Below are 56139 nucleotides of genomic sequence, written 5' to 3' on the forward strand. Positions count from 1 at the left end.
AATATCAGTTTGTATAGAGCGAATATCATTACTGTTCAAAGCGACCAACTGATAGGTTTCAACTCCCATTTGCACCAGATCTTCAACGCTTGCATACAAATCTGCGATCGCTGCTGTGTTAGCGCTCACCGCCTGAGTCAGTTGGTTAATCTGCATCTGCTGCTGCTCACTTTGCATCTGCTGCTGATCAATCTGCTGCTGAGTTGTTCGCTGGCTCTGCGCGGTTTGCAGCAATAATGATTCAATTAAATCCAAGCGATCGCTCGATTCGCTCATCATAGTCGTCCTTTTCTCGCTTTGTTGATTTAAAGCTTGCAACACTTTCTAAATCGTGCTTTTAATCCTCGCTGTAGTTTGTTTTTTCTTTCATACCTCAGGTTAATCAGTCAGCAGTTCTGCGAATTCTACTTTCTCTGCATGTCCCCAAAAAGCTTCTAAATCGTAAAACTCGCGTTCTTGCGGCATCATCACATGCACGATCACATCGCCATAATCCAGCAAGACCCAATTTGCGTCTCCCTGCCCTTCCATGTGTTTAGGCACACGCTGCAAATCTTCTTCCACTGCATCGGAGATGGAATAGGCGATCGCCCGCACTTGTACCTTAGAAAAGCCTGTGACAATCACAAAATAGTCTGCTAGAAGAGAAACTGCGGTTGTTCTCAGCAGGGTAATGTCTGCGCCTTTGCGATTGTCGGCGGCATGAACGGCACTCAGCGCGAGTTGCAAGCTAGAGTCTTCAAGGGGTGCGATCGCTGTATTAGAATCTGCGACGGAGTTGGGGGAGGTGGGAGAAGGATTTTGCATTCAGTGGTTCCTTAATCAATTTTGAGCAGTAGGGTGAGAGATATTAAGTGAGAGACATTGAGCTAAAAAGTCAAACTTTCATCGTTAAACTACATCACATCAGAAAAAGTGAATTGACTAAGCGCTACTCAGTTTAGGCTTATCGCCTTTGGCAGATTGTTGTGCCATTTGTAACGCCCAATTGCGGGTTTGTAAGACGCGGGGATGAACCAATGCCTGTTTTGCAAACAGCGATCGCATCGAGTCTTCACAGGTTTGCAGAACCGCACGATATAAATTTTTGCGGCTGAGCTTGCGGAGTTCATTTAACTCAGTCGTATCACCCCGACCCGGCTCAATGCTATCCGCCAAAAATACAACACAGCTTACTAGGCTCATGCCAGCGCGACCCAGCGTATGGTTGCGAATCGCTGCTAACACCTCAGCATCCACTACCCCAAATTCATCCCTAGCCACGATCGCCCCCACATCGGCATGAAGCAAATGAGGATTGATTTCATCCATCGGATTCAGGTCGATTCCCTCTGCTTTTGCGAGTTCTAACAAGCGCTTAGGCTTAAAATACTTAGCTAAGTCATGCAGCAATCCAGCCTGAGCCGCTCGTTCCCAATCTAAGTCATGCTGCTGGGCTAACTTAATGGCGGTTTCTTCAACCCGAAGAATATGATTGAGTCGCTTTTCTGGCACATTCTCGCTTAACCAATTTAAAACTTGCTGGCGATCTAGTGGCTGTAGGGAAGGGGTGAGGGTATCTAAGGGGTGAGAAGGCAAGTCAGATTCGCAGGTGAGTGGTAGATGCAATGCATCATTCAAAGAACCGTAATCAACCGAATGCGAAGGATGACCCATCAACGCGAAACGCTCCTAACTCTTACCAACATGATTGAAACTACCCTTATGCTGTAAAAAATAGATCTTAGAACTAAAAAGAAGATATTTCTATTCTAACTCAACCCTATCGTTACAGGAGTATGAGACAGTTGAGACAAAAAAGTCGCGATCGCTAAGGTATGACCCAGTTCAAAACGACTGACCAGTCCTTCTCTTGGTTCAGACCCTATCTAATTGGTTTACTACTGCTGTCTTTGGGATTACGGTTTTGGGGGATTAATCGCTTCAATACGTTAGTTTTTGATGAGGTTTATTTCGCCAAATTTGCTTACAACTATCTCAGTTGGACTCCATTTTTTGATGGACATCCGCCCCTAAGCAAATATTTGATTGCGGGCGGTATGTGGATTGGCAGTCGTCTTCCCTTTGGGCAATCGGAGGTGAATGGCTTAGTTGGCGGTTTAGTTGCCCCTTGGACTTATCGCTGGCTGAATGCAGTGACGGGTTCGCTGATTCCGCTGGTCATCGTCGGGCTTGCTTATCAGGTGACTCGCTGCCGTCGCTATGCCGCGATCGCTGGATTTTTGGCGGCACTCGATGGGCTATTTCTGGTGGAATCGCGCTATGCCCTCAATAATGTTTATCTGGTTATTTTTGGGCTGCTGGGGCTGTGGTGTTTGCTATTGAGTGTGGAGCGTGGACACCCCTTAAAGCGGGGCGGCTGGTTGCTAGCGTCAGGGATTTGCTTTGGAGCTTCTGCCTCGGTCAAGTGGAATGGGCTATGGTTTTTGCTGGCAGCCTATGGCTTGTTGCTGGCGGCGCAGGGGATCTGGCGATTGTTTCCGCGATCGCCCACTTTCATCCCCCGCACTGCGTCTACGAAACCTGACCTCCTAGAAAAATTAGCGCGATTGCGTGGGTGGCAAATTGTTAGCTATTTCATCGCTCTGATGGTGATTCCTGGTCTCACCTATATTTTGATTTGGATTCCCCATCTCCAACTCAACGCCAAGCTTGGGTTTTGGACAGATTTATGGAATATCCAAGGTGAAATTTTGAGGTATCACGAGCGGGTGGGCAGTGGACCGAAAGTTCATCCCTACTGCTCTACCTGGTTTAGCTGGCTGGTTATGTGGCGACCCGTGGCTTATTTCTACAAAATTACGGGCAAGGGTGATCCGCTGCCGTCCGAGGTTGTCTTGCCGCCTAGTAATGCCGAAAGGGTGATTTACGATGTTCACGCGATGGGCAATCCTTTTTTATGGTGGTTTTCCACAGCGGCGATCGCAATTGTCTTAGCGATCGTTGGCTGGTTGTTTATTCAGCAAATCACCATCCAAATCAATCAGCGGTTCAACCGTCGGGTAAACCCAGCAAAATGGACCATCCCGATAGCGCTGAGTGTGACCGAGCGATCGCTCTTAGTCTTCCTTGCCATTTGCTATCTAGCAAACCTACTGCCCTGGCTGCGGGTGACGCGCTGCCTGTTTATCTATCACTATATGGGCGCGTCGGTGTTTGCCTCCATGGCGCTGGCATGGCTCGTCGATCGCTGGCTGGGCAGCCGTCAGGCTCATCTGCGTCAACTCAGCATTGCCATCCTGGCGATCGTCACTCTTTCTTTCCTGTTCTGGCTACCTGTTTACCTGGGTTTACCGTTGTCGCCCGATGGTTTTACTTTGCGGATGTGGCTGCGATCGTGGGTCTAAAAGAACATGACGAGTAACAAAGATTGCATGATGGATTGAAAAGATGCGATCGCTTGAGAGGATTGAGCATCGCAAAATCCACCCCAAACAAACCGTGGAAAAATAGAGAATAAAAAGTGGGAAGTTAACGCATGAAAAATATCGAACCGTTAGCAGTGATTGAACTGGGGAATCCAAGATTGCGTCGGGTTGCGGAAGTGATTCCTATGGCGATCGCATCCCAACCTGTATCCCTACCAAGTCCACAGATGCAAACGTTAATTGATCGATTGCTGTTGACAGTGAAGCAATCCAATGGGGTAGGCATCGCCGCACCCCAAGTAAATGAGTCAGTGCGACTATTCATTGTGGCATCTCGCCCCAACCCACGCTACCCCAATGCGCCAGAAATGGAGCCTACGCCCATGATCAATCCTCGCATTGTTGCCTATTCACCAGAAACCAAAAAAGGCTGGGAAGGGTGCCTCAGTGTTCCCGGCATTCGGGGATTGGTGCCTCGTCACACTACCATTCAGGTGGAATATACCGGACGCGATGGCAGTCTCTATCAGCAGACTCTCACGGATTTTGTCGCCCGGATTTTCCAACATGAACTTGATCATTTGGATGGCATTGTTTTCCTCGATCGCGTCGAAACAACCCAAGACCTAATGAGCGAACGAGAATACCAGACCCAAATTATTGGCGACGACTCATCTAAAAAATAGATAGCGTCCACCAATCACAAACAAAAACACGCCATACAGTTTTTTCATCATCTCACTGCTGACATAGGGCTGATTGGCAAACAATGCCCCAAATAAGTTGCCAATCAACAGTCCGATCGCAATATATAACGCGTGCCACGGATTCAAATTGCCATTGCGTTGATAGACGATCGCGGCAAATAATCCAATCGGCAAAATTTGGGCAGCTACAGAAGTGCCCGTCGCGAACTTTTGATCCATGCCCAGCAGCAACACCATCGCCGGCACCATAATTGCGCCGCCCCCAATGCCAAACATGCCGCCTGCAATCCCGGCAACCAAACCAATGATCAAAAGCTGAACAATCACGTTAGACACAGGTTCTCTCCCAAATATTCAGATTTCTGAGCATCATAGCCCTGATCCGCAAAAGTGGTAGTGTCAAGCATAACTGGGCAGATTCACCAAGCAATCGTATCTCAGCAAACAGCAATTTTCTCTAGCGAACTCTTACTTTATGGTGATGAAGTGATTCGCTGAACCCGATATAGTGAGCCGCAACTGTTTGTTTTATGAAAGGACATCACCATGAAGTGGCAAATGGGTCGCCAGAGTGACAACGTGGAAGATCAGCGTGGGCGTGGCGTAGGTAAAGCCGTGGCAGGGGGAGGAATTGGGACGATTCTTCTGGCGATCGTTGTGACGCTGCTAGGTGGCGATCCAAGCATCATTTTGGATCAGGCTGGGAACAATCCACCTGTTTCTAATGCGCCGCAAGGGAGCAACCCTCCAGCACCAACCCAAGAAACTAAGTTTGTCGCGGCGGTGCTTGCCCAGACAGAAGATGTGTGGAATGAGCAGTTTCAGGGATTGGGACGAACCTATCAGGAGCCAAAGCTGGTGCTGTTTTCGGGCGCGGTGCAGTCTGCGTGTGGTGTGGCACAGTCCTCTACGGGTCCGTTCTATTGCCCTAGCGATCGCAAAGTGTATCTCGATACCAGTTTCTTTCGGGATATGAAAACCCAGCTTCAATCACCCGGCGACTTTGCCCAAGCCTATGTGATTGCCCATGAGGTGGGGCATCATGTACAAAATCAGCTTGGCATTCTGCCGAAAGTGAATCAACTTCAGCGGCAAGTCAGCAAAACCGAAGCCAATCAGCTTTCGGTACGGGTTGAGCTTCAGGCAGACTGTTTTTCTGGCGTGTGGGCAAATCAAGCGAATCAAACCAAACAAATTTTGGAACCCGGCGATATTGAAGAAGCCTTAAATGCGGCTAGCCAAATTGGGGACGATCGCTTACAAACCAAGGCAAAGGGGTATGTGGTGCCCGATTCCTTTACTCACGGCAGTTCTGCCCAACGAGTGCGCTGGTTTAATCGTGGCTTTCAGTCGGGTAGCCTCAAACAATGCGATACCTTTAGCGCTTCAAAGATTTGATCCCAGCGTCAGATTCCTTGTAGCCACTGTCAATATTTTACGCAGCAACACTGTCTAAAATGTATGGTGCATCTGGTTACAGCCTTCTCGGAGGACGCGATCGCCTGCCCTGATTATTGCGCGATCGCGTTGCCTGCTATAGGCAACAGGCAGTCCTCGCTGAAAAAAAGAATACTAGCAAGAGATTGTGCATTGCCAGAAAACTACAACTGAGATAAATCTGTCTCATGCAAACGATTGATGGTGATAGCTAAAGAACTGTTACAGTTCCCTCAAAAGACCATAGAAGGGGGCAAGCTCAGTGATAGGATTCCCTAAAACATTGAGAGAAATATCCAATGGCAGACACTCTTACTGGACAACCCCCCATTTTTGGTGGTAGCACTGGTGGACTACTGACGAAAGCCCTTGTTGAAGAAAAATACGCAATCACCTGGACCAGCCCAACCGAGCAGGTTTTTGAAATGCCGACTGGCGGGGCAGCGGTTATGAGAGAAGGAGAAAACCTTTTGTATCTGGCGCGCAAAGAGCAATGTCTTGCACTGGGTGGTCAGCAATTGCGGAAAATGAAAATCATGGATTACAAAATCTATCGCATTTTCCCCAACGGAGAAGTGCAATATCTTCACCCTGCCGATGGCGTTTTCCCTGAAAAAGTCAATCCTGGTCGTGCAATGGTCAACAACGTTAGTCGCAATATTGGCAGCAACCCTGACCCAGTCAAGCTGAAATTTAGCGGTGTTGCTCCTTATAACGCATAGTTTTGAACTACTTAGTGAAACTCTAGCCTCTAGGCAATTCTGTCTAGGGGTTTTTTTACTAAGGTAGTAGAACCAGATAGGACTTGATAAGTTCATCCTTTCATTCCCTACCCCTTTTTCCCTCTCGCCTATGTCGCCTCTTCGGATTTTGCTGCAAACGACTATTCCCACAACAGCAGATGACTGGAGCATTAGCCGATTCTCCTTGCTGCATGGTTATTTGTCATCCCTGCGAGATCCGGCAGGAAATCCTTTATGTGAAATCACCTCCCGCGATCGCGAAGCGGATGAGAACGGCAATGATCCGGTGCTGAGTACGCTGGATACATCAGACTTTGATGAACTGTGGCTGTTTGCCGTGGATATGGGCGATGGCATTAGTGAAAAAGACTGTAAAGGGATTTCAGATTTTCGACGGCGGGGCGGCGGCATGATGGTGACCCGTGACCACATGGATTTAGGCTGCTCGGTTTGTTCCCTAGCGGGTGTGGGCGACGCGCACTATTTCCATACCAAAAATCCCGACCCTGATCCATCGCGCCACTGCATTGATGATCCTTACACAACGTACATTTCCTACCCCAACTATCATTCAGGGAGAAATGGAGACTGCCAGCGGATCACCATTACGGAACCGATTCACGATCTGCTTAAAAATCCTGCTGCGAACACGGGCATCATTCAGTTTTTCCCAGCCCATCCCCATGAGGGTGCTGTGGGTGTGCCTGCCAACAATCCCCATGCACGGGCGATCGCCACAGGAACTAGCTTGGTGACTGGTCGCTCATTCAACCTGGCGATCGCCTTTGAGCGTGAACGAGATGCCCAAGGCAACCTACTGGGACGCGCCGTTGCCGAGTCCACCTTTCACCACTTTTGCGATTACAACTGGGATGCCCGTTTAGACTGTCCTAGCTTTGTCGATGAGCCACCCGGAGACACCATGCAAACCGAACCCCAAGCGCTTCCCGATTTGAAGGCTTACCTGCGAAATTTAGCGCTATGGTTGGCACCGGATACTACCCAGCGAGGCTGACTTTTGCCCGATAAAGCAATCTGTCTCCCTGGCGATAGCCCACATACCTGACTCGGACGCGATCGCCTCCCTTCGCCGTTCCTTCCATCAGTTGGTGCTGCTGCGGATCATAGGGAATTTCATCGCCAACCTGCGCGATCGCCTCAATGCCCCACTGCTGCAACAACGCATCAATTGGGCGCAGCAAGGGCAACAGCTTCACCGCTGGCACCTGGGGATTTTGCTGAGCCGCATACGCTGCCGTGGGCAACTGCAACAGCAGTGACTCCAACACCTGCAAGCTCGACTGCTGAAATTCTTGCAAAAGGACTGCTTTTTGCTGGTCTAGCTGACGTTGCAAGCGATCGTACTCCTGCTGCAAATCAGTAACGTCGCGAAGGGCGGACGGTTCAGAGCTAAGAGTCATGTCTGAAAAAGTAGAGATTAATTCTAAAAGCGAAACCTGCAACGCCTCAGCCAGTTTTTGTACGGTAACAACCTGCATTTGATCAACGCGCCCTTGCCTCAGCTTGCGAATTTGCTCTTCTGACACACCCGCCGTATGACTCAATCCTTTGAAGCTAACCAATCCCGCTTGGTGCATCAATTGCTTTAGCTGAAGCGTGTAGTCCACAGAATCACTTTGGGCAGAGTTAATCGCGATCGCATTCATGATCACTTGCATTGGGGTTGTTAAGCTGAATCGCTGTTTTTAGCAGAAGGCATCAATTCAATCAAAGAAGGAGCTTTTTTACTTCTACGTGCTAGCTATCATATCGTGAAGAATCTGACTCTTCTCAGTCCAAGCTGCTACCAGATAGCGAACACCAAACATGAAGCCTGAGAAAACGCCGCAAAAATATTTAGTAAAAATATCTTGGTTTTAATCTTTTATTAGTCACTTACAATTTGCTTATACGATTCTGATTCATAGAAATTTGTTATTTCATGTATTCTATTTACAATATATGGGTGGGTCTCGAAAATCTCTGTAAGTTTCGATATACAGCGGTTTGCAGACTCATGAGGGACAGTAGCAGCAGTGGGCAAACCAGTTTCGCAAATGCTTCGGATTCATTAAATCCATCGCCGTTGCAATCAGCGTATCGACCCGTTTCGAGGTCGTCGGCGAGAACTGCCTTAAGAAGGCTTTTAACTGCGACCACCAGTGTTCTATGGGGTTAAATTCCGGGGAGTAAGGAGACAGGTACAGCACCCTTGCGCCAACCGCTTCAATTAGAGGTGCTATCGCGTCTACTTTGTGGGTCGGCAGATTGTCCATGACCACAACAGCCCCTTGCCAGAGTTGGGGCACAAGACACTGGGAGACATAGACTTCAAAGGCAGCCGCGTCCATCGAAGCATCCATTGTCATTACAGCCAGGACTTTTGAGACCGAGATCGCACCAATGACACTCACCTTACTACCGCGATAAAAGGGTTTGAAGTCGTAAGCTCGTGCTCCAGACCTTGCACGGGCATGCGTTCGCATCAGTCCCAGCAAAACTCCCATCTCATCAAGAAACACTAAGTCCTTGAGGTCTACCCCCTTGACTTGGGTCCAATACTCCGCTCTTAAGCGTTGTACGCGTTCGCTCGTCGCTTGGTGGGCGCGGAGTGTTTTTTTTGGCGTGGTAAATCTAGTCGCTGGAATGTCCGACACATGGTGCTTTGGCTTACCCATAGTCCAGTCGCATCAAACAATAACTCACAGTATTCTGCCAAGGTCGCATCGGTCTGTTGCTCGAAGATCGCCATCAACTGATCTTGATGCTCCATCACCGCACTCACCGACCCACCCTGCTTGCGTGGCACCACATGACCTTGTGTCCGCTTCTGAGTGACCCACCGCTCGACACAGTTTTTGCTGACACAGAAGCGCTGCGCTACTTTTCTGAAAGAGCTATCTCCTTGTTCAATCGCACTGACAACTCGTTCTCGCAAGTCGATGGAATACGGCTTCATTCGTTACCTTCTTTTGCACCACTTTAGTGTCCCCTATCTGAACGCAAACCGCTGTATCATTTGCATCAATTTCTCTCTTTTGAGACAGAAATGTTTCAATATCAATCTTCTCAAATAGTTCTTTTCCAACAGCAAGTTTTGTTAGCGCAGAAATCGCAGCTTTAAGATTATGATTAGCAATCAAGCCTCCACGATCGCAAGTATATTCACACTTTCTAGACTAAAGTAAGAAAATAAAACCTAGAACATCCGAAAGGATTGGTATTTTGGCTATGTTTTCAGCAGTATTAGTTAAGACTATGTAATTAGTGTGATCACACTTAATATGAGAAAATTCATGCCCAAGGATAAAAGCTAGTTCATCTTTATTCATAGCCTCAACTAATGCTGAATGAATCACAACAGTTTTTTTGTCATCTAGAAATCCGATAGCAAAAGCATTGAGAGTTGGACTTTCTTTGACAAAAACATTTGGTGTTCTCATGCACAATCTTTGAGCAGATAGCTGTGCTATTTCATGAATCTCAGGTAGCTGTTTTTCTGATACTTTGATTCCGACACCAAAACACTGAAGTTGCTGCACTTTAACTGCAATTACTGTTATAACCAGCATAAAAGCAGCAAAACCGAAACTAATTCTAAGTAAAATGAATAGGGAAACTGCTAGTACTCCAAGACTTGCATAGAGTATTTCTTTCTCTCCTATAACTCGATAGTTATCAGCTTGGAGATTTTTTATTAGATCATTTGGGGTGGTGTTAGAAGGACTGGCAGACAAAACCTTCAAGCCAGTGTGAGATTTCGCCAACAAATCAAATTTTTCGTGCCATGCTGGAATTTCTTCGCCCGTCTTTTTTCCATAAATCTCTGCTTCTTCTATATGTTCAGATCCCAGCTTGATAAGACCCTTATAAATTGACGAAACTAGAGATTGCTGGTCAGGGATTTGAGGTGCTTCCAACATGATTTGTAAGCATCCGCTTTTGAGAGTTATTTTTGTTATTTTTGCATCAATACCTTTAGCTTGAAGAGCGTGATTCATTAACTTAGCAATAGCTCTGCAATTTCCACTTCTGGCAAGTTCTAAAAGATCTGGATGACTAGTCATTGCAGTTTCGCTTCTTGAGTAGAAAAATATAACTGCCTTTAGCATTCCCGAAACTAAGAAAGCAGTAACGCTTTGAACAAGCTGTCTCCAGAACCAATTCAAATAAAGCACTACAAAACCTTGCGGTTGTTAAGATGCGTTGGACTGCAACAGGCGCACAAACTTCTCTTGCTCAAAATGTCGATCAGTTGTTAATGCCTCTGTTATGCCGTGCTGACGCATTAAAACAAAGCTGACTGCATCACACAAGGAATAGGTCTTATCTTGCCTATCCAGCAAAAGCTGCATTGCTTCTTGGTGCAATGGTTTGCTCACCCAAACAGTTTCAATATCTGGAGAATCAAGCAAATCCATCACAAATGTCAATACCGCAGGACGAGGTAATCGACGCACCAAGGCTAAAGCAACTAACTCAGCCAAAATGTAGCTGTGAGTCAACAGCCTTTCATTTGCACCATCAAGCAATTGCACAGCCTCTTGATGTTGGGGTTCATTCTGATGGAGATAGCAGAGTAATCCTGACGTATCTAAAAGCACGAACTAACCTTGCTCTCAGTAATTGTCTGCATAAGCTTTTGCAAGATCAGCATCAATACTTTCATTGTCTATGCCTGTGGGATAACCGAGACTAATTGCTCCAGCGTGGCTCCTAAACCTCTGCCGCGCTTGTTCTAAATGCTCTGCTGAATGTAAGACCTCATTGACAGGAACATCCTGTTTATTTAACGCTGTGACGATCCACTCTGTGATGGATACACCAACGGCGTTTGCTTTTTGCTGTAGGTCTGCATAACTTTCATCGCTTATTTCTAAGATTAGCTTCTGACTCATAGCGATTAAGCACTTCAATGAACATGGACGTAATTATAACTTTTGCTTTGAAGATACCAGCGTTATGCTGCCGTTGTTTCCGCAATTTTTGCAAGCGATCGCACCGCTTCATTCATCGAAACCATTCATTCATCTGCTGAATTGATGTCCCACTCTGACGCGATCGCTCATAACTGCAATCGTTGAAGTTAAGCCTACTCTTGCGACAGATGTTGAGCGAAATGATAGTCGTTACGATTCTTAATAGGGAGCGGTAAAAGCTCGATTGATTGTTCTGTAATTTTGCATTATTTTGGAGAGTTACCTAAATGCAGTTAAAGCCAATTTCTCAACAAGTGGTCGCAGTCGTTGGGGCTTCCAGTGGTATTGGACGTGAAGCAGCGCTCCAGTTTGCCAAACGAGGGGCAAGCGTTGTAGTTTCTGCCCGCAGTCAGCCCGGATTGGAGTCCTTAGTAGATGAGATTCAGCAAGCAGGGGGAGAGGCAACCGCTGTCGTTGCCGATGTTTCTGAGTTTGAGCAAGTGAAAGCGATCGCCGACAAAGCTGTTGCCACCTATGGTCGCTTAGATACTTGGGTTCATGCATCGGCAACAGCCGTTTTTGCAACAGTTGAGCAAACTACACCAGAGGAATTTAAGCGAGTCGTAGACGTGACCTTGATGGGGCAAATTTATGGCGCAATGGCAGCACTTCCTTACTTGCGGCTGGCAGGACAAGGGGCTTTTATTTCTATTTCTTCAATGGAAGGTCGGCGATCGCTGCCGTTTCAAAGTGCCTACTCAACCTCTAAACATGGAGTAGAGGGATTTTTGGAATCATTGCGCGTTGAACTGCACCATGAGGACATTCCAATTAGCATCACCAGCATTAAGCCGTCGGTGATTAACACTCCGTTTTATAATCATGGGCGCACCAAGCTCGGTGTGAAACCCACTGGAATTCCACCCTACTATCAACCGAGTTTAGTTGCAGATGCGATTCTTTATACGGCTGAACATCCCGTTCGAGATTTTATTGTGGGCGATGTGGGCAAAGTTCTAGATGTGGCACAGCGACTTTCGCCAGGGCTGGTGGATTCCATTTTGTCGGCGATTGGTTTTCCATTGCAGAAGACGAGTGAAGCCAAATCTGAGACTGATTCCAATAATCTTTACGAACCCGCCTCAGAAGATAACCGGATTGAAGGCGATTTTGGGCAATGGGTCATCCCCAGCGTGACGGATTGGATTGACAAAAATCCGGTGTTGAAATGGGGGGCGATGGCGGGAGCAGTAGTTGGCGTAAGCGCTTTGGCGATCGCAGCCCAGGTTTTGAATCACGATAGAGGAGCGTAAATTAGCCTAACTACAAATATTGATGATTTTTGCTGGCTCAAATTGTAGATTGGGGGCAGATAGGCGATCGCAATGCGCCAAAATCGTAGAAAGGAAACACGGCAGGATCTCTCAGCATGGATATCAAAAGCGGATTTGTTGGCTCCATCGGCAATACTCCCCTAATTCGGCTCAACAGCTTTAGTGATCAAACGGGCTGCGAAATTTTGGGCAAAGCGGAATTTTTGAATCCCGGCGGATCGGTCAAAGATCGAGCTGCGTTGTATATCATCCAGGATGCCGAAGAACGAGGATTGCTGAAACCCGGCGGCACTGTGGTGGAAGGCACCGCAGGCAATACAGGTATTGGCTTGGCGCACATCTGCAACGCCAAAGGCTATAAGTGTCTGATCATCATTCCTGAAACTCAATCTCAGGAAAAAATCGACCTGCTGAGAACGCTAGGGGCTGAAGTTCGCACGGTGCCTGCCGTGCCCTATAAAGATCCCAACAACTACGTCCGGCTTTCTGGCACGATCGCCAGCGAACTGGAGAACGCAATTTGGGCAAACCAGTTTGATAACCTGGCAAACCGCCGCGCCCACTATGAAACCACGGCTCCAGAGATTTGGGCACAAACCGATGGCAAAGTGGATGCTTGGGTGACGGCAACGGGTACGGGTGGCACCTATGCTGGAGTTGCCCAATTCTTCAAAGAAAAAAATCCGGCGATTCAATGCGTTGTAGCCGACCCCATGGGTAGCGGACTCTACAGCTATGTCAAAACCGGAGAACCGCACCCAGAAGGAAGTTCGATTACGGAAGGGATTGGCAATAGCCGGGTCACTGCCAATATGGAAGGTGCGCCTGCGGATGATGCGATTCAAGTGGGCGATCGCGAAGCCATTCAAGCCATCTACCAACTCCTCGAAAAAGATGGTCTATTCATGGGCGGCTCCGTCGGCATCAATGTTGCGGCGGCTGTATCACTTGCAAAAAAACTGGGTGCCGGACATACCATCGTCACGATCCTCTGTGATGGCGGCAGTCGCTATCAATCTAAGCTGTTTAACCGGGAATGGCTGAAAGAGAAGGGGTTGATTTAGGGAAGGGCGAGCGAGAGGCGAGGGGGAATGACGAATGACGAAAATGCAGTATGCCTCCCCCCTCCACCCCTCCTCTACTCCTTCACCGGATCATGCTGAAAGCTGTAGATGATTTGGGTTTGTAGATGTTGACATACGGCGGAAGGAGAAAAACTGAGGGGATAGGTGTGGCGATCGAGTTGAATTTGCAGACCAGTCAGCGGATCGCCCCCATGGGCAATCAAAAATTCAAGCTGTTTAAGGGTGGGTTGGGCGGCTAAGGAATCTAAGATTTTAGCGATCGCCTCTACATAGGGATGATCGGGCTGTTGATACCAATCGGGGGTGCCCAGCAGCGGTTGTTCAAAGCCAAGATGGACAATCCGGGCAGTATCGCCAAAGAGAGCTATCGCCATGGGGCGCACTTCTTCTTGCAGTTGAAAATCGTAAGGCTTGACAAGCTGCCGAAGGTTTTCTAACCGTTCGTACCAATCGGTGATGGATTGAGCGCCATCTTGCCATTGCAGGGCGATCGTCACGAGATAGGTCTGCAACATCCAATGCCCTAGCTTTTCTGCCTTGGTTGCCAGATAAGCCGAGTTATAGGTAGTCGCTTCGACGAGCAATGGAACGCGATCGACCACTTCTAAACCGTAGCCCTTCAGTCCCGCAATTTTGCGCGGATTGTTGGTAATTAAGCGCATTTGACCCACGCCCAAATCAGCCAGCATTTGGGCACCCATGCCGTAGTTTCGCAAATCGGCGGGAAAACCTAAATGCTCGTTGGCTTCCACCGTATCCAGACCCATATCTTGCAACGAGTAAGCCTTAAGCTTGTTAACCAAACCGATGCCGCGCCCTTCTTGCCGTAGATAAACCACGACCCCTTGTCCAGCACTCTCAATCATTTTTAAGGCGGCTTGAAGCTGCATCCGGCAATCGCAGCGCAGGGAACCAAGAGCATCGCCTGTTAAACATTCAGAGTGCATTCTTACCAACACGGGCTGATGGGCAAAGTTAGCAGGATCACCTTTAACGATCGCCACATGTTCTGAGTTATCTAGCGTATGGCGGTAGGCATAGACCTTAAACTGCCCAAACTCAGACGGTAGATCGGCGATCGCCTCTCGCGAAATCAGCCGCTCATGAGCAAGCCGATAGCTAATTAGGTCGGCAATGCTGATGATTTTAAGATTGTGCAGTTTGCCATACTCAACCAACTCTGGTAGCCGCGCCATGGAACCATCGGGATTTTGAATTTCACAAATTACCCCCGCTGGATATAACCCTGCCATCTCTGCCAAATCCACTGCTGCTTCGGTATGCCCTGCCCGCTTCAGCACTCCCCCTTCTCTAGCTCGGAGGGGAAACACATGACCTGGACGGCGCAAATCATTGGGGCGGGTGCCGGGATTAATCGCAATTTGAATCGTTCGGGCGCGATCTTCGGCAGAAATGCCCGTAGTTACTCCCACATTTGGTGCAGCATCAATGCTGACGGTGAAGGCAGTCTGGTTACTATCAGTATTTTTGGACACCATCAGCGGCAGGTCTAGTTCATCGAGCCGCTCGGCGGTCATGGAGAGGCAAATTAGCCCCCGCGCATACACCGCCATGAAGTTGATTAAATCAGGTGTGGCAAACTGCGCGGCACAAATGACATCGCCCTCGTTTTCGCGATTTTCGTCATCCACGACCACGATCGCGCGACCGGCTTTCAAATCTGCCAAAGCTGCCTCAATCGCATCAAATTGAAAGGAAGATAAAGCAATCTGTGAGGAATCTGCGGAGAAGTTCAAAGCGCCACCGTAACGTTTTTTGAAGAGTCTTTCTAATTAAATTCTAGTCTGTTTGCGGTAAGGGCGGGTTACTTGAACTTTAGCCAAACCATTGCTGATCAGGTCAATTCATCCCACGTTAAATTAGGGCAGCCCTACTTCACGATGCAATCTGCCCATGAACCACATTGCTGAAACGATTTCTTTTAAGCCGTTGGCTGCTTCTGACCTTGTGATGCTGCATGAGTGGCTGCACCGCCCGCACGTCGCGGAATGGTGGGACAGTCCCACAACCTACGCTGAGGTGGAGTGCGACTACCTGCCGTCTATTACGGGCAAATCGACCACACGAGCCTACCTTACCTTACTTGAAAATGAACCGATTGGGTTTATTCAGTCCTATGTAGTCATGGGTTCTGGTGATGGGTGGTGGGAGCAGGAAACCGATCCGGGGGCGAGAGGAATTGACCAGTTTTTAGCTAACTCGGAGCAGCTTGGTCGAGGTTTGGGCAGTGCGATGATTAGTGCTTTTGTGACTCGGCTCTTTCAAGATCCGGCGGTTACTAAGGTGCAAACTGATCCCTCACCTAAGAACGATCGCGCCATCCGATGCTACCGACGAGTTGGCTTTGTTGCAGTTGGCGAAGTAATCACGCCCGATGGTGCCGCATTGCTCATGATCAAGGGGCGATAATCGGCAAGTTGTGATCTCACAAACGGCAAGGCAGACGATCATGGCGATCGCGCTTATTTCAGCGGCATGATCTCAAAATCACGGTACATGATTATCCGTTGATCAATGGGCAATCCAATCTCAACTTCTTTACCCCTAATCTGCTGTAACCCTTCGGTGAGTTGAGTCTCAGCCAAAATCTGAAATCCAAGTTTTGCATAGAAAGGGGCATTCCACTCAATGTCACGGAAGGTCGATAACATTATCCTGCGATAGTTCTGCTGTTTCGCCCAAGCACAAACAACCTCGACAAGTTTGCGCCCAATACCTCTATGTCCATGAGAGGGGTGGACATCAATTTGCTGTAGATAAGCGTTGCCATCAACCTCCTGTGCGATCGCATATCCCACAGCTATATCGCGATCGTCTACAGCCACCCACACCCGTCCTGCTTGAAACTGTTGGGTTACAAAGTCTAACGAGAGCGGTTCAGCGTCAACCAGAAAAGCATGAGGCGTATCACGAAACAAGGTGGCTGCGGCTCGTTCAATCTCAGCTAGCGTTGCTAAATCCTCAATTCGAGCAGCTCGAATCTTGTAGCCTGGGAAAGGAGAGTTCATAGGATGTCGAGAGCCATACTGTATGACAAAAGCTTTTAATGTCGTTTTAGCAAACTCACCGGTGGCTTCGCTTACGACAATGACAATTATCCCATTACAATCGGTTCGGCTAAATATTCATAGCGAATTGCGCCGCATAGGCAACCGCCCGTAAAAGTTTTTTTCATATAAACATTTTCCTCATAATGTGGGTTAAATTCTGCATCCTAGTGCCTCACTTGTTTTTAGCACTGTTTAAATGGGGACACAGGTCACTTTTTGCAGAACCCGCGATCGCTGCCTTCCCCAAATCTTTTATCTGGGACTACAATGCAGCAAAGTTCTCTGTACTTAATCTGCAATAAGGTAAAAGCATCATGGGTGATGGTGGACGTATCCCGGTTGGAATTGTCGGCGCATCGGGCTATGGGGGTGTGCAGCTTGTCCGCATTCTGATGGATCACCCGAATTTGGAACTCGCCTATCTAGGCGGAGACAGCAGTGCCGGACAGCCATTTTCAGATCTTTATCCTCATTTGGAATCTTGCGTTGATCAGGTGATTGAACCCATTGATTTGGACAAAATCGCCGAGCGCTGCCAAGTTGTTTTTCTCTCGCTACCCAATGGACTTGCCTGCACCATGGCTCCGACGTTGCTGGCGAAAGGCTGTAAGGTTTTAGATCTTTCGGCAGACTATCGCTTTTCCGATTTGGCGGTTTACAAAACTTGGTATGGCATTGAACGCACGGACGAAGCAGTTGCCGAAACCGCTGTGTATGGCTTGCCGGAATTGTATCGCGATCGCATTGCTCAGGCTCAGCTAATTGGCTGTCCGGGGTGTTTTCCGACTGCTAGCTTGCTGGCATTATCGCCATTGCTCAAGCAAGGTTTGATTGTGCCAGAAACTGCGATCGTCGATGCCAAATCGGGCACTTCGGGCGGCGGGCGGCAGGCAAAGACTAATATGCTGCTAGCAGAAGCCGCTGGCTCTTTTAGTGCCTATGGAGTTGCCCGCCATCGCCATACCCCAGAAATTGAGCAAATTTGCAGCGATCTCGCGGGTCATGAAGTGATGGTGCAATTTACGCCTCACCTGGTTCCCATGCCGCGCGGCATTTTGGCGACGGTCTACGCCACGCTCCGCGATCCGGGGTTAGTGCGAGAAGATTTGCTGACGATTTTTAACGCCTTCTATCGCAATTCTCCTTGGGTGAAGATTTTGCCGAGCGGTATCTTTCCGCAAACGAAGTGGGCGTGTCATACCAATCTCTGCTACCTTGGGCTGGAGGTTGACCCTCGGACAGGGCGCGTGATTGTCATATCGGCGATCGATAACCTAATGAAAGGGCAAGCGAGTCAGGCGATCCAATGTCTCAACATTATGATGGATTGGGATGAACAATTAGGGTTGCCCCAGTTAGCATTTTATCCCTAGCTTTTTTCTAACGTTTGAGTTCAATTTTGATTTTTGCATGGCTTCTACGCGGGTATTTGAACAGTCGATTCAGGTGAATGCCAGTGCCACGGTGGTTGAGCAGTGCATCACAGAACTGACGCTGATGCATCGCTGGCTTAACCCGGCTTTGCGCTGTGAACCTGTGGGCGATTGGTCTACAGAAATCGGTAGCCAGAGCCGTTTTGTGGTGCAAATTCCAGTGTTGCAGCCCACTCTTACGAATGTGGTGGTGGAGCGGGAACCGGGCCTGGTTGTCTGGGCGTTTAAGGGTTTTTTTGCAGGGCGCGATCGCTGGGAATGCAACCCTGAGCTAGAAGGCACCCGCTTAGTCAATCGGTTTGAGTTCACGATTCCCAACCCCATCATCCGGTTTGGGTTCAACACTTTCGCCGCCCAATGGACTCAGCAAGATATGCAAACTCAACTACAACGCATCAAGCAAGTAGCAGAAGAAGTCTATCTAATAGGAGTTAAGGGATAGGAAGGGGCAAGGACAGTTTTGAGTTATTTACATAATTCGCCTTTCGCCTCATTCCGACATTTCATCCAAAATTCCTTGAATGACTTGGGCATCTTCGGCGAGGGGGGCAAGCTCCAAGTAGCGTTCAAAGTCTTGACGGGCTTCGGCGAGGCGATCGCTGCGGTGGTAAAGCATACCGCGATCTCGATGTTCTAGGGGCGCATCGGGAAACAACAGCAAAATTCGTTCGGAGGCTTGGGCGGCTTTGGGAAAATTACGCTGGTTGGCATAGATCACTTTTAGGTTGGTCAGCAAGCGTGCCAAGATCTGGCGATTGCTAACAGCAGCCAAGTGTTCGGGCTGGAGTGCCACGCGGCGATCGAACACTTTCATCAATAACTCTTCGCAGTCTTGCAGAAACAAAATCTCGCCTCCATTAAAGGGATCAACAAAGATCTCCATCTCTTGGGCGATCGGGCGAATGATGAAGTGCCCCGGCAGGTTGATGCCAACCATGGGAAAGTCAATCCGACGGGCGATCGCTAGATAAACTAGTGACAGGGTAATAGGAATTCCAGTGCGGCGATCAATCACCTCGTTCAAGAAGCTGTTGCGCGGATCATAGTACTCTGCGCGATTGCCGGAGTAGCCCAAATCGTTGTAGAGATACTGCTGGATGGTCTTCAGAATTTTTAGTGGATATAGTTCTGCGGGTAAGCGATCGAGTACCACCGCTGCCATCTCATCCAACGTATTGACGTAGGCATCCACATCCAGATCAGGATATTCTTCCAGAGCAATGTACAGCGATGCACGTTCTAGATTAATCGCTTCATCTAGTTGTCGAATTTCTTGCACAAACAAACGTCGCCCCGCCAAATCCATCGCCATCCCAATCCTTTTTAACCATTACTCGTTAGCACTCAAAACTCGAAATTTTCCCAACACTTCGCATTCCCCATTCGCCCTCGCCATTCGTCACTCGTCACTCGTCATAATCTTTGCCAGAGCCATACTTAAATGCATCGAGCCATCGCTGACTATAGTAGCGCGCAGTAGGTGAGAGGGTCGTCAGCCAGGGAGAAATTAGAGGTTGGCTGAGGGGATAGAGAGCGGCATAGGTTGCCAAAGTAGCGTAATGCCGCATCCACGATGCAAGGGCAGGGATACCCACTTGGGGAATAACGCTGGCGACGATGTTTGGGCGGGTTAGGGCGGTTTTGGTTAAGGTTTGGAAAAGAGCAGGGAATTGCACAACATCTTGCAAAAAGGGCTTGAGTACTGGATCGCCAAGGGTTGCCATGCCTTGAAACACGCTGGATAAGGTGTCGTTGATTTGATTGGGCGCAATTTTTTGATCCATCCGGACGCTCATGGTGCGCTGAAATAGCCAGGTGACGGAAAGATTGGGCTGGTAGGGCTGGAGCAGGGAAAGGGCGCGGCGATCGCACACATCTGCCTGCAATGCCTGATCAATGCCGATGGTTAATCGCTGTAAGTGGCGCACCATTGCCCCAAAGCCGCCAAAGCTCAATGGCGACTGACTACCGCTGCTGTCACCAATCGGCAAAATTCGATCCCAACTGGGTTGCAGAGGACTATTGCGACAACACGGAAAAAAGCCAAATAGGGCACGTTTGGGCTGAATTTGTTGCAATCCCACACCTTGATAGCTGGGCATCAGGCGAAGATAGTCTTCAAATAGGGCTTCCAGGCTGGGGCGATCGCGATGAGTATCCACATAGGTAAACAGGTAAGTCGTTCTGCCATCACGAGCGGGAAACGCTTCCCAAAAGTATTGACACTGATTTTGAATCGGTGTGAAGGAGACGAGCAAGTCGCCCGTAGGGTTGGCTGGAAAACCTGTGGCACAACTGCCGACGACCAAACAAACGGCATCCGGCGTTTTGCCCTGTCGTGCCTGCTGCACAATCGGTGAAAAGTGCCCCATGGCATCTAGTACGAGCCGCGTTGAAAACTCCCGTTCTCCCGCGTGAACGATTGCTCCATTAGGATGGATGATCGCCCCGTTAAAAGGCGTTTGCTCAAACAACTGTCCGCCTGCTTGCAAAAATTTCTGTTTTAAGGTTTCGAGCAAATAAACCGGATCAATGCCGATGTTGAGGACATCTTTGACCCAGACCTCATCCCCACCCAAAAAGCTGATGCGCGCTGGATTGTATTGGGTAGCGATCGCCTGCTCTAGTTCATCGGTGGTCAACAACCCCAGCGACACAAATACATCCAATTCCCGCCGAGAAATATTCCACTCTTGATCGCGTCCCCGCAAATTGCCCCGCTCCAACAGCGCCACCCGCCACCCTCGTTGCGCCAGTGCTGACCCCAGCAAAATGCCCAGGGTGCCGCCACAAACGACCACATCCCAATCGATACTTTCTATCAATTTTGGACTTTCTTGCACGACTGTCGGGATGGGTAAAGTTCCCAAACGCAGCGATCGCCAAAGTTCATCCGTGCGCCGTAGCCCTGCTAAAGCATCCGCTGGTAGCTGCGAAAAAAACTGTTCTGTTAAGGTCATGCTGATCTAGCCACGCGCTATGTGAATCGCACTCTATCCGATAAGGTAGCGCGTTTTGGATCACCTAACTGCTTAAGTGCCGCCCTAAAATCACTAGATCACGGGTGCCTGATTCAAACTCAGCGATCGCGGGCAGATAGCCCCACTGCTCAAATCCAAACTTTTTGAACAACTTCAGGCTGGGTTCATTGTTAGCAAAAATGCAGCCCACCAAATTTTTGATGCCCAACGCAGGACTCCGGGCGATCGCCTCTTGCAGCAAAATCCGCCCAATGCCCTGCCGCCGATAATTTGGAGAAATATAAATGCTTAGTTCCGCCGTTTTATCGTAGGCTTTGCGGGCGGAGTAAAAAGATTGAAAGCCCAACCAGCCTGCAATGTCACAGCGAATCCCCTCTTTCAAGAAATTGCACTCCATTTCTTGTTCAAGGCTTGGATCGACCACCCATAAAGGATGGCGATCGCAAGTGTGACTGTGAAACCAAGATAGGCGGCTCTCCACAGAAATCTCCTCTATATCGGCGGTCACTAAGCGACAGGCAATAGTGGAGTTATAAATTTCAACGATCTCAGGCAAATCTGCTTCCACCGCATCTCGAATGATCATAGTTGTGAATCTAGACATTAATTCTGGGTGGAACCGTAGCATAAAGTAAGATCCACATCCGTATCTCAAAAGCACTTACTTAAACTTCACATCAACTTTAGAAAACAGTTCAGTGAAACTTCATAGCTTCTTCAAAGAATTTCAGCCTTACACAAAATAAAGATAAAGCTAGTAGAAATACATAGCCGTTTTTCTATCCATCCTATAAAAAAGATTATGTGCTGTTCTATCACCAATTATGCTGTTTGCAATCACAACAGAGGCTTAATTTTTCAATATGAGAACTGAATCACTTTTTTATTGTCAACTCTTTCTATTTCTTAACTTCACTCAATTCTAGCTCTCTCAAATTATACCAATTGCTTAAATTAACAACTCCCGTGTATTTACATCGTTTGAAGCTAGGTAATATACCTATTTCCCAGATTTTACATAAGCATTGCTAGTCGCAAGCAAGGGATTGAAATATGTGAAAAATTCGTTCGGTAAGTCTCTAGCTATGAGTAGCTAGAGACGATTCAAGTGTATCCCTGTTTTGCCGTCACTTGAACCGTCCTTATGCTCACTGCTCTCGCAGAAGAAGGGAGCTAGGTTCAAAGTCTATTGCCTGCGGCAGAGAGATTTAGGATGACGGCAATGATTGGAGTGGAAAAGTGAGATGCCCCCAATATTTCTTTGGCTGAATACTGTCTTGAAATTTCTAGAAACAGGATTCTAATTATGATTGATTTGTCATATCAGCAGGTAAAAAATGTCTCAAGACGAGTCTTTTCTGAGCGTTTTTTATCACGAATATTAAAATATTTTCACAGCAGTTATTACTGTTTTCGGCATAATCCTAAGCTGTTTCTAATGCGAAAAATTAGCCGAATTGAGTTGTTGCGCAACTTAATGAGTTCGCTGTATCAAATCACTGGAAAATCTTACACAATCAGAGCTGCTGATTGCTCAAATCTCCAGCCTATTGATATTGATGCAGTGGTGACAGCGATTCACAAAGATGGCTATTATTCTGGAATTGAATTGTCTCCTGATCTAATACAAAAATTTTTAGATTATGCGGAGACTACTCCTTGTTGGGGCGATCGCGATCCCACTCTACAGTTTTGCCTTGCGGATAAACCAGCCGTTGAGTCAAAGATAGGGAAGCAGTTTATGGTTTGTAGCTACCCCACTCAAGACTGTGCTGCTGTCAAACAACTGATTCACGATCCAACGCTGCTGGAGATCGCGGCAAAATTTCTGGGCGCAAAACCCATTTGCATTGGCAGCGAGTTGCTGTGGAGTTTCCCAGCCCCATCAACCTTGAAAGAGCAGACCCACCAAGCTCAAGTATTTCACTATGATTTGGATGACTACCGCTCCATTAAGTTTTTCTTCTATATCAATGCTGTCGATATTTCGGGCGGACCACATGTTTGTATCGCCGGCACTCATCACCATAAAACACTGCTCCATCAACTTTTAGGGCAGCGGTGTGCAGCGATTCCTGATCAGAAACTGATCGATCAGTATGGCACCGAGAACATAGTTACATTTTGTGGAAAAGCAGGCTTCGGATTTGCAGAAGATCCCTGCTGTTTTCACAAAGCTAGCCCTCCTGCCGACAACGTGCGCTTGCTGCTGCAAGTACAGTATGCGATTAACCACTACGGCAATATTCGAGAGTTCAATGGATAGGGCAAATCTTGGGGCAATCGCGGTTTTCGCCTTTATTTCGCCTTGATAGCAGGTCAAATCCTAAAAAACTTGGTCAGATGTTTGACAAATGGGCGAGTGATTGACACAATAAGAGTCTCCTCTGAAAAAGGGGCTGCGTGGGATCGTAGTTCAATTGGTTAGAGCACCGCCCTGTCACGGCGGAAGTTGCGAGTTCGAGCCTCGTCGATCCCGTTTCAAGCTGTTCTTATTGCTGACCATTCGATGACAATCGTTTGGGGGTAAGTGACGTAGCTGAGATAGATGAAAGAGTAATAGGCGATCGCTAGAAATCCCACTCTTCAAATAATTCAGCAACGGACATCGAAAATCCTGGAGCGATTGCGCCGCCTTCTAACGAATCTTGAGGACGCAATAGGCGCTCTGGTTCGGGCGCATGGTAGACCAACACATATTTTTCATCGGGATGAATGACCCACACTAAGCGCGTATCATTCTCAAAATATTCCACAATTTTTGTATGGATTTCCTCAACCGTATTGCTAGGCGAAAGAATTTCAACCGCCAAATCGGGGGAACCTTGAAAAAAGCCGCGTGGCGGACGCTTTAAGCCCTTAAGTCGTTCTTTGGATACAAAAAAGACATCTGGCGATCACTTGTTGCCATTCTTCAAGGCGAACGCCGTACTGGAATCACACACGGTTCCTAATTTATGCTGCCGAACATAGATCGCTAAAAGCCCACCCAAAAGTGAGCCAATTTCACCATGCTCCATCCCTGAATTGCCCATGTCTACTAATTCCCCATTGACCAACTCATAGCGATGCCCATCTTTAGGCAATGCCATAAATGCTTCATCTGTCCAAACCTGCTGTTCTGTTGAGATCACAGTGATACCCCCTAGGGTTTTCTCCAATCATTGCCTTCAGTGTGGCACGTTAAACAGGACGACAGTTCGTTTGGCACCGTCGTACCGTAATCACAAATGCACCGGAGAGGCTGCGCGGGGTTGCAAAGTTCAGATAGCATGGTAGAGATTACAATTCTTGAGAGTTTTGCTGTGACCGTTCGCGTTCGTATTGCTCCTAGCCCCACCGGTAACCTTCACATTGGCACGGCTCGGACTGCCGTTTTTAACTGGTTGTTTGCTCGTCATCATGGCGGCACCTTTGTTTTGCGAGTTGAAGATACTGATCTGGAGCGTTCCAAGCCAGAGTTTACCGACAACATTAGGTCAGGGTTGCAGTGGTTGGGGTTGAATTGGGATGAAGGTCCCTTTTTTCAAAGCCAGCGCCTAGAGTTGTACGATCAAAAAATTCAAGAATTACTGGATAAAGGCTTGGCATATCGCGCCTATGACACGCCTGAAGAACTGGATGCCATGCGAGAAGCGCAAAAGACAAAGGGTGAAGCACCGCGATACGACAACCGCCACCGCAATTTGACGGCGGAGCAACAGGCGGCTTACGAAGCCGAAGGGCGAACAGCGGTGATTCGGTTCAAGATTGAGGGCGATCGCGAAATCACTTGGAACGATTTAGTCCGTGACACTATCACCTGGAAAGGGCAAGATCTGGGCGGCGACATGGTGATTGCTCGTGCGGCTTCTGCCACCAGCATTGGTCAGCCTCTCTATAACTTTGTCGTAGTGGTGGATGACATTGATATGGCAATCTCCCATGTGATTCGCGGTGAAGACCACATCGGCAATACGCCCAAGCAAATTCTGCTGTATGAAGCTCTGGGTGCCAGGGTGCCAGAATTTGGACACACGCCGCTAATTTTGAACGAGAAGGGCGCGAAACTCTCTAAACGAGATGGCGTGACCTCCATTTCAGACTTTCAGCAAATGGGCTATGTCGCCCCTGGATTGGTCAACTACATGACCCTGTTGGGCTGGTCGCCACCCGATTCTACTCAAGAGATTTTTACCTTAGAAGAGGCTGCTAAACAGTTCAGCTTCGATCGCGTCAACAAAGCCGGAGCTAAGTTTGATTGGGACAAGCTCAACTGGCTCAATAGCCAATATCTCCATCCTATGCCTGTTGGCGAGTTGACCGATTTATTGATTCCCTACTGGCAGGCAAACTACGACTTTGACTGGACGGGCGATCGCCCTTGGCTGGAACAAGTCACCGCCTTAGTGGGTGCCAGCCTGACTCGGTTAGACGATGCCGTTGCCATGACGCGCTACCTGTTTGTCGCCGATGCTCCAATCAATGAAGAGGGTGCAAAAAAGTTGCAGCAAGCAGGCTGTGCTGATGTGATCAAAGGGATTGCGGCGGCAATTCCGGCTCACAGTCCGTTGACGGAAACGAATGCTCCAGAGATTATCAAGCAGGTTGCCAAGGATTTAGGGCGTAAAGAAGGTCAACTGAAGCCGATTTTGCGGGCTGCCCTGACTGGAGAAACGAAAGGACCTGATTTGATCCAGTCTTGGCTGCTATTGCATCAACAGGGTTGGGACGTGGTTCGACTGCAAGCCGCGTTAGAGATTGCAAAATAAGGAACTCTTATTCGGCGCTATCGTCATCACGAGTTAGCAGTTGAACGAGCGTGAACAATGGCAACCCAAATCAATTTCAACCGATTTTTCAACCGATCCCAGTGGAAAAGGGGCTTGGCGGCGATCTCTGTTGTTTCCACCACGCTGAATATCTGGGCTGATGTGGCTCACTCTCAGCCAGCGAGCGTTAATCTTAGCCCCCAATTTTCCCCTGTCGAACTGCGGGGCAATACGGGCGGCTCCACGGCAGTCAACGACATCACTGGACGAGCCGCTACGCCCACAGGACCCTGTACAGGGTTTGCCAATTCTGCACCGTCTCATACGATCGTCTTAAAAGGGTTTACTGAGTCGCTTAGCATTTTAGTGGAAAGCTCAGAGGATACCGCGCTAGCCATTCGAGGACCGGGCGGCGTATGGTGCAACGATGATTTGGCTGGCAAAAATCCGGGTGTGACGGGGCAATGGCTGGCTGGCAAGTATGAAGTTTGGGTCAGTTCTTACGCCAAGAATCGTATAGCGCCCTATGTGTTGAGGATTAGGCGATAGGGTCAGGGGGCAGGGGCAGAAAGAAAGATAAGTCAATTCTGAAACCCGACACCTGGAACCCGAAACTCGCTCAGGTTAAAAATCGTACCAAATCTAAGTTTCCGGTAGATAGGGATGCCAAGATGAAGATGATTTTTGGTTGAACCTGCCGCAATGCTGACAATTTACTGGTTTTGTTTTGCGATCGGGGGAGTGTTTGTGCTTCTGGCAATGCTGGGAGGACTCGATCATTTTGACTTTGACCATGACTTAGATCACGACTTTGATCATGATGCTGATCTGGCGGTCTATCTCGACACGGATGTTGAGCTAGTTGATCCAGGAAATGGCGATCGCGTTTTGCCGCGCCGTTCCAATCGCTGGGGTTGGCTAGGGGTGATGAAAAGCCTCAAGTTTTGGACGTTTGGCATTTGCTTCTTTGGATTGACGGGGCTAGTGTTGTCGAGTTTATCGGTGCCTTTGCCTGCGGGAATTGTGGCGATCGCGGCTGTACTTATGGGTATTCTTTGCGGTGGTCTAGTGTCAGGCAGTCTACGCGCCTTACGTCACCAGAAAGTAGATAGCCTCGTGCGTTCTGCTGATCTAGTTGGCATCGCTGGAACGGTTGAAGTGCCCTTCAATGCCAACAGCCGAGGCAAAGTGCGGCTACAAATCAAAGGCAGCATTCTCGAATTAATTGCCTACACCGATGAAGCCAGAGACTTTCAGACGGGTGAACAGGTGCTTGTTGTTAGCACCGACCAAAATCGGCTGTGGGTCGTTTCTGCGGCTAGTTTGACATCCAGTCAGGAATAGTCAACTAAGGAAAGGTAGATCAAAAAATATGGCAGGTGTCAGATGGCAGGTGGCAGGGAGGAAGAGGTCTGTATACCTACGATTTACTCCCTATTGTTTGTCCTCACTCTTCTAACTACAGCTATCGATCAATGAATTATTACTCCGACCTTTTCTGAAACCCGAAACCCGAAACCCGAAACTTGTCCCCTATCCCCTATTCCCCCTCACTATGAATGACTATCCTTACCTCTCTCAAATTCCTATCGCCCAATCGCCAGATCTCGTGACGGTGCAGCTTGCTCAGGCGGAATCCACTCCATCCGCTGCGCCGGATACCAATGAGGGTGGCTGGGTAACGGCTCCAGCGATCGCCCTGTCGATCGCTGGAGTGATTCTGATTGCCTGGTTTATTAAAAGCTTCATGCAAATCTGTAACCCCAACGAGATTTTGATTTTGTCAGGACGCAAGCACCGCACCAAGGAAGGGGAAGATGTGGGTTATCGGGTGATTTTTGGCGGACGGGTGATCGCGATTCCAATTTTGGAAACCGTGAAGCGAATGGATGTCACCAGTATGCCTGTGACTGTGGAGGTCAGAAATGCTTACTCCAAGGGGGGTACGCCGCTGCATATTCAGGCGATCGCTAATGTCAAAACCTCTAGTGATCCGGCGATTGTGGGGAATGCGATCGAGCGGTTTTTGGATCGCGATCGCTCAGAAATCGCCCGTGTAGCACGAGAAACCCTGGAGGGCAATCTGCGTGGGGTTGTTGCCATGCTAACTCCAGAGCAGGTGAATGAAGATCGCCTCCAGTTTGCCGAACGGATTGCTCAAGATGTTACTCGTGATTTGGTCAAGCTCGGACTGCAACTCGATACCTTTAAGATTCAAAATGTGGCGGATGATGTGGACTACCTGCGATCGATCGGGCGCAAACGCATTGCCCAAATCATCCGCGATGCCGAAATTGCGGAAGCCGAGGCGGTGAGTCAGGCGGATCGGATTGAAGCTGACTGTCAGCAGCAGTCTCAAGTTGCCAAATCTCAAGCCCTCGCTATCATCCAGCAACGGCAAAACGAACTGCGAAAGGTGAAAGCTGAATTAGAACAAAAGGCGCGATCGGAAGAGGAACGCACCAAAGCCGCCGAAAAAGAAGCCAGGGCACGGGCTGAGCAGGCATTTCAGACGGTTCGGGCAGAGTTGGAACGGTTGCGGTTGGAAGCGGATCAAGTGCTACCCGCTGAAGCCGATCGCGAAGCTAAAACCTTTTATGCGAAAGGAGCCGCTGCCGAACTGTCAGAAAACGCCAAAGCATCAGCATTAGTGAACGATATGCTCTCGGAAGTGTGGCAAAAAACGGGCGTGGATGCGGCAGAGGTGTTTTTGATTCAGCAAATTGAAATGGTGCTGCAAGAAGCTGCCAAGATTCCTAATCGCCTGCATCTGGAAAACATCAACGTCATCGACAACGGCGATGGCAAAACCCTCGCCAGCCTAATGAATGTTTATCCTGAAATTGTCCGGCAGTTCCTCGATCGCGTCGATCAAACCTTGGGCATTGATGTCGCATCAACCCTCAACCGCCAGCGCGATCGCAAAAATCATTAATACCTCTTCCATTCTACAAAGGTCATAGGAGCAACCATGTTTGAATCGATCATTGCCCTACTGGGAATTTTGGGCTTGGGAACGGGCGCGGGCTTATTCGTCATCCGCAACCTCTATTACATTTGTCAGCCCAACGAAGTCTTGATTTTTGCCGGAAGTTCCCACGAGCTTGCTAATGGGCGTAAAGTTGGATATCGCCTGGTTAAAGGCGGCAGCAGTGTGCGAGTGCCGTTGCTAGAACGGGCGCTGCGGATGGATTTGAGCAACATGATTATTGATCTCAAAGTTGCCAATGCTTACTCCAAAGGGGGCATTCCGTTGAAGGTGGAAGGGGTTGCCAACATTAAAATTGCCGGAGAAGAACCTGCGATTCACAACGCGATCGAGCGTCTACTCGGTAAAAGCCGCGCCGAAATTGAACAGATGGCAAAAGAAACTCTGGAAGGCAATCTGCGCGGTGTGCTTGCCAGCCTCACGCCAGAGCAGGTGAATGAAGACAAAATCGCCTTTGCCAGAAGCTTGTTGGATGAAGCCGAAGACGACCTGGAAAAATTGGGCTTAGTCTTAGACACGCTCCAAATCCAAAATATTTCTGATGATGTTCGCTATCTCGACTCGATTGGGCGCAAACAGCAGGCAGATATGCTAAGGGACTCCCGCATTGCAGAAGCCCAAGCAAAAGCTGAATCCGCCATTCAAACCTCGGAAAATAGCAAAATCACCTCCCTCAGCCGACTCGATCGCGATCTGGGAATTGCCAAAGCCGATGCCCAACGTCGCCTCACTGACGCAACCACCATGCGCGATGCCGTGATTGCCGAAGCGATCGCTGAAATTGCCTCCGAGCTTGCCCGAATCCAAGCTGAAGTGCCTGTGCAGCAAGAACGGATCAAGCAAGTGAAACAGCAGTTACAGGCAGATGTGATCGCTCCTGCTGAGGCGCAATCGAAACAGGCGATCGCCCAAGCCCAAGGAAACGCCGCCAAAATTCTGGAAGACGGTAAAGCTAGAGCCGGAGGCACCCTGCGCCTTGCCGAATCGTGGCGCGATGCGGGTTCCAATGCCCGCGATATATACCTGTTGCAACGCTTAGAAACCCTTCTGAAAACCCTCACTGCCGCCGTTCCTGATGTCACCGTGCAAAACGTCACCCTGGTAGACAGCAGCAATGGCAACACCGCCACCCAACTCGCTACCTTCGTCGAACAAATCCGCCAAACTACTGGTATTGACCTCGCCGAAACCGTGAAAAACTTGTCCAGCTCTCAATTACAACTACCGGCTGGCATAAGAAAAGATGGGAGCTTAGACGGATAAGCGTTCAAAGGCTAAAAAGCAAGATTTTTAGCTTTCTAGTAAGGGTTAATTGCAAAGCGCCATGAGTTCGGCGTACTTTTACTAACCCACGTCAAGAGCTTTTTCTTGGACTATACTTGCAGAGTTAGGTACTCGTACAAAATTGATTCCCGCTGTTGATCCTGCGGCGGTAATGTTCTAAGGGACGGCATATATACACGTCGCGCTATTGACTTTCCCAGGTGTTTCCCTGGTGGTATTAGGTTGGAATATGTTGCGGGTATCTAGCATTTCAATTTTTATTTGATGAAATGGGCACGACTTTTCTGAGCCTTTCGGAAGACGAACTGGAAGACCTCTTCTACAAATTAAAAGCACGCGAAGATATTGCAGCGTTACTTCAGATTAGTGACTATCAGCTTCGGTATCATCTATACATTTATCCGCAAGAAAAAGCCTACACAGCGTTTGAAATTGCGAAGAAATCTGGAGGAAGTCGAGCAATTCTTGCTCCTAAGACACCTCTTAAGATTATTCAACGGAAATTGAATCAAGTACTTAAGAGTGTATATAAACCTAAGCCCTCAACACATGGTTTTGCAGTTGAAAAAAGCATAGTTACCAACGCAAAGCAACATCTTAGACAGCGATACGTTTTAAATATCGACCTCAAAGATTTTTTCCCTTCTATCAACTTTGGCAGAGTTCGGGGGCTTCTCAGGAGTCATCCATATAACTGTACGGATGAAGTTGCAACAGTGTTAGCACAGATCTGCTGCTATGAAAATCAATTGCCACAGGGTGCACCAACATCACCAATCATCTCAAATATGATTTGTGCAAAACTAGATTCTCAGCTACAGCGTTTAGCTAAAAAGTATCAGTGTATTTATACGAGGTATGCGGATGACATTACATTTTCTACGTCTAGATCGAGATTTCCATCTCATCTAATTTGGTTTTCTAAAGAAGCTGAAAAGTCAATTTTAGGTGATGAGCTAAAAGCTATTATCGAAGAAAATGGTTTTTTAGTTAATGAATCAAAAGTTAGGCTACAAAGCAGATATAAGCGCCAAGAAGTTACTGGAATTACAGTAAATGAAAAATTAAATATTAACCGTGAATATATCCGGCAAATCCGTGCAGTGCTTCATGCCTGGGAAAAATATGGTCTTAAAAATACAGAAGCGGAATTTTGGAGGAAAGACAAAAAGCACCGCTTTCAGAGGAATTCAGACTCTTTTGGAAAAATCATCAGAGGTAGAATTGACTTCGTTGGTACGGTAAGAGGAAAAGATGATCAAATCTACTTAAACTTTTTAAGATGGTTGAAAATGCTTGCTCCTGATTTAGTGAGCGATTCAAAATTCAGTTTAGCTATTCCTACAATTCTTCTTGATAATCAGGAAAAAACCATACAGAAAGCAGTCATATGGACTGAGGGGAAAACAGATATAAAGCATCTCGAATCTGCTTTAAAGTGGCTGAGAAACAGAGGAATTTTTTATGAATTCAACTTGGCTTTCAGGGATGGACAAGGAGATGATCAGTTACTTAAGGTGTGTGAACAGTTCTGCAAAGAAGCGAGGTCTGAGCCTATTATTGCAATCTTTGATCGAGACAAACCTGACTATGTAAAGAAAGCTCATGATGATGCTCAAGGCTTTAAAGTATGGGGAAAGGGAGTATATTCATTTGCAATACCAATTCCTCGCCATCGTCAAGATGTAAAGGATGTATGTATTGAGCATTACTACAAGGATGAAGAAATTAAAAGAGAAGATAAAGAGGATCGCAGAATATTCTTAAGCAGTGAGTTTAACTATAAAAGTGGTAGGCACTTAGAACTAGATTTGAATACAGACCAAAAAAGAATCAAACGCGATCAATTAAAAATTATTGATAGTGATGTCTTTGATAAAAACCATACCAACGTCGCGCTTTCCAAGAATAGTTTTGCTGATTATATTGAGCAAGGTTTAGAAAATTTTAGTAACTTTAATTTTGAAGAATTTCAAGAGATCTTTAAGGTCATAGATAAAATACTGAAATACCACGAAGAAAATCCATCAGAAAGCTCTAGCCAACATTGAAGAAGCGATCGCGTTTGGAAAAGAGTGAGATTGCACCTCATAAACCTACCAACAGAAGATTCAAAATGACTGATCTAATCAATTTGATATTGGCTCACGGTGGAGCATCCACTGACTACCGAATTGTGATTGCAGGTGTAAATGTTTTCCCATTGGGAGTTCGGCTGGAAGTAACTCATCTGAAAAGTAAGGAAAGCGCAGTTTTGGTGGTTCCGTAGAAAGGAGTTGGAATAATTTGCGATCGCTCCTTACAAAATCAGGAAGAGCGATCGCCCAAAACTCGTCTCAGCAAAAATGACTGGGGTGAATTTGTAATCTGAACTAAAAGTAATTGTGGAGAAAGGAAGTATGAAACTTTTTACGATCGGTGACAGCGTATCTCAAGGTTTTATGTCTGGTGCCGCCGCCCGGACGGATCTTTGCTATTCCACTTTGATTGCGCGATCGATGGAACTTACCGATTTGGACTACAGCTATCCCAAAGTGTGGGAAAAAGGTGGACTTCCAATCAACCTTGAAATGGTTTTGCGTCGTCTAGCAAGAAAATTTGGCAGGACTTACGCAAGAGTCATTTGAACAGATGGATGCTTGAGTTGGGCAATCAAGTAATCTGAGAGCATTCCCTGCTTAATCTGATAAACCGTTCTACTGGTCTGATAAGCGATCGCTTTGAGGCGACCCCAAACGAGCAAGGCACAGGCAATATGATTGCGCTGAATCCGCGCTTTACGGCATTGACAAGCTTCCACTCCAGTCAACTGCTTGAGTTCACGGTGAAACTCCACCCTGCGGGAAGCAAGCTACAATTTTCCAACGGATGCCACACTCATCTTGAACCGCATCCGTAGAAGATTGAGTTAAGTCGTTTGTGACGACAAACTCCGCCGGAGTTGGTAGAAACAGTAACCCGGAATAGTTTCACCTTCTTGTCTTGAGGAAATCCTCGAATTTTTATGAGCTTGCCTTGCTCTAACTCCTGGTCACTCCAGCCCAGTTCATCCACTCGCTGATAGGGCGCAGTGCCGCCACTATCATCTACGCGCCGATTCGTTTTCAGCGGACAGTAGTATACCTTCCCCAGTTGGTCAATCTGCGCCATCATTTTTTGAGTCACATACCAGCTATCCATCAACACCTTTGTAAAGGGTAGCTGCTTGCTATAGAGCACTCCATTAAGCATTTGGGCGACATGGTCAAGCTTGCTGTGTCCATCCCCATCAGGGTCATACAAGCGATAATCAATTACCCAAAACTTCCCAGTTTCTCCATTGACGTACACGCAACTCACTAGCCCAATGCCCCGAATCACTCGATGTTCGTTGCCGCTGTATTGCCGCCTTGTCAGTTCAATTGATGCCGAATAGCGTTTGTCCAATACCGTATCGTCGAATAGGATATAAGCATTCTCAGACTCTTGCAGCGATGGTTTCACGTTCTCCCACAACAGACGAGGAGTCAGTTTCTCGCTTCGCAAGTAGCGATTGATTCGGTCATGGCTAATTCCATCAAGATGGTCAGCCAAATTTGTCACCGTGTAATGGATAGGGCTGCTCAGCAGATATTGACAGTAGTCAAGTTTAGTGAAGCTCATTCTTCTCGTTTAAGCGTTCCCTTATTTTGCCCCAGCCTTTCCATGCGTAAGTCCTGTTTGGTTCGGACATCAATGCCTTGGACTGGGTGAGATTGCTTCCAGTTCTCGATCAAATGTTGGATGAAGTTGAGGATTACTACGAGCGAGGGGAGGGATCTGAAGACAAACCCGATCTGAGCGGAGTCAAGTTCTTTCATAATGTATCAGTCCAGGGATTTGATGTGGCTGATGCCTGGGCGGTTACTCCTAAATTATGCAGAGCAGAAATTGCCAAGAGTAACGCGAAAGGAGAAAATCGAGACGGTATTTTCGCGCTTCCCAACACCTTCTTTCACCGAACTGCTCTTAAGGTTCTCAATCCATCGCTCGATCATCATTTTGATGATTTCAGCCAGCTAAGTTGGTTGGAATTCGCAGCCCAATCTCCCGCCGGGGTAGAAAATGTGTTGCTTTGGTTGGGCGCAAACAATGCTTTAGGTACAGTGTTTGGACTGAATATCAGCCAAACCCCAAACGATCCAAATCGTCCTCTCCTGCACCTGCCTCGCGCAGAACGGGAGCAGTGGAACTTATGGCATCCAAAAGATTTTGAGGCTGAGTACAGTGAATTGCTCGATCGAGTGGATGCAATCATGGAGAACAACCAAAACCCCAGCGGAAAAGTTTTTGTTGGGACAGTTCCCCTTGTCACGATCGCGCCATTAACAAAGGGCATTGGTTCAACCACCCTGATACAAATCGATCAGCCGGATTATGAAACAGAGAAGCCAGAGGCGGTTTACTACAAGTATTACACCCATTTTTTCCGCGACGAGAACGCAGTTGCTGAGACTGATCGAGCCTATCTCACACTACTTGACGCGCTCGGTGGTGGACTAGACCTGTTGATCGAGTCAGATAGCTAAACCAAATTCGTAGCGGTTGATGAATAAACCAATGACTACATCATGCATCCACACTGACTTGGAAAAGCAAATCGTTTTGCGAACTAACCGTTTAATTCTTGTGCGTAAGGTTAGATGCTTACGTTCAATCCTCTGAGTATGACGTTTGCCAACGGTATGAAAAGTAGGTTCTAGATGTCGTAATGCCTCCGGCAGGCTACGCCAACATAAGCTCCCCAATCATCGGTGTAGAACTGCATAATGCCAAACGGTTCTAACAAGGCTTTAAGCTGCAAGAAGGCATGATCTTTATGGTCGGACAACACATAGGCAAGCACTTCACCTGTAGCATGGTCTATGGCATGCCATAGCCATCGTTGCTGCCTCTTGGAACCGACATAACTCCACATTTCGTCAGCTTCAGCCTCCAGATCTTCCCACTGACACAGTTTCACTATCGTTTGAGTTGGTTCAAGTTCTGCCAAACGAGCTTCATTGATTGCTTTAAGATGACGGTCTTTTTTTTAATGTTTCAATCACCGTCGTGCGGCTAATCTTGAGAACACGCGCAGTATCTCGTATCCCACTCCCGTTGACTGCCATATCTGCAATTTGCCGTTTCACCTCTGGTAGGTATCCACGATACCGATAGTCGCGAATAAAAGTAGAGCGAGAACATTGGGAGTTGCGACATTTGTAGCGTTGCTTGCCTTCACCCGATTGACCATGCTTGACGACATCACTACTTCCACAACTTGGACAAACAACGGGTTCAAGTACCATGGCAGAAACTTTAGGCAAACGACCTTTTTAGTTTCTCTCATTTCCACAGGTCTAGTCCACTACCTAAGCGATGGCGAATTAACCATGATCGATCGCAAGTGTCCTTAATGAAACCGGAAAATTAATTCAGGAGACATCGAGCATGACGGATTAATTGGCGGGTAAAGTGGCGATCGTCACTGGAGCTTCCTCAGGGATTGGTGAAGCAACCGCGATCACCTTAGCTGCAGAAGGCGCAACGGTGGTGATCGCTTCAATGATCTTGGAAGAAATTGTTGTAGCCTTTCCATGACGATGCATAATTGAGTCGTTCAGTGGCTTGAGTTGATTGACTGCGATCGCTGACTACGCGATCGCCCCAACCAGGAAACAACCGAATCCAAACCGTCGCAAGCTGATATTCATTGTCATTACAGCAAACTTAACTGGGTTGGAGGTTGGTCAATAGTATTCCAAGGAAGTGGCGGGATTGGGGCACCGTGTTGTTCAAGTAGCTGATGAAAGGTGCGGGCATTGGTAGGCGATCGCGCTTCTAGAGGGCAGTGAACAAATAGGTAAATTCGGGTGCCTTGGCGTAACCAGTGATCAATGTGAGTCAGCCAATCTTGCATAAAAGGCAAATTAGTATCTGGATCGGGATGGCTAATATATCGAATTAGGCTAAAAGGGGCTGTAACGCTAAATTCCACAGGTACACGGGGCTTTTTGCGATCGGAGTGAAGCTGAGGATCATCAGACACCTCGTAAATCGGGCGCGTATCCAGCAGCACCCGACCAATTGCTAAACTGTGCAGCAAATCGGTTAATCGTTGAGCATGAGGTGGTTTGAACCAATCCTGGTGGCGCACTTCTAGGGCAACTTCCACCTTTTCACGAGCGATCGCGGTTAGAAAAACTTGCAGATCTTGAAAATTATTAGGGCTATAGCTCGGCGGCAGTTGGGCAAAAATCGGTCCCAAACGGGTTTCGTTGGAAGTAGCTAAGCCTTGCATCCGTTTGAAGAACTGCTGTGTCTGGGCGATTTGGGGTTGCAGCAATCCAACATGAGTCACCTGTTTAGGCAACTTGGGGCAAAACTGAAAGCCTGCTGGGGTTTCTGCTGCCCAGCGTGCCACTGTTTTAGCATCGGGCACAGAATAAAAAGTGGTGTTCCCTTCCACGGTTGTAAACCGCTGACTATAAAGCTGCAAAAACTCAGACGCTGGACTACCCGGTGGAAATAGCTCACCCGTCCAGCCTTTATAGCCCCAGAGGGCGCAGCCAATAAGAAAGTTTGTAGTTGGCATTTTACAATGAAGATGGTTCAATACACAGGGCGCTGCACGATCAACGTCGGCTAGCACTCTAAGCTTTGATTTGGTGCCAACGATCGCTCAGCGTACACTGTTATTTAATTTTTAACCATTCTCATCTTCATGCAAAATACTGCTGAGTTTAATTGTGCCTACTGTGGTGAACCCAACACAACTTTTATTGATCTCAGTGCCGGAATGCAGCAGGCTTACATCGAAGATTGCCAGGTCTGCTGCCGCCCAAATCATCTTTATGTCCGCATCGATGAGGATACCCTCGATATTGAAATTGACTCTGAATATAATGGTTAAGCTCAGTTTGGCAAAGTAGCAACCTTCCTTTAAAGCATGAATGCCTCGTAGGGTTACGAGGCATCAACGTATTCACAGAATTGAGGCACAAAGAAAACAACTAGCAAAAGTTAGTTTAAACCGATGTAGCTAGCTTCAGCTTCTAATTGACGAAGCAGGTTCTCATTTCCACTGGCTCTAGCTACTTCCAAGCGCCGTTGCAGGTTCTTATGCAATGTATCGCGATGAGCCGCCGCCGCTTTTGTTGCCATTTCCTGACGTTTTTTGTTCAACATGGACATTCCCTTCGATTGATTCATGCGTATGTCTTAACTTTAACATCAGAAAAACTAAACTGTAGTGTTTGTTACCAAAATTTTATAATCTGTGAGCCGTGAGTCAAATTATTACGTTACTAAGTGATTTTGGACTGAGTGACTCCTATGTGGGCGTGATGAAAGGGGCGATCGCCCAGATTAACCCAGTCATCCCGATCATTGATATTACACACCAGATTCCGCCTCAAAACATCGGGTCAGGCAGATTTGCGCTAATGACAGCCGTTCCCTATTTTCCACCCGGCACCGTTCATGTGGCAGTCGTTGATCCGGGTGTGGGCGGTAAGCGTCGGGCTGTGGCGATCGCCATTAGCACACAGCTTGGGGCACCGATGGGATTTTTAGTCGGGCCCGACAATGGCATTTTTAGCGGCGTGTTAGACCAATTTCCCGCCTATGCCGCCATTGAATTAACCAATGCTCAGTTTTGGCGCATGGCTGAACCTAGCAGCACCTTTCATGGACGCGATATTTTTGCTCCAGTGGGCGCTCATCTTGCCAGTGGTATCCCTTTGGCAGATCTGGGCACCGCGATCGCACCTAAAAGTCTGGTGCAGTTTTCGTTGCCGCCCTATTTTCAAACTGAAGACACGATTCATGGCTGTATCCAAGCCATTGATCACTTTGGTAATGTAATCACCAATATTCCCGCCGCTACTCTGTCTCATCCCTGGTCAATCCTGATCAATGTCCTGCCTATTCTGAGTGCTTTTACATATGGCGATCGCCCAATCGGAGAACTCCTCAGTCTCATCGGCAGTCACGGTTGGCTAGAAATTGCTATTAACAACGGTAGCGCTCAATCTCTCCTGAACTTAAAAATCGGAGATCCCGTACAAGTGAAGTTAGATAGGATGGAGGGAAGTACGAAGTGCGAATGATGAAGTGCGAAGTATTAGGTTTCAGTTTTCGGGTTTCAGTTTTCATCTGAAATTATTAGCAACCTCTTCTCATTCACCAATCGTCTTTCGGTATTTATCCCCTAATTTTTAGCCTTTAACTTTTATGCGTTCTTCTACGGATCCTGTTGTTTATCAAGGTCAGTTTGGCGATTTCACCATTTTAGAAAGCGATCGCCGAGAGGTGATTCTTTATCGGGGTGGGTTGATGCTGTCGGCGGTGTGTTTTGCGATCGCAACGGGGCTAGTCCTTTGGCAGGGAAATAACGCCACCAGTTTGCATTGGGTCAGCGGGCTGTATTCAATTTTTTGCCTTGGGCTAGGTGTGAGCCTGTGGATGATTCACATTTATCTCAAACCACTACATCTCGCGCTCCAGGTATTTTGGCTAGTGGGCGTGCTGGCATCGATGGCGATCGCCCATGGCAGCCCAGAACCTTTTGCCCTCACTGTTTATACTTATCCTCTGACTATTTTGGGGGTCGGATTCGTTTTTGCTGCGCTTACCGGCATTTTCTTCAAAGAAGCCGTCTGTTTTAACCGTTTAGAAACCAAAGTATTAATGCCACTCGTGCCGCTTTTACTGTTGGGTCATCTGTTAGGCGGGTTATCGCCTGCCGTTGAGCAAGGCTTATTAGTTGTTTGGGCGATTTTGTTTGGCATATTTTCTTTCCGCAAGGTGATTCAGCCAATTCCACCAGATATTGGCGACAAAAGCGTGTTTGCTTACCTCAAGTCAGGCGCTCAAGAGCAATCTTTGTAGATGTAATGAAAGATGGCGATTGAATCGAAGGGTATTTTTCCACAGTTTGATAGCGCTTCAGATTTTTCTGAAGGATTGGCGCTCGTCAGCGTTGGAAATACCTATGGATACATCAACAAGACTGGAAAAATAGTCATTAGAGCTACTGAAAATATGAGTGCGCTGGCTCCCTTTTCTGGAGGTTTAGCGATCGTCCAGACAGGTTCAGCTTACAGTTGCTTAAATACTAAAGGAGACTTGCTTAAGAACGTTTACTTTGACAAAATCTCTAAGTTCTCGGAAGGTTTAGCAGCAGTAAAAATTGGCAGTAAATATGGCTACATTAATAAGGCTGGAAAAGTTATTATTGCCCCTCAATATATTCTCGCCGATCGCTTTTCTGAAAAACTAGCGGCTGTCAAAGTTGCTGATCAATACGGCTATGTTGATCCAACTGGAACGATGGCGATCGCCCCTCAATTTGAAGATGCTTGGAAGTTTTCTGAAGGATTTGCACCGGTACGAGTGAATAAGCGCTGGGGGTATTTAGGTAAATCGAAGACCGTTGAGATTAAACCCATTTATGAGGGCGCATTTGATTTTTCCGAATCTTTAGCGCGAGTGCGAATGGGCGATCGCTGGGGATATATTAATCCACAAGGCTCCCCCATCATTGCACTTCAATTCAGTTTTGCCTCTGATTTTTCGCAAGGTTTAGCAGCCGTTCAAATGAACGGGAAATGGGGCTATATTAACGCTACAGGTAATATGGTAATTGCTCCCCAATTTGAGGTTGCCGCCAACTTTTCACAAGGTTTAGCAGCCATCCAAATGAATAGCAAATGGGGCTACATTAACCCTGCTGGCACCTTAGTGGTGCAACCTAAATTTGATAATGGGGGTCTTTTTGCCGAAGGATTTGCGCGTGTTCAAATTGATGGCAAGTGGGGCTATATTAATCGAACCGACGTGGAAGAAGGATAGATGGCAGAAACTTTAGAGAATTAGCATCGCGTCTTTAAAACCATCAGCCCAATTAGCTATTTGTCACGGTTTGATAGTTCCTTCTGCTCTGCTCGATTTTCCAATCGCCAAAACCAAGCCATTAATGCCACCACCCCCACCTGCACTGCAAGATTCAACCAGGTGTTTTCTATGCCTCGACCCGCCAGCAGTTGACTTGCAAAAATAAATCCCCCGATCGCGCCAGATGCGGCACAGGAAACATAAAAGAATCTCCGCAATCCTCGATAGGGCGCAGCCGCTTCAGCTCGTAAATGGGCATACTTTTCTGGGTCGGTCTGCTGCAAGGTTTTCACTTTTTCGGCTTTAGGCGGCTTAGATTTCATCGCATCTTCGACAGAATGATTTGCCATACTCTTCACTCATTATTTCTACTCTCATCCTGACACAGGAATGGAATCAACCTTGTCTTCTGATCATGAGCGACAATTTTTGCAGCTTATAGTATTGAGTAGGAGGCATTCTGTGAAATAGCATTTTTGTGCGATCGCAGCGATTGCCTTGAAATCATCGTGTTTATAGGAAAGTTACTATGAGCTTAATTGGAAACATCATCTGGTTAATTTTTGGCGGGTTTATGAGTGGCATCGGCTACATTATTGGTGGAATCGGAATTTGCGCCACTATCATCGGTATTCCTTTTGGCATTAAAGCGATTAATCTAGGAATTGCAACGTTCACCCCCTTTGGAAAAGAAGTGATTGCAAAACCCCATGCTGGTGACGTTTTGACAACTATTTTTAACGTGATTTGGATTGTGTTTTTTGGATGGGGAATTGCCCTATCTCACCTACTGTGGGGCATCATTCTTGCCATAACCATCGTTGGTTTACCCTTTGCCAAACAGCATTTCAAACTCATGGTTTTAGCGCTCTTGCCTTTTGGACGAGAGCTTACTGAACCCCAGTCGTTCTAAGCAGATAGACATAGAAAAGCCCCTCAATCCGATCGCCCTCCTAGGAACTTGCACCGATCTAAACGATAGATTAGTGCATCAATTGTTCCGCGATCGCGTTCGTTTTCTCTACCAGAGTTTCCAGTTCTATGGTCGTTAAGTGCCCTTGATCAACAACTTTTTTACCATTGATAAAACTGTAATCGACCGCATTTGCCTGACAGAAAATCAGCGCCGCTACGGGATCATGCAACGCCCCGGCAAACTGAGGGCGATCAAGATTGATGGCGATAAAGTCTGCTGCCATACCAGGCGCTAAGGCTCCCACATCATCGCGTCCCAAAACCTTGGCACCGCCCAACGTTGCCACTTCCAAAATGTCGCGGGCTGTCATCGCTGCCGCATTTGATTCTCGGACTCGCGCCAGCAAAAACGCCATTCGAGCCTCTTGCAGCATGTTTCCTCCATCATTGGAAGCAGAGCCATCGACACCCAAACTCACCGGGACTCCCGCATCGAGCATCTGGCGAATTGGAGCAATCCCGCTAGCAAGACGCGTATTGCTACAGGGACAATGGCTTACGCCCGTTCCTGTTTTCCCAAATTTTTTAATAGAGCCATCATCTAGCTTGACGCAGTGAGCGTGCCACACGTCATCTCCCAACCAGCCGACGGATTCTGCATAGTCACCAGGAATCATGCCAAACGTTGCCAAGCTATAGTCGATATCGGATTGATTTTCTGCCAGATGGGTATGAAGCCGTACCCCCGGATAGGAACGCGCCAAGATCGCCGACTCGCGCATCAAATCTGGCGTGACGGAAAAGGGAGAGCAGGGAGCCAACGCCATCCGCAGCATGGAATAGCGGGAGTTGTCGTGATATTGCTCAATCAAGCGCTGCGAGTCTTTAAGAATATCTGCTTCATCTTCGACCACAGAATCGGGAGGCAGTCCACCTTTGCTTTCTCCCACGCTCATGCTGCCACGAGTGGGATGAAACCGCAGCCCGATCGCCTGAATCGCCCGGATCTCATCATCTAGGGTGCAGTCATTGGGATAGATATAAAGATGATCGCTAGCTGTGGTGCAGCCTGATAGCATCAATTCTGCCGCCGCCATTTGAGCGCTGATATAGATAGCTTCTGGGGTCAGGTTTGCCCAAATGGGATAGAGATTTTGCAACCAGTGAAACAGCGTACAATCTTGAGCCGCCGGAACTACACGGGTCAGCACTTGGCAAAAATGATGATGGGTGTTGATTAGCCCAGGTAAAACAATATATCGCCCTTGCAAATCCAACACGTCATCGGCTGTTTGGGGAAGTTCTAAAGTGCTGCCAACTTGCGCGATCGCGTTATCTTGCACAAACAAGGCACCATTGCGAATTTCGCGTCGCTCCCCATCGAGGGTAACCAAGGTGTGAATGTTTTTGACCAACAGTGTAGACATAATTCTTGCAAATTCAGATCAAGTAATACTACTCCCCAATCTGTCTACGAATGGAATCAAAGATGACTAATCTCACACAATTCGCGATCGCTGGGCATGAAGATTCAGTCCATTTCCATGAATCAGGTAATAAAGGCTCGGTTATCAACAGATTGAACCTATGAGCTTGAGTGAATTAGATTTTCCAAAAACTTAGTTAGTACTGTTTTTTATGAATAAATCTCCATATTGGAGGATCTAAATTGTTTTCATATTTACGCCGAAGATCAACGATTAAGTCGTTAACAAAAGGTGTTGGAGCTTTATTATCTGCCTGAAAATTATTTGTGCGCTTGACATCTACTCCACATAGTCTGAGAAGACCTGACTCCCCTTCTCTCTTTTTGGGATTAGACTAAAGGGCTTGCAGGGGTTAGGGGCTGAGGGCGAATTTGTATAACTAGGATGCACTCTTTGCGTCTTCTATTGGCTCAGTGATTAATGGTTATTGTTCAAATAGGAGATCTAGGGCTTTTAACTCTGTTTCTGGATCATTTTTTGGCAGAGGATGTTACACAATCGTGTAGAGCGATCGCCATTGAGAAGAAATTGAGTATAAACCAAACTCTTTCAGAGCAACTTCAATCTTTTGAGTCATGACGTTGCGATCACTTTCAAAAACATCGGGACTCTGACGAACAGCAATTCGGATCGATGGAATTAAATATTTTTCAACTTGTTTTATCTCCTACGAGCCAACGCGGTATCCACTGCCTGCTGCTGGTCGCGGCGAGTCATCCACTGATGATAAGTGCGAGTATGAACGCCAACCGAGTGACCCATCATCCGGGCAGCAACAGTGTCTGGCAAGCCGATGTGAATCGTTCGGACTGCCCAAGCATGGCGCAAATCGTAGGGTGAAAAGGGCAGGTTATAGCGGCGAAACTGGACGCTGACCAATTGCCCAACTCGCTGAAGCGTTGTTTTCGTTAAATCGGTTTGAATCGGCGGCAGAGTGCCTGCTCGAAGATTGAATCGCTCAATCCACTCAGGATGAAAGGGCCACACTTCATGGCTTCCGGTTTTAGTGGTGCTGAGAACTTGAATTGTTGGCTCTGAGTCATTTTGCAGGGCAGAATAATCACTGAAAAAAACTTCGTGATTCCGCAGTCCGTAGGTTGCCATGATGCCGTAGACATACTGCCAGTGGGGATTGGGAATCGCTGCCCAGGTTTGCAGGATCAGGTCATCTGGGGGCAATTCGCGCACCTGAGTATGGGTGGTGCCATAGCTACCCCAGTAGTTTTTCAGATCTTCGGGTAAAGCAAGCTGAATAAATCCAGTAAACGCGGTGAGTGCAGTACAGCAGACTTGGCGACTGCGGCTATTGACTTCAGTGGTGCGGACGGTGGCGTAAATGGCTTCTACCAGGCTAAGGCTAGGATTTGCTTCGGCGATCGCCTCTAGTTTTCGCAGATAAGGCGCATAGGCAAAATCCCAAGTTGTCTGAGTGGAGGTAGGATTGCCTGAGCGTTTAGGATCTTGTTTAAAGTAGCGTTCAAAGGCTCGAATTTGCTGTGTTAGCCCTAACTGATCCAGCCGTCCCCAGCCGACTCCATCCACATAGTTACGCCAATCAAACCGATTTTCAATCAGTTGCCCTGCAATCACTTTTACTTCCTGCTCAGCCTGTTTTAATCCAGTGGCATTGGCAGGGAAGCCCAAGCTTAGTCTCTGTTGGTGAGGCTTTAGGCGATCGCTCCCCGGACGCGGTGGCAGTGTTCCTCGTAGTCCTAGCTTTTGCCCACGACACTCAATTTGCAGCCCTAGTTGGGCAAGCTTAAAGCGCTGATTAATTTGAGCAATTTTGCTGTCGATTGATGAATCCATTGCGATCGCGGGTCAGGTCTTGAAACTACGAAACTGCCAAGTTTATCAAGTTGTATGTCGAAAGATAAGAGATATGAAGGTTTGCAGCCTATCTCACACTGAAAAATGAAAAATGGCTATAGCCAGTTACATTAGGGTTTCTCAGAAGTTTAGCCTATCTTTTAATCACTTTCTTCTACCTTGCTGTTAAAATCAGTTACAAATCTAAAAAATTGGAAGTCGTTGCAGTCATGGGTCGAGTTGGAGTTTTATTGCTAAATTTGGGCGGACCCGATCGGTTGGAAGACGTTCGTCCATTTTTGTTTAATCTATTTTCCGACCCTGAAATTATTCGACTACCATTTCCCTGGCTGCAAAAACCTCTAGCGTGGCTCATTTCAACCTCCCGCGAAAAAAAATCTCAAGAAAACTATAAACAAATTGGCGGCGGCTCTCCACTGCGTCGGATCACCGATGAACAAGCTCAAGCGCTTCAAGCTCAGCTTCAGCAACAAGGGCAAGATGCGACAGTGTATGTGGGAATGCGCTATTGGCATCCTTTTACCGAAGAAGCCATTGCTCAAATTAAGCGCGATCGCGTTGAGCAACTCGTTATATTACCGCTGTACCCTCAGTTTTCCATAAGCACCAGCGGCTCTAGTTTCCGGTTGCTAGAGCAAATTATGGCAAATGACCCAGAACTTCGGGCGATTGACCATACGGTGATTCCTTCTTGGTACGACAGTCCTGGCTATCTACAAGCCATGGCGCAACTCATTGCCCAACAGCTAGACCAGTTTCAAAATCCTGACCAGGTGCATATTTTTTTCAGTGCCCACGGGGTTCCAGTTAGCTATGTTGAGGAAGTGGGCGACCCTTATCAGCGTGAGATCGAAGCGTGCAGCCAGCTAATTATAAAAACTTTAAATCGCCCCAATCCTCACACTTTGGCATATCAGAGTCGAGTGGGACCTGTCGAATGGCTGCAACCTTATACAGATGATGCATTAAAAGAGCTAGCAACTCAAGGCGTGAAAGATATCGTAGTGGTGCCCATCAGCTTTGTCTCTGAGCATATTGAAACATTGCAAGAGATTGATATTGAATATCGGGAATTAGCTGAAGAGGCAGGGATTGAAAACTTTCATCGAGTGCCTGCTTTAGATACTCATCCTGTATTTATTAGTGATTTAGCAACTTTAGTCACCGATGCCTTAGCTGCCCCTAGCCGCAAGTTGACAGACGTAATGCAAATTGAAAACGTCAAGCTATATCCTCAAGAGCGATGGGAAATGGGTTTGACCACTTCTGCCGAAGTATGGAATGGGCGATTGGCAATGCTAGGAATTATCGCTGTCATTATTGAATTAGTGACTGGAAGAGGACTTTTACATGCGATCGGACTGCTTTAGAAAACGCTAATTGCAGTTTGTATAAGTCTTTGACAACTGAAAATTTAGCGTTGCTGAATCAGTCCATTCATCATTCAGCAACGCCGACACTCTGAATTACTAGAACTCTGCACTATCTTCAGGGCTGTTAATCGGGGTCTTGCTTATAATCCCTAGGTTTTGCTTGCTTCCTTGAGCCTGATTGTTGGGTATACCAGTGGTGCCACTCTTTAGAGCTACGAATGGCAAGCCATAGAAGCAGCAAGGCAATCAGCCCTCCCTGTTTGGGGGCATCAAAGGCAAGGAATACGAGGGCGATACAGAGAGCATCTTGGGCAAAAATAACCCATACTGGAACCTGTCTGAGCCGATAGATCCATCCTGTTTGAACAAGCTGTAGAACTAGGGCTAGGACTCCACCAGTAAATCCTAATATCCAGACTAGCCATTCGGGTTTAATGGTAATCCGGGCGATCGCAACCCCAATAATAACCCCCACGATTGGACTAAATATCAGTTGCACCGTTTGCAAAAATCGTTGACCAGAGCGATTTTTGGAGGCAAATATTTCAAGCAATGACCAGACGACTAGAACGCCTAGAACAAATGACGGATTCATTCCAGACAGAATAGGAACCTGCGACCATAAGCTCTCGCCGTAAAGCAAGCCGATCAGCAGTAAGGGCAGGGCAAGACGGAACCCAGCAGCAGCAGAGGCAGAGAGTACCGCTAAAAGTTCAAGCATGAAATAAGCTTACTGAATCTGGAAACAATTGCTATTGAGATGCTATCGAAAACAGCAACGTTCACAAGTGAATAAAACTTTTGTGATCCAGAGTGCGATCGCATCTGAATTGTGACGCTTTTAGGAAAGAGTTGACTTTATTCAGTGTGCCATTGAATTTGAGAAACGTTTGTATCGGTAGGATGATCTTGCGGGCGATCGCCCATAAAAAAGAGCAGATTATGATCTGCTCTTCAAAAAAATTGGTCGCTAACAGAGTTATCTAAAACCGATCGCCGCTTGCCAGACAAACGCCAGCAGCAAGAAAAAGACTGGAATAATCGGCAAAATGTCAACTAATGGATCGAAAATCGCGTAAGCTTCGGGCAATTTTGCTAAGAGCAGCGCTGCTTGCATGAATAACCTCTTGTACAAATTTTAGAATTTCCATAGATCCTAACATGACAGGATGCGCGAGGATTATTGGTTCTTTTTAACTCACAGTGAAGATCATGGGATGTTTAATTTTTTACTTAAAATTTTGCTTGAACTAGGCTATGATTGCGCCTCTATTGGCTGTCCTTAACTATTTTTTCTCCATGGAACGCATCGGATTTATTGGACTAGGACTGATGGGCAAACCCATGGTGAAAAATCTGCTTAAAGCGGGCTACGCTGTCACCATTTTTAATCGCAGTCGGGCGGCAATGGATGAACTGGGAGCAGTAGGGGCACACCTGGCAACTAGTCCTAGCCAAGTTGCACAACAGTCTGATGTGGTGCTGACCTGCCTGCCCGACTCGCCCGATGTGGAAGCGGTGGTGTTGGGCGAAAACGGAATTTTGTCTGGCTCTCGTCCTGGAATGCTGTATGTGGATCACTCCACGATCGCCCCGACGACCTCTCGCAAACTTTACGAGGCTCTGAAACTGAGTGGAGTTGCTGCATTAGATGCCCCGGTTTCGGGTGGCGATATTGGGGCACAGCAGGGCACGTTGTCAATTATGGTGGGCGGCGATGAGGCGGCATTTAGGCGATCTCTGCCCATATTGCAAGCCATGGGCAAAAATATCATTCACATCGGCGAGGCGGGAGCCGGACAGGTGACCAAAGCCTGCAACCAAATTGTTGTCGCTATGACGGTGCAGGCAGTTGCAGAAGCTTTGACGCTGGCAAAAAAATCAGGAGTTGATCCGGTAAAAGTTCGGAATGCGTTGATGGGTGGCTTTGCCCAAAGTCGAGTATTGGAAGTTCACGGTCAGCGAATGATCGATCGCACCTTTCAACCCGGTTTCAAGCTCAACCTGCATCGCAAAGACATGAACATCGTCTTACAAACGGGGAAAGAGCTAAATCTGCCCCTACTTGGCGCGGCTCAAGTGGCTGAATTGATGAATGCAATGATCGCTCAAGGCAAAGGCGAATTCGATAACTCAGCCTTGATTACACTTTATGAAATCCTTAGCCCCTCAACGGCGCTTGAGAACCAGTAAAGTGATGTCATCAAATACGCGCTGATCGCCCACAAACGCCATGACATCCTGAATCGCGCGCTGACGAATGTCGGTGGCAGGGCGATCGCGATTATTTTGTAGCACCTGGTGGAAACGATCTAAACCATACTGTTCTTTCTGCATATTCATTGCTTCCGTAATCCCATCGGTGTATAGCACCGCCACATCACCAGGGTTAAGCTGGATGTTGGTTTGGGCAACGAAGGCGCTGATATCTTTTTCCAATCCTAAGGGAAACCCCAGATCAAACGTATCGATACTTTCGATCGCGCCATCGGTTCGCAGCACAATCACATCTTCGTGCTGCCCGCTCAGGTTCAACACCCCCGTTTCATATTGCAGCAGGGAAAGGGTCATATTTTTGTAGGATTTCATTCGACGGGTATTGTCATACAGGGTGCGATTAATGGTGTTCAGCAACTTGATCGGGTCTTCTTCCCCATTAGCAATCAAAGTTCGCACAGCCGTTTGTGCCATCAGCATCAACACACCGCTTTCCAATCCATGCCCAGTGACATCGCCAATGCCAATCCGAATTTTGCCGTTGTGCTGCACAACATCGTAGTAATCACCGCCCACTTCTTCAGCAGATTGCATGAATCCCGCAATATCCAGAGGTAAAATCGCTTGCAGTTCCGCTTCTCGCGGCAGCACCATTTCCTGTAGCCGCCGGGTGACTGCTAGCTCCGCACCCATCCGCAGGTTTTCTGATTTCAACTGCTCATTCAGTATCACAATTTCTGCGTGTGCCTGAGTTAGGGCAAGCTCCGATCGCTTGCGATCGCTGACATCTCGCACAATCACGAATACATCATTTTCTCCATAGGGAATAATGCGCGATTCCTCATACTGGAGCACCCCATTCACTTCCAAGGTAGATTCAAACAGTTGTAGTTCGCCAGTTTGCAGCGCTTTTTCCACATAGTGCATCCGCTGCTTGGCAAACTCAGGCGGCATTACTCCGTATTCATTTTTGCCAATCAAGTCTTCCCCCACCACGTTGAAATTAGTGGGCGGAATAAAGTCTAAATAAACGCCTTCCCGGTTGATCTGCAACATTAAATCAGGAATAATCTCCAGCAACGCCCGCTTTTTCTTCTCGCTTTGGCGTAATCCCGCCTCGGCGCGTTTGAGGTCACTGATATCTCGCGCTGCCCAGATGACCGTGGTTTTTGTCAGCGGCGCAACATGGGCAGAATACCAGCGGATCTCGCCTTGAATGGGTAATTGGTATTCAACATTGACTGCTTGCTGAGTTCGGATAACCTGTTGAATATGATGCAGATGATCATCTGCCTGTTCCTCCGGCAAAATATCATGAAGCGTTTTGCCTAGGCGATCGATGTCTGGCTTGTATAAAACGCTAGCTTGGGCAGATAGGATTTTGAGATATGTTCCCTGCTCATCATGAACCACCACAAAATCATTCATTGCCGTAAACATAGTTTGTAGTTCGGCTTCCGTTTCTTGCCGTGCTGTGGTTTCTCTTTGCAATTGGGTTAGGGCTGTTTCTAGTTCCTGAGATTTTTGCTCCAATTGTGAAATATGTTGCACGGCTTGGGGCACTTCTGCAAGAAGATTGACCAGCAAGTCACGCATGACCGGATCGGCTAACTGCTTGATGCCAAGCCAGGGTTTGGGTTGAATCGGGCGATCGCTCAGATGCACAATTTCAAACTGTCCATTAGGCTGTGCTTTTCCCAGGTGGCAATCCTTCCAAAGGTGCTGATTTTCATCAATTTGAACTAAACCGCCGGGGGCTTCAAAAGTTTGCCCAATGGCAGCGGCTCGGACGGCGTTAATCTCCAGCGATCGCGCAGCTTCTACGGCTTGCTTCCATAAATACACCTGAGTATAAGCTGCTTCAATCGGGTCGCTGGTGACGCGATCAACTCCATACCGCGCCTGGAAATTTTGGACAAACTGCCGATTTTGAGCCGTGTCTAAACTTTGGAAGTAGCTCCAACTGGCGTAGGTGCCTGCGGCTTCGATGGCAATGCTTTGGAGTTCTGGCTCAGCAACACTGACCGCCATAACTGGCATGTGAGCAGGCTGAATTCCTGATTGGTGATACTGCCGATAAAATGCCAAATTGCTGTCGCCGTTGAGGGTGTTGAAGATGATATCGGGCTGTAGATGCAGAATGCGATCGAGAATTTGGCTAAAATCCTTGCCGCCCAAAGGTACATAGGCTTCTTCAAGCACCGTGCCCCCCAATCCTTTCACTTGGGCATCAATAATTTTATGCACCGTGCGCGGAAATACATAGTCTGATCCCACTAAATAAAACCGCTTGCCATGATATTTTACCAGCCACTCTAGGGCAGGCTCGACCTGTTGATTGGGGCATGATCCGGTGTAGAAAATATGTTTGGATTCTTCTAAGCCTTCATATTGCAGGGGATACCATAACAGGGCGTTAAGCTCTTCCAAAACAGGTACTACGGCTTTGCGACAGGCAGAAGTCCAACAGCCAAATAGTGTGGCAGCTTGGTCTTGCTGGAGCAGCTTTCTGGCTTTTTGGGCAAAGGTTTTTTCATTGGAGGCTCCATCTTCCACAATCGGTGCGATCTTCTGACCTAGAACACCCCCCGCCTGATTAATTTCGGCGATCGCCATCAGAGCCGCATCCACCAGCGAGGCTTCACTAATCGCCATTGAGCCAGTTAAAGAATGCAAAATACCAACCTGTATCATAAAAACTCAAAGTATCAATGAAATTTTGTGCGCTAGATAATATTGTTCCCTGCTCTGTTCAAGATAGCTAGTTGATCGATAAATGTGGGAAGAGAGCGGCGATCAGTTTATTCTTTTTTCACGCTTAATCTGCAAAATCGGGAAGAGTTTGAGACTTTGCGCTGAACTTTCACATTTGCTTGAGCGGTTGGTGTGACTGAGTACAATTGCAGGATTTATATTTTTTTAAGCTAAACAATCAAAGAGCGTTTAGAGTTTGGCATATTGAGCCAATTCTTAACTGCTCTTAAAGCACGGCTCCATCCATAACGAGGCACCATGACAGACCTGACACCTACACTGACCCCCAATTCTAGTTATAGTCTGACGATTCGCTTTCAGTTTCCCAATCGTCCCGGCATGTTGGCAAACGTGACGACCGCGATTTCGTCTTTGGGCGGCAGTATGGGGCAAATTGACCTGATTGAGCAAACTCGTCAGGTTTCCATGCGGGATATTACGGTTGATTGTGCCAGTACTGAACATGCTGAAACGATTGTGGAAGCGGTTAAGGCACTGCCAGAAACCAAGGTAATCAATGTCTACGATCGCACCTTCACCATTCATCGAGGTGGCAAAATTACGGTAGAAAGTCGGATTCCGCTACGAGGACAGGCAGATCTGGCAATGGCATATACTCCGGGAGTGGGGCGGGTTTGCTCGGCGATCGCGGAAAATCCTGAAGAAGTGTATAACTTGACGATTAAGCAAAATATGGTGGCGATCGTCACGGATGGCAGTGCCGTACTGGGTTTGGGCAATCTGGGACCAGAAGCCGCTCTACCCGTGATGGAAGGGAAAGCCATGCTGTTTAAAGAATTTGGGGGTGTGGATGCGTTTCCTATTTGTCTGGCGACCCAAGACACCGATGAAATTGTGGAAACCGTGAAGCGAATTTCCCCGGTGTTTGGCGGCGTGAATTTGGAAGACATTGCTGCGCCCCGTTGTTTTGAAATTGAGGCACGGCTCCAGCGCGAACTGAATATTCCTATCTTTCATGATGATCAGCACGGCACCGCGATCGTCAGTTTGGCAGCGCTGATCAATGCCTTGAAGGTGGTGAAAAAGCAAATGGCAGAGGTGCGAATTGTGATTAACGGGGCAGGTGCAGCGGGGGTGGCGATCGCCCGGTTGCTACAAAAAGCAGATGCCCAGCATATCTGCATGTGTGACTCCAAAGGCATCCTTTCCCGCGATCGCACCGATCTCAACGACCAAAAACGTGAATTTGCCGTAGAGCAAGGCGGCAAACTGGCAGATGCCATGAAGGACAGTGATGTGTTTCTGGGGGTGAGCGCGCCAGGAGTGGTCTCTCCTGAAATGGTGCGATCTATGGCAACAGATCCGATCGTCTTTGCCATGGCAAACCCCATTCCTGAAATTCAGCCCGAACTGATCACTCAGGATGTGGCAGTGATGGCAACGGGGCGCAGCGATTACCCCAACCAAATTAACAATGTGCTGGCATTTCCAGGACTGTTTCGCGGTGCCCTCGATTGTCGCGCCCAAACCTTTACCACCAGCATGTATTTGGAGGCAGCCCAAGCGATCGCGGCACTTGTCAAACCCTCCGATCTCAACCCTGAATATATCGTGCCTTCCGTCTTTGATGAGCGCGTAGCAACTGCCGTCTCCGCCGCCGTTCAACGCGCCGCCCGTCAAGATGGAGTCGCGAGAAATTAGAAATGTGGAGTTAGGAATGGGGGGCTAGTGTTCTGTCAAAGTTGACAATCTACTCGCCCTTCCACTGTTTCCAGTTTCGTTAAACGATGGGTTGCGTTGTGAGCAATGTCGATCAGGGGAAAGAGTCTTGGCAAATCAAGCTTTGAGAGTTGATCAAGGGGCGCATATGCCACTTTTTGGAAGTTGACGGGCAAATAGGATGGCACCCAGAATACAAACACCTCCACTCACCGCAACCGTAGCTGGAGCGCCGATGACGCTGATTAAACTCCCCTTAAGCAGGTTGCCAAATGGCATCATACCCAAAAAAGCCATTAAATAAAGGCTCATGACTCGACCTCGCTTATCATCATCGACAAGCGTTTGAATAATCGTATTACTGGAAGCGTTTTGTAGTAATGTACCAAACCCGATCAGTCCCAACAATAGGGCAGAAAGCCAGATAATGCGTGATATGGAGAAGGCAATCATGCTGGCACCCACGATCGCAGGCGCGATCGCAATCAAGCGATCAAGACCCTTGATTCCCTGACGCAGACTCAAATACATCGCTGCCGCCAGTGCCCCGACTCCAGAGGCTGCCATTAATAAGCCCAGGGTGTGAGCGTTCTGATGCAAAATTTGAGCCGTGAAAACGGGTAATACGACTGCATAGTTAATGCCTAGAAAACTGACTAAACTAACCAGCAACAAAATGGAGCGAATTGGAGGATCACTAAAGGCGTAAACAAAGCCTTCCTTCAGGTTGCGCCAGAGTGCGGTCAACTGCAAGGGTTGATGAAGCTGCTTGATGGGACTGGGTTTTAGCTGCATTGCCAATAATCCGGCAAGAACAGCCAGGTAACTAAAGCCATCGATCAAAAAGCAGTAGCCTGCGCCTACGCTTGCCACTAACACTCCACCGATCGCAGGTCCAATCAGCTTGGCGCTATTCACCATGGAAGAATTGAGCGCGATCGCATTCCCTAGATTTTCTCGCTGCTCAGCAATCTCTGGCACAAACGCTTGGCGGGTAGGCGCATCGATCGCATTGACCATGCCCTGAAACAATCCGAGTACAATCACATGCCAGATTTGAATTGTTCCAGTTAGTGCCAGAATCGCCAAGGCAAACGATTGCAGCATGGATAGTGTTTGGGTAATCAATAGGGTGTGGTGGTGGTTCCAGCGATCAACCAACACCCCCCCGAACGGAACCAAAACGAAATTGGGGAGCTGACTAACAAAACTGACTACTCCTAATAGCAAGGCAGATGGGTTTAAGTGATAGACCAACCAAACCGTCGCTACTTGGGTCATCCAGGTGCCAACCAAAGAAAGACCCTGTCCCATAAAATACAGTCGATAGTTTCTCGACTGCATCGCTGGCAGCATTACTCGCGGTTGAATCAATTTCAATGCTCTAACATCCTGTTACTCTAAAGAACCTCAACCAATTTTTTCAGCGTCTGCACTTTGCCCCGCCAAGCTGCATTTTCGCCAATTGGGGAGGTATGCATGGGTGGCTCATAGGTCAGTCGCCAGCCCAGGAATCCCAATCTAGCGCATCTCAATATGGATAGTCGCCAAGGGATATCATCAATCACAGTGGATGCATGATGTGATTCATTCCGACTAGATTCTTGAGTAGGATCTTTTGACTGATTATGAGGATGTTAATTTTTCACGGGAATAACAAGCGGAAACCCGATTTGGTATGTATGAAGGGGGCAGACAGACGTTGGATCTATCGGTGCGGTCGCGATCGAGCAACCATCTTTCCGCGCCAAGTGGTTTACCAGAGTCCCCACAGACATTCACCGAGAAGCCGCGTTGTCCTACTGTGAACGAACTCCTCTACAAGTCAATTGACCATTAAACGCTCGTTCCAGTTTCAGCTTAAAGGTCAGTGGCGAAAAGTGTCCCCGGTGCGGCTGCAACCCGGACAAGCTTACTTCACCCCTGCGGTGTCCATTGGCAAAACCAAGCCCTATTCCAATGTCTATCTGGCGTTTGCCCATGACCCGATCAGTGAACAATACCTTATGAAGATAGAGTAACAGAGACACTTGTGAGTATCTGCCCAATGCTGTCAAGCTATTGCCGAGATAGTTAGCTTTTTTGATTCAGCGATCGCGCCTGATCCCACTATTTTTTAATGCACCATCGAAAATAGTTCTAAACGCACCGATTTTGGGAATAACTGAACAATATTCTTGTTTTTCCTAAATTTCTCGGTGCATCCATGACTTATTCCCTCAAAGTTGCAGATATGCCTGCAAGCGAACGTCCACGCGAACGCTTGATATCCTATGGTTCGCGCCATCTCGCTACCGCGGAACTAATTGCAATTTTGCTGGGAACGGGGCAAGGGGCCGGCAAGCTTTCGGCGGTGGGTTTAGGGCAATATTTGCTGCATGAACTGGGTAAATATCAACAAGATCCGCTGTCTGCGTTGCGAACTGTGACTGTTGCCGAGTTGACGAGGGTTCCGGGAATTGGAGAAGCAAAAGCCACTACGATTCTGGCGGCGATCGAACTGGGTAAACGCGTTTTTCAATCGCGTCCTGCCGAAACGACGCTGATTGACGATCCAGCTGTAGCTGCCGCCGCCCTGAGCCACGATTTGATGTGGCAAGCGCAAGAACGGTTTGCGGTCGTGTTTTTAGATGTAAAGCATCGACTGTTGGGCACTCGTGTAGTCAGTATTGGCACCGCGACCGAAACTCTGGCGCATCCCCGCGAGATTTTTCGAGAAGTGCTGAAACAGGGTGCAACTCGGATTATCGTTGCCCACAACCATCCTTCTGGCAATGTGGAACCCAGCCCGGAAGATCTATCTCTAACTCGTCAATTGCTTACAGGGGCGCAGTTTTTGGGCATTCCGTTACTGGATCATTTAATTTTGGGAAACGGAGATTTTCTCAGCATGAGGCAAACCACGTCCCTGTGGACTGAGCAACCCCAAGAGGATTAAGCCGGAAATCTTGCAAAAACAGCAGCATCTTTGTGAGAAGAACACTGCCTTTCAATGCCGCAAGTGTTACTTTGACGAAGGAACGCTAATTTCTAAGTACATTCTTTATGCGATTATTTCGTCTTTTCTTCGGACTCTTGATTGCTCTACTGATATCGGTTCAATTTTCGCCCAATCCTGCTTATGCAGCGAGTTCGGCGGCAATTCGGGCGATCGATGATAACGAGACGATCAACAAAGATTTCTCTGGGCAAAACTTGGTTAGAGCTGAATTTGCTGATGCAAACTTTAAGGATGCAAACTTTAAAGGTGCGGATCTACGGGGCGTTGTATTTAACGGAACCAGCCTAGTGAATGCGGATTTAAGCAGCATTGATTTTAGCAATGGGATTGCCTATCTCACAGATTTTTCAGGCGCAAACCTGAGCAATGCAATTTTCACGTCTGCCATGATGCTGAAGTCTAGCTTCAAAGATACGATAGTGACCGGAGCCGATTTTAGTGATGCAGCCCTCGATCGCGGACAAGTGCTGCGATTATGCAAAACTGCCAGCGGCATCAACCCTGTAACGAACATTGATACACGAGAATCCCTTGGCTGTCGTTAAGGTGAGCGATCGCCCTAGTAAAGCTAGTTTTTTGCAAGATCACTGGTTGAATCGTGCTGCGATCGCAAAAAAGTGTTCCCAGTTCATTTCCATCGGCTACTATCTACCAAGCCCTCGCCTTAGCTAACTCAGCCTGTCGCTGGGTTGTTCTGAGATTCTTTTGCGATCGCATTTTATTTTGCATTTGTAATTGTAATAAGTAGGACAAATGAACTAAGATACGGGCAAATTGACCTGGAGCTAGCTTGGCATGAATATTTTCCGGCGTGTTTGGGATTCGTTTGGGTTTGCAGAGCAGTTTGATGAAGCCGACTACGACTATGAGTATGGCGATGAAG

At 47.7% G+C, this 56139-nt stretch carries 59 protein-coding genes, 1 tRNA gene and 3 pseudogenes (2 of these 63 cut by a window edge); 36 read left to right on the forward strand and 27 right to left on the reverse strand.

The genetic code is table 11. From position 1 onward, the window contains the following. From AC1S5B_RS15115 to yqeK, 3 genes are all read right to left on the reverse strand, one after another. Window positions 1-279, reverse strand: partial view of a hypothetical protein gene (locus AC1S5B_RS15115; protein WP_482036497.1) — the 5' portion only. The gene continues 66 nt to the left of window position 1, outside the view; only the first 279 of its 345 coding nucleotides appear in the window; the start codon lies at window positions 277-279; the stop codon falls past the left edge of the window. A gap of 99 nt (window positions 280-378) precedes the next feature. Next, window positions 379-807, reverse strand: coding sequence for a ribosome silencing factor (rsfS, locus tag AC1S5B_RS15120; RefSeq protein ID WP_482036498.1), 429 nt, complete (start codon window positions 805-807; stop codon window positions 379-381). A 117-nt stretch (window positions 808-924) separates the two neighbouring features. Continuing rightward, a complete protein-coding gene (gene yqeK / locus AC1S5B_RS15125) occupies window positions 925-1656 on the reverse strand; it encodes a bis(5'-nucleosyl)-tetraphosphatase (symmetrical) YqeK (protein WP_482036499.1) in 732 nt (243 codons plus the stop codon). A 161-nt stretch (window positions 1657-1817) separates the two neighbouring features. On the opposite strand from yqeK, the gene AC1S5B_RS15130 reads away from it, so the two are divergent. Next, complete coding sequence (locus AC1S5B_RS15130; protein WP_482036500.1) at window positions 1818-3347, forward strand: dolichyl-phosphate-mannose--protein mannosyltransferase; 1530 nt, start codon at window positions 1818-1820, stop codon at window positions 3345-3347. A 131-nt stretch (window positions 3348-3478) separates the two neighbouring features. Beyond that, complete coding sequence (def, locus tag AC1S5B_RS15135) at window positions 3479-4054, forward strand: peptide deformylase (RefSeq protein WP_482036501.1); 576 nt, start codon at window positions 3479-3481, stop codon at window positions 4052-4054. Here the strand turns inward: def and AC1S5B_RS15140 are convergent. Continuing rightward, complete coding sequence (locus AC1S5B_RS15140; protein ID WP_171573717.1) at window positions 4040-4411, reverse strand: sulfite exporter TauE/SafE family protein; 372 nt, start codon at window positions 4409-4411, stop codon at window positions 4040-4042. The two genes, def and AC1S5B_RS15140, sit on opposite strands and share 15 nt — an antisense overlap. A gap of 210 nt (window positions 4412-4621) precedes the next feature. Between AC1S5B_RS15140 and ypfJ the strand changes: the two genes are divergently transcribed. From ypfJ to AC1S5B_RS15160, 4 genes are all read left to right on the forward strand, one after another. Then, window positions 4622-5473: a KPN_02809 family neutral zinc metallopeptidase gene (gene ypfJ, locus AC1S5B_RS15145; protein ID WP_482036502.1), complete on the forward strand. Its 852-nt coding sequence runs from the start codon at window positions 4622-4624 to the stop codon at window positions 5471-5473. Between the two features lie 63 nt (window positions 5474-5536). Next, window positions 5537-5686: a hypothetical protein gene (locus AC1S5B_RS15150; protein WP_482036503.1), complete on the forward strand. Its 150-nt coding sequence runs from the start codon at window positions 5537-5539 to the stop codon at window positions 5684-5686. Window positions 5687-5811: 125 nt separating this feature from the next. Then, a complete protein-coding gene (gene psaD, locus AC1S5B_RS15155) occupies window positions 5812-6234 on the forward strand; it encodes a photosystem I reaction center subunit II (protein WP_482036504.1) in 423 nt (140 codons plus the stop codon). A 130-nt stretch (window positions 6235-6364) separates the two neighbouring features. Then, the gene (locus AC1S5B_RS15160) at window positions 6365-7270 is read left to right on the forward strand and encodes a hypothetical protein (protein ID WP_482036505.1); all 906 of its coding nucleotides are present in this window, start codon (window positions 6365-6367) and stop codon (window positions 7268-7270) included. On the opposite strand, the gene grpE is transcribed toward AC1S5B_RS15160, so the two are convergent. The 6 genes from grpE to AC1S5B_RS15190 form a co-directional block, all read right to left on the reverse strand. Beyond that, complete coding sequence (gene grpE, locus AC1S5B_RS15165; RefSeq protein ID WP_482036506.1) at window positions 7254-7934, reverse strand: nucleotide exchange factor GrpE; 681 nt, start codon at window positions 7932-7934, stop codon at window positions 7254-7256. The genes AC1S5B_RS15160 and grpE overlap by 17 nt on opposite strands. 336 nt (window positions 7935-8270) lie before the next feature. Next, window positions 8271-8933, reverse strand: coding sequence for an IS630 family transposase (locus AC1S5B_RS15170; RefSeq protein WP_482034977.1), 663 nt, complete (start codon window positions 8931-8933; stop codon window positions 8271-8273). Continuing rightward, a complete protein-coding gene (locus tag AC1S5B_RS15175; protein WP_482036507.1) occupies window positions 8825-9214 on the reverse strand; it encodes a helix-turn-helix domain-containing protein in 390 nt (129 codons plus the stop codon). The genes AC1S5B_RS15170 and AC1S5B_RS15175 overlap by 109 nt, the downstream gene beginning before the upstream one ends. A 220-nt stretch (window positions 9215-9434) precedes the next feature. Beyond that, window positions 9435-10322, reverse strand: a complete 888-nt coding sequence (locus AC1S5B_RS15180; protein ID WP_482036508.1) for a M48 family metallopeptidase — start codon at window positions 10320-10322, stop codon at window positions 9435-9437. Window positions 10323-10451: 129 nt separating this feature from the next. Continuing rightward, on the reverse strand, window positions 10452-10859 hold the full coding sequence (locus AC1S5B_RS15185; protein ID WP_482036509.1) for a type II toxin-antitoxin system VapC family toxin: 408 nt from the start codon (window positions 10857-10859) through the stop codon (window positions 10452-10454). Window positions 10860-10874: 15 nt separating this feature from the next. After that, a complete protein-coding gene (locus AC1S5B_RS15190) occupies window positions 10875-11153 on the reverse strand; it encodes a hypothetical protein (RefSeq protein WP_482036510.1) in 279 nt (92 codons plus the stop codon). 308 nt (window positions 11154-11461) lie between these two features. Between AC1S5B_RS15190 and AC1S5B_RS15195 the strand changes: the two genes are divergently transcribed. Beyond that, entirely contained in the window at window positions 11462-12487 is a 1026-nt protein-coding gene (locus tag AC1S5B_RS15195; protein WP_482036511.1) for an SDR family oxidoreductase, read from the forward strand. Window positions 12488-12603: 116 nt separating this feature from the next. Then, window positions 12604-13572: a cysteine synthase A gene (locus AC1S5B_RS15200; RefSeq protein WP_482036512.1), complete on the forward strand. Its 969-nt coding sequence runs from the start codon at window positions 12604-12606 to the stop codon at window positions 13570-13572. Between the two features lie 74 nt (window positions 13573-13646). Here the strand turns inward: AC1S5B_RS15200 and ribBA are convergent, their stop codons facing one another. After that, entirely contained in the window at window positions 13647-15350 is a 1704-nt protein-coding gene (gene ribBA, locus AC1S5B_RS15205; protein WP_482036513.1) for a bifunctional 3,4-dihydroxy-2-butanone-4-phosphate synthase/GTP cyclohydrolase II, read from the reverse strand. 157 nt (window positions 15351-15507) lie between these two features. Between ribBA and AC1S5B_RS15210 the strand changes: the two genes are divergently transcribed. Then, window positions 15508-16023 carry a GNAT family N-acetyltransferase gene (locus AC1S5B_RS15210; protein ID WP_482036514.1) on the forward strand — a complete coding sequence of 172 codons (516 nt, stop codon included), beginning with the start codon at window positions 15508-15510 and terminating at the stop codon, window positions 16021-16023. Between the two features lie 53 nt (window positions 16024-16076). Here AC1S5B_RS15210 and AC1S5B_RS15215 read toward each other — a convergent pair whose 3' ends face one another. Further along, complete coding sequence (locus AC1S5B_RS15215; RefSeq protein WP_482036515.1) at window positions 16077-16622, reverse strand: GNAT family N-acetyltransferase; 546 nt, start codon at window positions 16620-16622, stop codon at window positions 16077-16079. A 356-nt stretch (window positions 16623-16978) separates the two neighbouring features. On the opposite strand from AC1S5B_RS15215, the gene argC reads away from it, so the two are divergent. Continuing rightward, window positions 16979-18037, forward strand: coding sequence for an N-acetyl-gamma-glutamyl-phosphate reductase (argC, locus tag AC1S5B_RS15220; protein ID WP_482036516.1), 1059 nt, complete (start codon window positions 16979-16981; stop codon window positions 18035-18037). 37 nt (window positions 18038-18074) lie between these two features. Next, window positions 18075-18539, forward strand: coding sequence for an SRPBCC family protein (locus AC1S5B_RS15225; protein WP_482036517.1), 465 nt, complete (start codon window positions 18075-18077; stop codon window positions 18537-18539). Window positions 18540-18587: 48 nt separating this feature from the next. On the opposite strand, the gene AC1S5B_RS15230 is transcribed toward AC1S5B_RS15225, so the two are convergent. The 3 genes from AC1S5B_RS15230 to AC1S5B_RS15240 form a co-directional block, all read right to left on the reverse strand. Continuing rightward, the gene (locus AC1S5B_RS15230) at window positions 18588-19409 is read right to left on the reverse strand and encodes a SirB1 family protein (RefSeq protein ID WP_482036518.1); all 822 of its coding nucleotides are present in this window, start codon (window positions 19407-19409) and stop codon (window positions 18588-18590) included. Between the two features lie 94 nt (window positions 19410-19503). Continuing rightward, a complete protein-coding gene (locus AC1S5B_RS15235) occupies window positions 19504-21057 on the reverse strand; it encodes an NAD(P)/FAD-dependent oxidoreductase (protein ID WP_482036519.1) in 1554 nt (517 codons plus the stop codon). A gap of 64 nt (window positions 21058-21121) precedes the next feature. Continuing rightward, complete coding sequence (locus tag AC1S5B_RS15240; protein ID WP_482036520.1) at window positions 21122-21706, reverse strand: N-acetyltransferase family protein; 585 nt, start codon at window positions 21704-21706, stop codon at window positions 21122-21124. Window positions 21707-22642: 936 nt separating this feature from the next. Between AC1S5B_RS15240 and AC1S5B_RS15245 the strand changes: the two genes are divergently transcribed. Further along, window positions 22643-23344 (forward strand): hypothetical protein, encoded by a 702-nt coding sequence (locus AC1S5B_RS15245; protein ID WP_482036521.1) that lies wholly within the window; start codon window positions 22643-22645, stop codon window positions 23342-23344. Window positions 23345-23483: 139 nt separating this feature from the next. Beyond that, window positions 23484-23557 (forward strand) — tRNA-Asp (locus tag AC1S5B_RS15250). A 91-nt stretch (window positions 23558-23648) separates the two neighbouring features. Here AC1S5B_RS15250 and AC1S5B_RS15255 read toward each other — a convergent pair. Next, window positions 23649-24170, reverse strand: a pseudogene (locus AC1S5B_RS15255) (Uma2 family endonuclease). A gap of 180 nt (window positions 24171-24350) precedes the next feature. Here AC1S5B_RS15255 and gltX point away from each other — a divergent pair. The 8 genes from gltX (at window position 24351) to AC1S5B_RS15295 (ending at window position 32729) form a co-directional block, all read left to right on the forward strand. After that, window positions 24351-25829 carry a glutamate--tRNA ligase gene (gene gltX, locus AC1S5B_RS15260; protein ID WP_482036522.1) on the forward strand — a complete coding sequence of 493 codons (1479 nt, stop codon included), beginning with the start codon at window positions 24351-24353 and terminating at the stop codon, window positions 25827-25829. Between the two features lie 57 nt (window positions 25830-25886). Next, window positions 25887-26378, forward strand: a complete 492-nt coding sequence (locus tag AC1S5B_RS15265; protein ID WP_482036523.1) for a hypothetical protein — start codon at window positions 25887-25889, stop codon at window positions 26376-26378. A 135-nt stretch (window positions 26379-26513) separates the two neighbouring features. Continuing rightward, window positions 26514-27173 (forward strand): NfeD-like protein, encoded by a 660-nt coding sequence (locus AC1S5B_RS15270; RefSeq protein WP_482036524.1) that lies wholly within the window; start codon window positions 26514-26516, stop codon window positions 27171-27173. A gap of 211 nt (window positions 27174-27384) precedes the next feature. After that, window positions 27385-28764: a flotillin family protein gene (locus AC1S5B_RS15275; RefSeq protein ID WP_482036525.1), complete on the forward strand. Its 1380-nt coding sequence runs from the start codon at window positions 27385-27387 to the stop codon at window positions 28762-28764. A gap of 36 nt (window positions 28765-28800) precedes the next feature. Next, window positions 28801-30081, forward strand: a complete 1281-nt coding sequence (locus tag AC1S5B_RS15280) for a flotillin family protein (protein ID WP_482036526.1) — start codon at window positions 28801-28803, stop codon at window positions 30079-30081. Window positions 30082-30371: 290 nt separating this feature from the next. Further along, a complete protein-coding gene (locus tag AC1S5B_RS15285; protein WP_482036527.1) occupies window positions 30372-32153 on the forward strand; it encodes a reverse transcriptase domain-containing protein in 1782 nt (593 codons plus the stop codon). A 65-nt stretch (window positions 32154-32218) separates the two neighbouring features. Further along, complete coding sequence (locus AC1S5B_RS15290; protein ID WP_458651861.1) at window positions 32219-32371, forward strand: hypothetical protein; 153 nt, start codon at window positions 32219-32221, stop codon at window positions 32369-32371. A 130-nt stretch (window positions 32372-32501) separates the two neighbouring features. Further along, window positions 32502-32729 (forward strand): hypothetical protein, encoded by a 228-nt coding sequence (locus tag AC1S5B_RS15295; protein ID WP_482036528.1) that lies wholly within the window; start codon window positions 32502-32504, stop codon window positions 32727-32729. Here AC1S5B_RS15295 and AC1S5B_RS15300 read toward each other — a convergent pair. Then, window positions 32711-33744 (reverse strand): annotated as a pseudogene (locus AC1S5B_RS15300) (IS701 family transposase). The gene AC1S5B_RS15295 and the pseudogene AC1S5B_RS15300 overlap by 19 nt on opposite strands. 77 nt (window positions 33745-33821) lie before the next feature. Here AC1S5B_RS15300 and AC1S5B_RS15305 point away from each other — a divergent pair. Beyond that, window positions 33822-34649 (forward strand): hypothetical protein, encoded by an 828-nt coding sequence (locus tag AC1S5B_RS15305; RefSeq protein ID WP_482036529.1) that lies wholly within the window; start codon window positions 33822-33824, stop codon window positions 34647-34649. Here the strand turns inward: AC1S5B_RS15305 and AC1S5B_RS15310 are convergent. Continuing rightward, a pseudogene (locus AC1S5B_RS15310) lies at window positions 34638-35411 on the reverse strand (IS1 family transposase). The gene AC1S5B_RS15305 and the pseudogene AC1S5B_RS15310 overlap by 12 nt on opposite strands. Before the next feature lie 154 nt (window positions 35412-35565). On the opposite strand from AC1S5B_RS15310, the gene AC1S5B_RS15315 reads away from it, so the two are divergent. Continuing rightward, window positions 35566-35703: an SDR family NAD(P)-dependent oxidoreductase gene (locus tag AC1S5B_RS15315; RefSeq protein ID WP_482036530.1), complete on the forward strand. Its 138-nt coding sequence runs from the start codon at window positions 35566-35568 to the stop codon at window positions 35701-35703. A gap of 118 nt (window positions 35704-35821) precedes the next feature. On the opposite strand, the gene AC1S5B_RS15320 is transcribed toward AC1S5B_RS15315, so the two are convergent. Next, window positions 35822-36697, reverse strand: a complete 876-nt coding sequence (locus AC1S5B_RS15320) for a DUF72 domain-containing protein (protein ID WP_482036531.1) — start codon at window positions 36695-36697, stop codon at window positions 35822-35824. 129 nt (window positions 36698-36826) lie between these two features. Here AC1S5B_RS15320 and AC1S5B_RS15325 point away from each other — a divergent pair, with 129 nt between their 5' ends. After that, complete coding sequence (locus tag AC1S5B_RS15325) at window positions 36827-37015, forward strand: CPXCG motif-containing cysteine-rich protein (protein WP_482036532.1); 189 nt, start codon at window positions 36827-36829, stop codon at window positions 37013-37015. Between the two features lie 110 nt (window positions 37016-37125). Here the strand turns inward: AC1S5B_RS15325 and pirA are convergent, their stop codons facing one another. Continuing rightward, entirely contained in the window at window positions 37126-37314 is a 189-nt protein-coding gene (pirA, locus tag AC1S5B_RS15330; RefSeq protein ID WP_482036533.1) for an arginine synthesis PII-interacting regulator PirA, read from the reverse strand. A 74-nt stretch (window positions 37315-37388) separates the two neighbouring features. Here pirA and AC1S5B_RS15335 point away from each other — a divergent pair, with 74 nt between their 5' ends. From AC1S5B_RS15335 to AC1S5B_RS15345, 3 genes are all read left to right on the forward strand, one after another. Then, on the forward strand, window positions 37389-38213 hold the full coding sequence (locus AC1S5B_RS15335) for an SAM hydrolase/SAM-dependent halogenase family protein (RefSeq protein WP_482036534.1): 825 nt from the start codon (window positions 37389-37391) through the stop codon (window positions 38211-38213). Between the two features lie 124 nt (window positions 38214-38337). Next, window positions 38338-38994 carry a DUF2301 domain-containing membrane protein gene (locus AC1S5B_RS15340; protein WP_482036535.1) on the forward strand — a complete coding sequence of 219 codons (657 nt, stop codon included), beginning with the start codon at window positions 38338-38340 and terminating at the stop codon, window positions 38992-38994. 12 nt (window positions 38995-39006) lie between these two features. Next, window positions 39007-39957, forward strand: a complete 951-nt coding sequence (locus tag AC1S5B_RS15345) for a WG repeat-containing protein (RefSeq protein ID WP_482036536.1) — start codon at window positions 39007-39009, stop codon at window positions 39955-39957. Between the two features lie 56 nt (window positions 39958-40013). Here the strand turns inward: AC1S5B_RS15345 and AC1S5B_RS15350 are convergent, their stop codons facing one another. Next, entirely contained in the window at window positions 40014-40349 is a 336-nt protein-coding gene (locus tag AC1S5B_RS15350) for a DUF3493 domain-containing protein (protein WP_482036537.1), read from the reverse strand. A 179-nt stretch (window positions 40350-40528) separates the two neighbouring features. Between AC1S5B_RS15350 and AC1S5B_RS15355 the strand changes: the two genes are divergently transcribed. Further along, the gene (locus AC1S5B_RS15355; protein ID WP_482036538.1) at window positions 40529-40912 is read left to right on the forward strand and encodes a YccF domain-containing protein; all 384 of its coding nucleotides are present in this window, start codon (window positions 40529-40531) and stop codon (window positions 40910-40912) included. A gap of 70 nt (window positions 40913-40982) precedes the next feature. Here the strand turns inward: AC1S5B_RS15355 and AC1S5B_RS15360 are convergent, their stop codons facing one another. Continuing rightward, entirely contained in the window at window positions 40983-42341 is a 1359-nt protein-coding gene (locus AC1S5B_RS15360; protein WP_482036539.1) for an 8-oxoguanine deaminase, read from the reverse strand. Window positions 42342-43061: 720 nt separating this feature from the next. Continuing rightward, window positions 43062-44210: a site-specific integrase gene (locus tag AC1S5B_RS15365; protein WP_482036540.1), complete on the reverse strand. Its 1149-nt coding sequence runs from the start codon at window positions 44208-44210 to the stop codon at window positions 43062-43064. 212 nt (window positions 44211-44422) lie between these two features. Between AC1S5B_RS15365 and hemH the strand changes: the two genes are divergently transcribed. Further along, window positions 44423-45601 (forward strand): ferrochelatase, encoded by a 1179-nt coding sequence (gene hemH, locus AC1S5B_RS15370; protein WP_482036541.1) that lies wholly within the window; start codon window positions 44423-44425, stop codon window positions 45599-45601. 127 nt (window positions 45602-45728) lie between these two features. On the opposite strand, the gene AC1S5B_RS15375 is transcribed toward hemH, so the two are convergent. Together AC1S5B_RS15375 and AC1S5B_RS15380 are read right to left on the reverse strand one after the other, a co-directional pair. After that, window positions 45729-46325, reverse strand: coding sequence for a DUF4126 domain-containing protein (locus AC1S5B_RS15375; RefSeq protein ID WP_482036542.1), 597 nt, complete (start codon window positions 46323-46325; stop codon window positions 45729-45731). A gap of 258 nt (window positions 46326-46583) precedes the next feature. Then, on the reverse strand, window positions 46584-46721 hold the full coding sequence (locus tag AC1S5B_RS15380; protein WP_458648423.1) for a photosystem II reaction center protein K: 138 nt from the start codon (window positions 46719-46721) through the stop codon (window positions 46584-46586). A 140-nt stretch (window positions 46722-46861) separates the two neighbouring features. Between AC1S5B_RS15380 and AC1S5B_RS15385 the strand changes: the two genes are divergently transcribed. After that, window positions 46862-47797 carry a 2-hydroxy-3-oxopropionate reductase gene (locus tag AC1S5B_RS15385; RefSeq protein ID WP_482036543.1) on the forward strand — a complete coding sequence of 312 codons (936 nt, stop codon included), beginning with the start codon at window positions 46862-46864 and terminating at the stop codon, window positions 47795-47797. On the opposite strand, the gene urtA is transcribed toward AC1S5B_RS15385, so the two are convergent. Then, entirely contained in the window at window positions 47774-50515 is a 2742-nt protein-coding gene (urtA, locus tag AC1S5B_RS15390) for an urea ABC transporter substrate-binding protein (RefSeq protein ID WP_482036544.1), read from the reverse strand. The genes AC1S5B_RS15385 and urtA overlap by 24 nt on opposite strands. A 318-nt stretch (window positions 50516-50833) precedes the next feature. Between urtA and AC1S5B_RS15395 the strand changes: the two genes are divergently transcribed. Continuing rightward, entirely contained in the window at window positions 50834-52237 is a 1404-nt protein-coding gene (locus AC1S5B_RS15395; protein WP_482036545.1) for a malic enzyme-like NAD(P)-binding protein, read from the forward strand. A 153-nt stretch (window positions 52238-52390) separates the two neighbouring features. Here AC1S5B_RS15395 and AC1S5B_RS15400 read toward each other — a convergent pair whose 3' ends face one another. Next, window positions 52391-53635, reverse strand: coding sequence for an MFS transporter (locus tag AC1S5B_RS15400; protein ID WP_482036546.1), 1245 nt, complete (start codon window positions 53633-53635; stop codon window positions 52391-52393). 449 nt (window positions 53636-54084) lie between these two features. On the opposite strand from AC1S5B_RS15400, the gene AC1S5B_RS15405 reads away from it, so the two are divergent. The 5 genes from AC1S5B_RS15405 to AC1S5B_RS15425 all read left to right on the forward strand — a co-directional run. After that, complete coding sequence (locus AC1S5B_RS15405; protein WP_482036547.1) at window positions 54085-54276, forward strand: hypothetical protein; 192 nt, start codon at window positions 54085-54087, stop codon at window positions 54274-54276. A gap of 185 nt (window positions 54277-54461) precedes the next feature. Continuing rightward, window positions 54462-55193 carry a RadC family protein gene (radC, locus tag AC1S5B_RS15410; protein ID WP_482036548.1) on the forward strand — a complete coding sequence of 244 codons (732 nt, stop codon included), beginning with the start codon at window positions 54462-54464 and terminating at the stop codon, window positions 55191-55193. Between the two features lie 107 nt (window positions 55194-55300). After that, a complete protein-coding gene (locus tag AC1S5B_RS15415; protein ID WP_482036549.1) occupies window positions 55301-55801 on the forward strand; it encodes a pentapeptide repeat-containing protein in 501 nt (166 codons plus the stop codon). Beyond that, a complete protein-coding gene (locus AC1S5B_RS15420; protein ID WP_482036550.1) occupies window positions 55788-55928 on the forward strand; it encodes a hypothetical protein in 141 nt (46 codons plus the stop codon). The genes AC1S5B_RS15415 and AC1S5B_RS15420 overlap by 14 nt, the downstream gene beginning before the upstream one ends. A gap of 123 nt (window positions 55929-56051) precedes the next feature. Continuing rightward, window positions 56052-56139, forward strand: partial view of a cell division protein SepF gene (locus AC1S5B_RS15425; RefSeq protein ID WP_482036551.1) — the beginning only. 467 nt of this gene lie beyond the right edge of the window; only the first 88 of its 555 coding nucleotides appear in the window; its start codon is at window positions 56052-56054; the stop codon falls past the right edge of the window.

Source organism: Leptolyngbya sp. CALU 1928, assembly GCF_056784215.1.

Coding starts and splice junctions, on each gene's coding strand:
- AC1S5B_RS15240 (WP_482036520.1), bottom strand. CDS start 21,706: ATGCTACGGTTCCACCCAGAATTAATGTCTAGATTCACAACTATGATC.
- AC1S5B_RS15350 (WP_482036537.1), bottom strand. CDS start 40,349: ATGGCAAATCATTCTGTCGAAGATGCGATGAAATCTAAGCCGCCTAAA.
- AC1S5B_RS15150 (WP_482036503.1), top strand. CDS start 5,537: ATGGTGCATCTGGTTACAGCCTTCTCGGAGGACGCGATCGCCTGCCCT.
- grpE (WP_482036506.1), bottom strand. CDS start 7,934: ATGCAAGTGATCATGAATGCGATCGCGATTAACTCTGCCCAAAGTGAT.
- AC1S5B_RS15215 (WP_482036515.1), bottom strand. CDS start 16,622: ATGAACTCTCCTTTCCCAGGCTACAAGATTCGAGCTGCTCGAATTGAG.
- urtA (WP_482036544.1), bottom strand. CDS start 50,515: ATGATACAGGTTGGTATTTTGCATTCTTTAACTGGCTCAATGGCGATT.
- rsfS (WP_482036498.1), bottom strand. CDS start 807: ATGCAAAATCCTTCTCCCACCTCCCCCAACTCCGTCGCAGATTCTAAT.
- pirA (WP_482036533.1), bottom strand. CDS start 37,314: ATGAATCAATCGAAGGGAATGTCCATGTTGAACAAAAAACGTCAGGAA.
- AC1S5B_RS15375 (WP_482036542.1), bottom strand. CDS start 46,325: ATGCTTGAACTTTTAGCGGTACTCTCTGCCTCTGCTGCTGCTGGGTTC.
- AC1S5B_RS15395 (WP_482036545.1), top strand. CDS start 50,834: ATGACAGACCTGACACCTACACTGACCCCCAATTCTAGTTATAGTCTG.
- AC1S5B_RS15285 (WP_482036527.1), top strand. CDS start 30,372: ATGGGCACGACTTTTCTGAGCCTTTCGGAAGACGAACTGGAAGACCTC.
- AC1S5B_RS15235 (WP_482036519.1), bottom strand. CDS start 21,057: ATGACCTTAACAGAACAGTTTTTTTCGCAGCTACCAGCGGATGCTTTA.
- psaD (WP_482036504.1), top strand. CDS start 5,812: ATGGCAGACACTCTTACTGGACAACCCCCCATTTTTGGTGGTAGCACT.
- AC1S5B_RS15325 (WP_482036532.1), top strand. CDS start 36,827: ATGCAAAATACTGCTGAGTTTAATTGTGCCTACTGTGGTGAACCCAAC.
- AC1S5B_RS15175 (WP_482036507.1), bottom strand. CDS start 9,214: ATGAAGCCGTATTCCATCGACTTGCGAGAACGAGTTGTCAGTGCGATT.
- AC1S5B_RS15345 (WP_482036536.1), top strand. CDS start 39,007: ATGGCGATTGAATCGAAGGGTATTTTTCCACAGTTTGATAGCGCTTCA.
- AC1S5B_RS15265 (WP_482036523.1), top strand. CDS start 25,887: ATGGCAACCCAAATCAATTTCAACCGATTTTTCAACCGATCCCAGTGG.
- ypfJ (WP_482036502.1), top strand. CDS start 4,622: ATGAAGTGGCAAATGGGTCGCCAGAGTGACAACGTGGAAGATCAGCGT.
- AC1S5B_RS15230 (WP_482036518.1), bottom strand. CDS start 19,409: ATGGCGATGGATTTGGCGGGGCGACGTTTGTTTGTGCAAGAAATTCGA.
- def (WP_482036501.1), top strand. CDS start 3,479: ATGAAAAATATCGAACCGTTAGCAGTGATTGAACTGGGGAATCCAAGA.
- AC1S5B_RS15190 (WP_482036510.1), bottom strand. CDS start 11,153: ATGAGTCAGAAGCTAATCTTAGAAATAAGCGATGAAAGTTATGCAGAC.
- AC1S5B_RS15355 (WP_482036538.1), top strand. CDS start 40,529: ATGAGCTTAATTGGAAACATCATCTGGTTAATTTTTGGCGGGTTTATG.
- AC1S5B_RS15200 (WP_482036512.1), top strand. CDS start 12,604: ATGGATATCAAAAGCGGATTTGTTGGCTCCATCGGCAATACTCCCCTA.
- argC (WP_482036516.1), top strand. CDS start 16,979: ATGGGTGATGGTGGACGTATCCCGGTTGGAATTGTCGGCGCATCGGGC.
- AC1S5B_RS15380 (WP_458648423.1), bottom strand. CDS start 46,721: ATGCAAGCAGCGCTGCTCTTAGCAAAATTGCCCGAAGCTTACGCGATT.
- AC1S5B_RS15320 (WP_482036531.1), bottom strand. CDS start 36,697: ATGCCAACTACAAACTTTCTTATTGGCTGCGCCCTCTGGGGCTATAAA.
- radC (WP_482036548.1), top strand. CDS start 54,462: ATGACTTATTCCCTCAAAGTTGCAGATATGCCTGCAAGCGAACGTCCA.
- gltX (WP_482036522.1), top strand. CDS start 24,351: ATGGTAGAGATTACAATTCTTGAGAGTTTTGCTGTGACCGTTCGCGTT.
- AC1S5B_RS15195 (WP_482036511.1), top strand. CDS start 11,462: ATGCAGTTAAAGCCAATTTCTCAACAAGTGGTCGCAGTCGTTGGGGCT.
- AC1S5B_RS15290 (WP_458651861.1), top strand. CDS start 32,219: ATGACTGATCTAATCAATTTGATATTGGCTCACGGTGGAGCATCCACT.
- AC1S5B_RS15360 (WP_482036539.1), bottom strand. CDS start 42,341: ATGTCTACACTGTTGGTCAAAAACATTCACACCTTGGTTACCCTCGAT.
- AC1S5B_RS15160 (WP_482036505.1), top strand. CDS start 6,365: ATGTCGCCTCTTCGGATTTTGCTGCAAACGACTATTCCCACAACAGCA.
- AC1S5B_RS15225 (WP_482036517.1), top strand. CDS start 18,075: ATGGCTTCTACGCGGGTATTTGAACAGTCGATTCAGGTGAATGCCAGT.
- AC1S5B_RS15275 (WP_482036525.1), top strand. CDS start 27,385: ATGAATGACTATCCTTACCTCTCTCAAATTCCTATCGCCCAATCGCCA.
- AC1S5B_RS15170 (WP_482034977.1), bottom strand. CDS start 8,933: ATGGGTAAGCCAAAGCACCATGTGTCGGACATTCCAGCGACTAGATTT.
- AC1S5B_RS15415 (WP_482036549.1), top strand. CDS start 55,301: ATGCGATTATTTCGTCTTTTCTTCGGACTCTTGATTGCTCTACTGATA.
- AC1S5B_RS15280 (WP_482036526.1), top strand. CDS start 28,801: ATGTTTGAATCGATCATTGCCCTACTGGGAATTTTGGGCTTGGGAACG.
- AC1S5B_RS15365 (WP_482036540.1), bottom strand. CDS start 44,210: ATGGATTCATCAATCGACAGCAAAATTGCTCAAATTAATCAGCGCTTT.
- AC1S5B_RS15385 (WP_482036543.1), top strand. CDS start 46,862: ATGATTGCGCCTCTATTGGCTGTCCTTAACTATTTTTTCTCCATGGAA.
- AC1S5B_RS15340 (WP_482036535.1), top strand. CDS start 38,338: ATGCGTTCTTCTACGGATCCTGTTGTTTATCAAGGTCAGTTTGGCGAT.
- AC1S5B_RS15295 (WP_482036528.1), top strand. CDS start 32,502: ATGAAACTTTTTACGATCGGTGACAGCGTATCTCAAGGTTTTATGTCT.
- yqeK (WP_482036499.1), bottom strand. CDS start 1,656: ATGGGTCATCCTTCGCATTCGGTTGATTACGGTTCTTTGAATGATGCA.
- AC1S5B_RS15130 (WP_482036500.1), top strand. CDS start 1,818: ATGACCCAGTTCAAAACGACTGACCAGTCCTTCTCTTGGTTCAGACCC.
- AC1S5B_RS15180 (WP_482036508.1), bottom strand. CDS start 10,322: ATGACTAGTCATCCAGATCTTTTAGAACTTGCCAGAAGTGGAAATTGC.
- AC1S5B_RS15210 (WP_482036514.1), top strand. CDS start 15,508: ATGAACCACATTGCTGAAACGATTTCTTTTAAGCCGTTGGCTGCTTCT.